This window comes from Streptomyces muensis (assembly GCF_021474425.1).
GTDB classification, from domain to species: Bacteria; Actinomycetota; Actinomycetes; order Streptomycetales; family Streptomycetaceae; genus Streptomyces; species Streptomyces muensis.
In genome coordinates, this window is sequence record NZ_JAKEIP010000075.1 from 1 (window position 1) to 47,457 (window position 47,457).

The 47,457-nt window shown below is 67.4% G+C and carries 45 protein-coding genes, 1 tRNA gene, 1 other RNA gene and 1 pseudogene; 21 read left to right on the forward strand and 27 right to left on the reverse strand.

The window, feature by feature from the left end:
* Nucleotides 1-454 (forward strand): ATP-binding protein (locus tag L0P92_RS19470; RefSeq protein WP_234764063.1); only part of this gene is annotated, 454 nt, incomplete at its 5' end.
* Nucleotides 455-557: 103 nt separating this feature from the next.
* On the opposite strand, the gene L0P92_RS19475 is transcribed toward L0P92_RS19470, so the two are convergent.
* Nucleotides 558-1,181, reverse strand: coding sequence for a DUF2218 domain-containing protein (locus tag L0P92_RS19475; RefSeq protein WP_234764065.1), 624 nt, complete (start codon nucleotides 1,179-1,181; stop codon nucleotides 558-560).
* Between the two features lie 116 nt (nucleotides 1,182-1,297).
* Between L0P92_RS19475 and L0P92_RS19480 the strand changes: the two genes are divergently transcribed.
* Nucleotides 1,298-1,879 carry a TetR/AcrR family transcriptional regulator gene (locus L0P92_RS19480; protein ID WP_234764066.1) on the forward strand — a complete coding sequence of 194 codons (582 nt, stop codon included), beginning with the start codon at nucleotides 1,298-1,300 and terminating at the stop codon, nucleotides 1,877-1,879.
* 11 nt (nucleotides 1,880-1,890) lie between these two features.
* Here L0P92_RS19480 and L0P92_RS19485 read toward each other — a convergent pair whose 3' ends face one another.
* A complete protein-coding gene (locus L0P92_RS19485; RefSeq protein ID WP_234764067.1) occupies nucleotides 1,891-2,415 on the reverse strand; it encodes a DUF4396 domain-containing protein in 525 nt (174 codons plus the stop codon).
* A gap of 393 nt (nucleotides 2,416-2,808) precedes the next feature.
* Between L0P92_RS19485 and L0P92_RS19490 the strand changes: the two genes are divergently transcribed.
* Nucleotides 2,809-4,782 (forward strand): sensor histidine kinase, encoded by a 1,974-nt coding sequence (locus L0P92_RS19490; protein WP_234764069.1) that lies wholly within the window; start codon nucleotides 2,809-2,811, stop codon nucleotides 4,780-4,782.
* A complete protein-coding gene (locus L0P92_RS19495) occupies nucleotides 4,779-5,189 on the forward strand; it encodes a roadblock/LC7 domain-containing protein (protein WP_189781019.1) in 411 nt (136 codons plus the stop codon). The genes L0P92_RS19490 and L0P92_RS19495 overlap by 4 nt, the downstream gene beginning before the upstream one ends.
* Before the next feature lie 254 nt (nucleotides 5,190-5,443).
* Here L0P92_RS19495 and L0P92_RS19500 read toward each other — a convergent pair whose 3' ends face one another.
* The 3 genes from L0P92_RS19500 to L0P92_RS19510 all read right to left on the reverse strand — a co-directional run bounded on the left by L0P92_RS19500 (nucleotide 5,444) and on the right by L0P92_RS19510 (nucleotide 8,303).
* Entirely contained in the window at nucleotides 5,444-6,865 is a 1,422-nt protein-coding gene (locus tag L0P92_RS19500) for an ATP-binding protein (RefSeq protein ID WP_234764110.1), read from the reverse strand.
* Nucleotides 6,866-7,313: 448 nt separating this feature from the next.
* On the reverse strand, nucleotides 7,314-7,577 hold the full coding sequence (locus L0P92_RS19505) for a MerR family transcriptional regulator (RefSeq protein ID WP_234764070.1): 264 nt from the start codon (nucleotides 7,575-7,577) through the stop codon (nucleotides 7,314-7,316).
* Nucleotides 7,578-8,303, reverse strand: a complete 726-nt coding sequence (locus L0P92_RS19510; RefSeq protein WP_234764072.1) for a hypothetical protein — start codon at nucleotides 8,301-8,303, stop codon at nucleotides 7,578-7,580.
* A 1,819-nt stretch (nucleotides 8,304-10,122) separates the two neighbouring features.
* On the opposite strand from L0P92_RS19510, the gene L0P92_RS19515 reads away from it, so the two are divergent.
* Nucleotides 10,123-10,893 (forward strand): hypothetical protein, encoded by a 771-nt coding sequence (locus L0P92_RS19515; protein WP_234764074.1) that lies wholly within the window; start codon nucleotides 10,123-10,125, stop codon nucleotides 10,891-10,893.
* Nucleotides 10,894-11,266: 373 nt separating this feature from the next.
* Nucleotides 11,267-11,968 carry a restriction endonuclease gene (locus L0P92_RS19520; RefSeq protein ID WP_234764076.1) on the forward strand — a complete coding sequence of 234 codons (702 nt, stop codon included), beginning with the start codon at nucleotides 11,267-11,269 and terminating at the stop codon, nucleotides 11,966-11,968.
* A gap of 179 nt (nucleotides 11,969-12,147) precedes the next feature.
* Here L0P92_RS19520 and L0P92_RS19525 read toward each other — a convergent pair whose 3' ends face one another.
* The 3 genes from L0P92_RS19525 to L0P92_RS19535 all read right to left on the reverse strand — a co-directional run bounded on the left by L0P92_RS19525 (nucleotide 12,148) and on the right by L0P92_RS19535 (nucleotide 13,714).
* Complete coding sequence (locus tag L0P92_RS19525) at nucleotides 12,148-12,411, reverse strand: hypothetical protein (RefSeq protein ID WP_234764078.1); 264 nt, start codon at nucleotides 12,409-12,411, stop codon at nucleotides 12,148-12,150.
* Entirely contained in the window at nucleotides 12,408-13,229 is an 822-nt protein-coding gene (locus L0P92_RS19530; RefSeq protein WP_234764080.1) for a hypothetical protein, read from the reverse strand. The genes L0P92_RS19525 and L0P92_RS19530 overlap by 4 nt, the downstream gene beginning before the upstream one ends.
* A gap of 344 nt (nucleotides 13,230-13,573) precedes the next feature.
* Nucleotides 13,574-13,714, reverse strand: a complete 141-nt coding sequence (locus tag L0P92_RS19535; RefSeq protein WP_234764081.1) for a hypothetical protein — start codon at nucleotides 13,712-13,714, stop codon at nucleotides 13,574-13,576.
* 507 nt (nucleotides 13,715-14,221) lie between these two features.
* Here L0P92_RS19535 and L0P92_RS19540 point away from each other — a divergent pair.
* Both L0P92_RS19540 and L0P92_RS19545 read left to right on the forward strand, forming a co-directional pair.
* Nucleotides 14,222-16,309, forward strand: coding sequence for a hypothetical protein (locus L0P92_RS19540; RefSeq protein ID WP_234764082.1), 2,088 nt, complete (start codon nucleotides 14,222-14,224; stop codon nucleotides 16,307-16,309).
* Between the two features lie 133 nt (nucleotides 16,310-16,442).
* On the forward strand, nucleotides 16,443-16,715 hold the full coding sequence (locus tag L0P92_RS19545) for a hypothetical protein (protein WP_234764083.1): 273 nt from the start codon (nucleotides 16,443-16,445) through the stop codon (nucleotides 16,713-16,715).
* 72 nt (nucleotides 16,716-16,787) lie between these two features.
* Here L0P92_RS19545 and L0P92_RS19550 read toward each other — a convergent pair whose 3' ends face one another.
* The 8 genes from L0P92_RS19550 to L0P92_RS19585 all read right to left on the reverse strand — a co-directional run bounded on the left by L0P92_RS19550 (nucleotide 16,788) and on the right by L0P92_RS19585 (nucleotide 24,893).
* Complete coding sequence (locus L0P92_RS19550; protein WP_234764084.1) at nucleotides 16,788-17,738, reverse strand: thiopeptide-type bacteriocin biosynthesis protein; 951 nt, start codon at nucleotides 17,736-17,738, stop codon at nucleotides 16,788-16,790.
* 12 nt (nucleotides 17,739-17,750) lie between these two features.
* Nucleotides 17,751-18,899 (reverse strand): lanthionine synthetase C family protein, encoded by a 1,149-nt coding sequence (locus tag L0P92_RS19555; RefSeq protein WP_234764085.1) that lies wholly within the window; start codon nucleotides 18,897-18,899, stop codon nucleotides 17,751-17,753.
* On the reverse strand, nucleotides 18,896-21,943 hold the full coding sequence (locus L0P92_RS19560) for a lantibiotic dehydratase (protein WP_234764086.1): 3,048 nt from the start codon (nucleotides 21,941-21,943) through the stop codon (nucleotides 18,896-18,898). Before L0P92_RS19560 ends, L0P92_RS19555 begins: the two co-directional genes overlap by 4 nt.
* 73 nt (nucleotides 21,944-22,016) lie before the next feature.
* Nucleotides 22,017-22,211, reverse strand: a complete 195-nt coding sequence (locus tag L0P92_RS19565; protein WP_149825828.1) for an FxLD family lanthipeptide — start codon at nucleotides 22,209-22,211, stop codon at nucleotides 22,017-22,019.
* Nucleotides 22,212-22,281: 70 nt separating this feature from the next.
* On the reverse strand, nucleotides 22,282-23,529 hold the full coding sequence (gene fxlM, locus L0P92_RS19570) for a methyltransferase, FxLD system (RefSeq protein ID WP_234764087.1): 1,248 nt from the start codon (nucleotides 23,527-23,529) through the stop codon (nucleotides 22,282-22,284).
* Nucleotides 23,530-23,549: 20 nt separating this feature from the next.
* Nucleotides 23,550-23,729, reverse strand: a complete 180-nt coding sequence (locus tag L0P92_RS19575) for a hypothetical protein (RefSeq protein ID WP_234764088.1) — start codon at nucleotides 23,727-23,729, stop codon at nucleotides 23,550-23,552.
* 129 nt (nucleotides 23,730-23,858) lie between these two features.
* Complete coding sequence (locus tag L0P92_RS19580) at nucleotides 23,859-24,152, reverse strand: hypothetical protein (RefSeq protein ID WP_234764089.1); 294 nt, start codon at nucleotides 24,150-24,152, stop codon at nucleotides 23,859-23,861.
* A 381-nt stretch (nucleotides 24,153-24,533) separates the two neighbouring features.
* Nucleotides 24,534-24,893, reverse strand: coding sequence for a hypothetical protein (locus L0P92_RS19585; protein ID WP_234764090.1), 360 nt, complete (start codon nucleotides 24,891-24,893; stop codon nucleotides 24,534-24,536).
* A 207-nt stretch (nucleotides 24,894-25,100) separates the two neighbouring features.
* Here L0P92_RS19585 and L0P92_RS19590 point away from each other — a divergent pair, with 207 nt between their 5' ends.
* From L0P92_RS19590 to L0P92_RS19610, 5 genes are all read left to right on the forward strand, one after another.
* Complete coding sequence (locus L0P92_RS19590) at nucleotides 25,101-25,520, forward strand: hypothetical protein (RefSeq protein WP_234764091.1); 420 nt, start codon at nucleotides 25,101-25,103, stop codon at nucleotides 25,518-25,520.
* The gene (locus tag L0P92_RS19595; RefSeq protein ID WP_234764092.1) at nucleotides 25,480-26,004 is read left to right on the forward strand and encodes a DUF6879 family protein; all 525 of its coding nucleotides are present in this window, start codon (nucleotides 25,480-25,482) and stop codon (nucleotides 26,002-26,004) included. The genes L0P92_RS19590 and L0P92_RS19595 overlap by 41 nt, the downstream gene beginning before the upstream one ends.
* 7 nt (nucleotides 26,005-26,011) lie before the next feature.
* On the forward strand, nucleotides 26,012-26,866 hold the full coding sequence (locus L0P92_RS19600) for a helix-turn-helix domain-containing protein (protein WP_234764093.1): 855 nt from the start codon (nucleotides 26,012-26,014) through the stop codon (nucleotides 26,864-26,866).
* Between the two features lie 20 nt (nucleotides 26,867-26,886).
* Nucleotides 26,887-27,066, forward strand: a complete 180-nt coding sequence (locus L0P92_RS19605) for a DUF397 domain-containing protein (RefSeq protein WP_234764111.1) — start codon at nucleotides 26,887-26,889, stop codon at nucleotides 27,064-27,066.
* Between the two features lie 223 nt (nucleotides 27,067-27,289).
* A complete protein-coding gene (locus tag L0P92_RS19610) occupies nucleotides 27,290-28,393 on the forward strand; it encodes a hypothetical protein (RefSeq protein WP_234764094.1) in 1,104 nt (367 codons plus the stop codon).
* 102 nt (nucleotides 28,394-28,495) lie between these two features.
* Here L0P92_RS19610 and L0P92_RS19615 read toward each other — a convergent pair whose 3' ends face one another.
* Nucleotides 28,496-29,230 (reverse strand): hypothetical protein, encoded by a 735-nt coding sequence (locus L0P92_RS19615; RefSeq protein ID WP_234764095.1) that lies wholly within the window; start codon nucleotides 29,228-29,230, stop codon nucleotides 28,496-28,498.
* Nucleotides 29,220-29,405: a hypothetical protein gene (locus L0P92_RS19620; RefSeq protein ID WP_045558086.1), complete on the reverse strand. Its 186-nt coding sequence runs from the start codon at nucleotides 29,403-29,405 to the stop codon at nucleotides 29,220-29,222. The genes L0P92_RS19615 and L0P92_RS19620 overlap by 11 nt, the downstream gene beginning before the upstream one ends.
* 261 nt (nucleotides 29,406-29,666) lie before the next feature.
* Here L0P92_RS19620 and L0P92_RS19625 point away from each other — a divergent pair, with 261 nt between their 5' ends.
* Together L0P92_RS19625 and L0P92_RS19630 are read left to right on the forward strand one after the other, a co-directional pair.
* Nucleotides 29,667-29,945, forward strand: a complete 279-nt coding sequence (locus tag L0P92_RS19625; RefSeq protein ID WP_234764096.1) for a hypothetical protein — start codon at nucleotides 29,667-29,669, stop codon at nucleotides 29,943-29,945.
* Nucleotides 29,938-30,111: a hypothetical protein gene (locus L0P92_RS19630; RefSeq protein WP_234764097.1), complete on the forward strand. Its 174-nt coding sequence runs from the start codon at nucleotides 29,938-29,940 to the stop codon at nucleotides 30,109-30,111. Before L0P92_RS19625 ends, L0P92_RS19630 begins: the two co-directional genes overlap by 8 nt.
* 85 nt (nucleotides 30,112-30,196) lie before the next feature.
* On the opposite strand, the gene L0P92_RS19635 is transcribed toward L0P92_RS19630, so the two are convergent.
* The 5 genes from L0P92_RS19635 to L0P92_RS19655 form a co-directional block, all read right to left on the reverse strand.
* Nucleotides 30,197-30,589 carry a hypothetical protein gene (locus L0P92_RS19635; RefSeq protein WP_234764098.1) on the reverse strand — a complete coding sequence of 131 codons (393 nt, stop codon included), beginning with the start codon at nucleotides 30,587-30,589 and terminating at the stop codon, nucleotides 30,197-30,199.
* A 210-nt stretch (nucleotides 30,590-30,799) separates the two neighbouring features.
* A complete protein-coding gene (locus L0P92_RS19640; RefSeq protein ID WP_234764099.1) occupies nucleotides 30,800-32,527 on the reverse strand; it encodes a relaxase/mobilization nuclease domain-containing protein in 1,728 nt (575 codons plus the stop codon).
* Nucleotides 32,524-33,192 carry a plasmid mobilization relaxosome protein MobC gene (mobC, locus tag L0P92_RS19645; protein ID WP_234764100.1) on the reverse strand — a complete coding sequence of 223 codons (669 nt, stop codon included), beginning with the start codon at nucleotides 33,190-33,192 and terminating at the stop codon, nucleotides 32,524-32,526. The genes L0P92_RS19640 and mobC overlap by 4 nt, the downstream gene beginning before the upstream one ends.
* A 123-nt stretch (nucleotides 33,193-33,315) precedes the next feature.
* Nucleotides 33,316-34,299: a DUF2637 domain-containing protein gene (locus tag L0P92_RS19650; RefSeq protein ID WP_234764101.1), complete on the reverse strand. Its 984-nt coding sequence runs from the start codon at nucleotides 34,297-34,299 to the stop codon at nucleotides 33,316-33,318.
* A 337-nt stretch (nucleotides 34,300-34,636) separates the two neighbouring features.
* Nucleotides 34,637-36,157, reverse strand: coding sequence for a DnaB-like helicase N-terminal domain-containing protein (locus L0P92_RS19655; protein WP_234764102.1), 1,521 nt, complete (start codon nucleotides 36,155-36,157; stop codon nucleotides 34,637-34,639).
* A 281-nt stretch (nucleotides 36,158-36,438) separates the two neighbouring features.
* On the opposite strand from L0P92_RS19655, the gene L0P92_RS19660 reads away from it, so the two are divergent.
* The 3 genes and pseudogenes from L0P92_RS19660 to L0P92_RS19670 all read left to right on the forward strand — a co-directional run.
* The gene (locus tag L0P92_RS19660) at nucleotides 36,439-36,978 is read left to right on the forward strand and encodes a helix-turn-helix domain-containing protein (RefSeq protein WP_234764103.1); all 540 of its coding nucleotides are present in this window, start codon (nucleotides 36,439-36,441) and stop codon (nucleotides 36,976-36,978) included.
* A 165-nt stretch (nucleotides 36,979-37,143) separates the two neighbouring features.
* Nucleotides 37,144-37,440: an excisionase family DNA-binding protein gene (locus tag L0P92_RS19665; RefSeq protein WP_234764104.1), complete on the forward strand. Its 297-nt coding sequence runs from the start codon at nucleotides 37,144-37,146 to the stop codon at nucleotides 37,438-37,440.
* An 11-nt stretch (nucleotides 37,441-37,451) separates the two neighbouring features.
* Nucleotides 37,452-38,678 (forward strand): annotated as a pseudogene (locus tag L0P92_RS19670) (tyrosine-type recombinase/integrase); the annotation flags it as partial.
* Nucleotides 38,679-39,303: 625 nt separating this feature from the next.
* Here L0P92_RS19670 and L0P92_RS19675 read toward each other — a convergent pair.
* The 3 genes from L0P92_RS19675 to L0P92_RS19685 all read right to left on the reverse strand — a co-directional run bounded on the left by L0P92_RS19675 (nucleotide 39,304) and on the right by L0P92_RS19685 (nucleotide 43,934).
* Nucleotides 39,304-41,226 carry a serine/threonine-protein kinase gene (locus tag L0P92_RS19675; protein ID WP_234764106.1) on the reverse strand — a complete coding sequence of 641 codons (1,923 nt, stop codon included), beginning with the start codon at nucleotides 41,224-41,226 and terminating at the stop codon, nucleotides 39,304-39,306.
* Nucleotides 41,227-41,484: 258 nt separating this feature from the next.
* Nucleotides 41,485-42,243: a PaeR7I family type II restriction endonuclease gene (locus tag L0P92_RS19680; protein ID WP_051783757.1), complete on the reverse strand. Its 759-nt coding sequence runs from the start codon at nucleotides 42,241-42,243 to the stop codon at nucleotides 41,485-41,487.
* Between the two features lie 14 nt (nucleotides 42,244-42,257).
* Nucleotides 42,258-43,934, reverse strand: coding sequence for an Eco57I restriction-modification methylase domain-containing protein (locus tag L0P92_RS19685; protein WP_234764107.1), 1,677 nt, complete (start codon nucleotides 43,932-43,934; stop codon nucleotides 42,258-42,260).
* 285 nt (nucleotides 43,935-44,219) lie between these two features.
* On the opposite strand from L0P92_RS19685, the gene L0P92_RS19690 reads away from it, so the two are divergent.
* The gene (locus L0P92_RS19690) at nucleotides 44,220-45,695 is read left to right on the forward strand and encodes an AlbA family DNA-binding domain-containing protein (protein ID WP_234764108.1); all 1,476 of its coding nucleotides are present in this window, start codon (nucleotides 44,220-44,222) and stop codon (nucleotides 45,693-45,695) included.
* A gap of 355 nt (nucleotides 45,696-46,050) precedes the next feature.
* Here L0P92_RS19690 and L0P92_RS19695 read toward each other — a convergent pair.
* Nucleotides 46,051-46,138, reverse strand: a tRNA-Ser gene (locus tag L0P92_RS19695).
* A gap of 72 nt (nucleotides 46,139-46,210) precedes the next feature.
* Between L0P92_RS19695 and ffs the strand changes: the two genes are divergently transcribed.
* An RNA gene (gene ffs / locus L0P92_RS19700) (signal recognition particle sRNA small type) lies at nucleotides 46,211-46,309 on the forward strand.
* A gap of 45 nt (nucleotides 46,310-46,354) precedes the next feature.
* Nucleotides 46,355-47,457: DNA polymerase III subunit gamma and tau (locus L0P92_RS19705; RefSeq protein ID WP_234764109.1), on the forward strand; the 1,103-nt coding region annotated here is incomplete at its 3' end.

Below are 47,457 nucleotides of genomic sequence, written 5' to 3' on the forward strand. Positions count from 1 at the left end.
CCGCCCACCCGACGACGTCGCCCTGCTCGTCGCCCGCACCCGCGCCCTCGACGCGAGCCAGGTCGCCACCTGGTCCGTCCCCTACGACCCCTCCGCCGTCGCCCAGACCCGCAAGGACGCCCTGGCCCAGCTGGAGGCCTGGGGCCTGGAGGACGCCGCCTTCGTCACCGAACTCGTCGTCAGCGAACTCGTCACCAACGCCATCCGCCACGCCGAACCCCCCATCCAGCTACGCCTCATCCACCTCACCCACGACACCTCCCTCATCTGCGAGGTCTCCGACGGCGGCACCACGGCCCCCCACCTCCGCCGCGCCCGCACCTACGACGAGGGTGGCCGCGGCCTCCTCCTGGTGGCCCAACTCACCCAGCGCTGGGGGACCCGGCAGACGTCGAAGGGGAAGACCATCTGGGCGGAACAGCGCTTGGCACCGGCGCCGCCGGGCGCTCTCTGACGCGCACTCACCAGCCCATCAGCCGAGGGTCACTGCGTGGCGGTCTCGGTGGCGTGTTCCTGGTTCTGCCTCAAGGAGCGGGAGGGGCACGCAGGTGGCGTGCCTAGCCGGTCCGTCGTCGGCCGCGACGGTGTGCGTGGCGGCCAAGGGCCGTAAGGGCCGCGATCTTCACGACCACGACGGCCAGAACGGCGCCGACCGCCCAGTCCGTCCAGCGTGGCCCGGACAGCACGGCCTCCGCCAGGCCCAGATGGACGGCGATGATCGCGAGAGCCAGGATCGCGACGCCGGCCGACGCGAGGTGTCCGCGCCTCGGCGAGGACGTGCGGGCGTCGCCGCTGTCCTCGTGCCGTGCGGCGGGCGCCCCCGCCCCCTGCCCGGCCTGCTCGTCCTGCCAGTTCACCTGCAGTCCTTCGCGCCGGCCGAACCTTTCGAGGTGCGTGGCCATGAGTTCCTGGAGCCGGCGCAGCCCCTGCTCGTCGTCTCCCTCGGCGCGCAGCACCAGCGCGTCCCGTTCGGCGTGCAGCGTGCACCGGCCCCAGGGGAGGGTCAGAACGCCCTGGGTGTCGGACCACTCGACGTGGATCTGATCCGGCCGCAGGCCGGGCGGGCGGTGGCCGGGCGGGCGGTGGCCGAGGTGGCGGCCCTTGTTGCTGAGGTGCTTGCACAACTGGACGAGGTACCGGCTGGGCCGGTCGGTCTCGACTCGGGCTTCGGCGATCGGCATGGCCGTCCTCGGGTGTCGGGTGACGCGGATCCGTAAGACGTTCGCCAGATTTATCGATACACTCTGTCTCTGTCAAGTCATGGTGTATCGATGACGTCGCCTCGTACACTGCGGACGTGCCGAAGCTGTGGAACGAGACGATCGAGGAGCACCGTCGGGCGGTACGGAAGGCGGTCCTGGAAGTGACCGCGGCCCTGGTGGCCGAGCAGGGGCTGCGGGCGGTGACGATGTCGAGGATCGCCGAGGGGACCGGGATCGGCCGGGCCACGCTGTACAAGTACTTCCCGGACGTCGAATCGATCCTGGCGGCCTGGCACGAGTGCCAGATCGAAGGCCATCTCGAGGAACTCGCCGCACTCCGCGACCGGCCGGGCAGCCCCGGCGAGCGCCTGACGGCGGTCCTCGACGCCTACGCTCGAATCCAGCGACGTCGCCGCGGACACGACCCGGAGATCGGTGCCGTACTCCACCGAGGGCGGCATGTCGCCCACGCCGAGCAGCATCTGATCCGATTCCTCGCCGGTCTGCTGGCCGAGGGAGTGGAGGCCGGCGAGGTTCGCGCCGACGTCGCCCCGGACGAACTCGCCGCCTACTGCCTGCACGCGCTCTCGGCGGCCGGCGGGTTGCCGTCCGAGGCGGCGGTGCACAGGCTGGTCCGTGTCACGGCGGACGGCCTGCGCCCCTCGCCGTCGGTGTAGAGAACCGGTGCTCAGTGGTGGGCGTGTACGACGGCGTGCCCCTTGCCGCGGCCGATCATCCGCTTGTTGACCGGCATGGTGATCAGGAAGGCGACCGCGAACCCGCCCAGCAGGGCTGACCAGAACAGCCCGTCGGACAGGTGGGCGTCCATCGCTCCCGGGGTGATCGCGATGATGGTGTTGTCGACCAGCTCCATCACGGCGATCGAGACGGTGTCGGCGGCCAGCGCGACCTTGATCGCGGACTTGAGGTCCAGACCGGCCCGGAGAACCGCGAACAGCGTGAACGAGTAGCCGAACAGGAACGCCAGCGTGATCGCCAGGACCATGGTGGGCACGTTTCCCCACATCAACGCGGTGCCGATGACCATCCCGAGGATCTCGCCGATGGCACAGCCGGTCAGGCAGTGCAGCGTCGCCTTCGCCGCCGTCGACCAGGACGCCCCCGCGTGAGCGCCGTGGTGTGCCGCGTGGCCGTGGTCCTCGTGGTCGATGGGGGTGTGCGTGGTGTCGGTGTGATGAGCGCTGTGGTCCATGAACTTCCTCCCCAGTTCCCGTCGGTGTGACCCCGGCGTCGGGCTCACGGTCACGGAACATATACCCCCCAGGGGTATATTCCAAGAGTGCTGTCCCAGTCGTGGGGAAGTTCGTGCGGACCAGCGCCACCTGCGGTCACAATCTCTTGCTCTGCGGTGTGAGAGCGGCGCAACGGAATGTCCCACGCGGTCTAACAGGCAGGAAACCGGCCGCTACGGCGGTCGGACTAACTTCGTGACATGAGGGTGTGGATACCCGTACGGCCGCTGCGCGGCAGGCTTGCCGCGATTGACAACGGCAGGTTGGGCAAGGGCGGTTCAGCGCGCCGCCACGGGGGCCGAACGACTCCCGGGCGACGGCCGATGCCTGGCTGGCGCAGCATCAGGGGCCGGGTGACGGTGGTCATCACGGTCCCGATCTGCTTGCTGCTGGCGGTGGCCGGTCTCGCGGTGCACGGCCGCGCCGAGGCCCTCGGCGACGCCCGGACGACCCGTGCCGAGGTGGGTCTCAGCCTGCGCATCCAGGCCCTGGTGCACCAGCTGCAGCGCGAACGCGGCCTGACCAACGGCCTGTTGGGTGGTGCGAAGGAGTTCCGCCCACCGCTTTCCGCCACGCGTGAGCGCGTCGACACGGCACTGCGCCGAATGCGCGGTGAAAGCGCCGTCGAGGAAGTCGTCCAACGGCACTTGCGGCGTCTCGCCGACATCCGGGCCGCCGCCGACAGAGGCACCGCCGGCCAGGCCGCGACCCTCACCTTCTACACCGGCGCCGTCGACGCCCTGAGCGCCGTCGATCCGGTGGCGGAGACCGCGACCGGCGCCGACCGTCAACTGCGTGACGGGCTGGCCGCGTTGCGCGAGCTGGCCGCCACCAAGGAGTCCGTCGCTCTCGAACGCGGACTCCTCAACGGCGTGTTCGCCCAAGGCGCCTTCCGCGGCCGCGCGTACATCGACTTCACCGAGGTGCGAGCCACACGCGTCGCCGCCCTCGCCCGCTTCCGGCAGGTCGCCACCGCACCTCAGCGCGCGGCACTGGAGAAAGCCTTCGCGAGCGAGGACGCCGAACGCGCCACCGCCTACGAGAAACAGGCGGAAGGCGCCCCCGACGGCTCCCCGCTGCGCGCCGACGCCGGCACCTGGTGGGACGCGATGACCGTACTCGTCGACGATCTGTACGCCGTACAGCAGTCGGTCGGTGACGGCGTACGGGACCGGGCCGATCGGCTCAGCCACGACGCCGAGCTGGCCCTCACCGCCTATCTTGTCGCGGGCACGCTCGTCGCCGCCCTTGTCGCGGGCCTCGCCGCTGTTGCCTCCCGGTCCCTCACGCGCCCGCTCCGTGGGCTCGCCGAGACCGCTGACCACGTGGCGCGCCGCCGACTGCCCGCAGCCGTCGCCCGTATACAGCAGTCGCCGCAGGACCATGCTCAGCTCCTCCCGCCGGAGAACGTACGGGACAACCCCGATGCCCGGCTGCTGGGCGGTGCGGCGGAGATCGCCGAGGTCGCGGCGTCCCTGCAGCAGGTTGAGCACACGGCCCTCCAGCTGGCCGCCCAGCAGGCCGGCCTGCGTCGCAACACCACGGAATCGCTCGCCAATCTCGGCCGCAGGAACCAGAGCCTCGTCCGTCGCCAGCTCAGCCTCATCACCCGCCTGGAACGGCAGGAACTCGACCCGGACGCCCTCGCCGAGCTCTTCGAGCTCGACCACCTTGCCACCCGTATGCGGCGCAACGCCGAAAGCCTGCTGGTCCTGGCCGGGCAGAATCCGCCGCGGGCCACGGCAGCACCCGCCGACGGTCTGGAGGTCGTCCAGTCCGCGGTCGCCGAGGTGGAGCAGTACCGTCGAGTTCTGATCGCGACCGTGGAGCCGGTGCGGGTGCGTGGGCACGCCGTCGCGGATGTCGCCCACCTCCTTGCCGAGCTCATCGAGAACGGACTGAATTTCTCGCCCCCGACCGAACCGGTCGAGGTGCACGGCTGGTACGACACCGAGGACGACACGTACTCCTTCGGTGTCGTCGACCACGGCATCGGCATGTCCGAAGCCGACAAAGCACGTGCGGCCGCCCTCCTCTCCGACTCCGGCGAGGAGACCCTGGTCGCCGCACCCACCCGGTTCCTCGGCCACCTCGTCGTCGGCCGACTCGCCCACCGTCTCGGTGACGGCGCTCAAGTCCACCTCTTCGACACTCCTGGCGGCGGCCTGTCCGCCCTTCTCGTCCTCCCCGGGCGCCTGCTCGCCCCCGTGGTGGACCCCTCCACCTCACCCCCACCCGCCAGGCCCGCTGTCTCCTCCCTGCTCAACGGCTTCCGAGCAGGTGTCGCCCGCGCCGAAGCCAGAAACCCCCAAGGAGCGTCATCGTGACCACCGCCGTCCAGAGTTTCGGCTGGCTCGTCTCGGAGTTCGTGCGCACCGCCGACGGCGTCACCGATGCCGTCGCCGTTTCCTCCGACGGCCTGCTCATGGCCGCCTCGGACAGCCTCGGCCGAGATCGCGCCGACCACTTGGCCGCCGTCGTCTCCGGCATCACCAGCCTCGCCCAGAACGCGGCGACGGCACACGGCTTCCACGGCATGAAGCTCGTCATGATCGAAATGCTGGGGGGCTTCCTCATGGTCGGTCGCATCCGCGACGGCAGCTGCCTCGGCGTCCTCGCCGCCGAAGGGTGCGACGTGGGCCTCGTCGGCTACGAAATGGCCGTCCTCGCCGACCGCGCCGGCGAACTGCTCACCCCACAGTTGGTACGCGAACTGCACTCCGCGCCCAGGTGAGCCCAACTGAGACCAGAGCATGCCGAGAACCCCGGCCGCTGAGCGATCCGGGGTTCTCGTTTCGCCTGTCCAGGCGACTGCGGAGGATACGAGATTCGAACTCGTGAGGGGTTGCCCCCAAGACGCTTTCCAAATGTTCGTCTCAGGGTTCGACTGGGGCCGGGGGCGTCCTGACCTGCGGCGGACCATGAGGGCGGTCTCTGCCCGGACCGCAGCGGACGGAGGCGAATGCAACCATAGATGCCCAGCCCTGCTCACACCTTGCGCCAGGCGGTGAGTAGTTCGTCGGGACCATAGGCCGCCTGGAGACCGGAACATCTGATCCCGCTGCGGGAGACCGCCACGAGCGGTACTGGCTCGTCGGTGACCGCCGCCCGATGCTTCTGCAGTGCTGCCAGGTCGTGGCTGTCGAACGCGGAGTTCTCCAACCACTTGACCGAGCCGAGGAAGAGCAACTGCTTGGCCACCGGCTGTCGGTCGGCCCCCACCAAGTCGATTTCCACGTCGTTGCTGCGGGTCCAGTACCCGCCGATCGCCGGAGCGGCGGGCAGGAGCCCGTCCGGCAGGAGGCGGGCGAGGGATTCCCGGACCAGGGGCTCGATCGCGCGGCCCCGCCAGCTCGTCCACTGCTCCTTGATTCGGCTCAGCGTGAGATCCCCTCGCATTCGCTCGATCTCCGCCATGTGCGGATCCAGAAACGCGAGCCAGAAGCGCAGGTAGGGGTCGGCCACCCGGTAGCGGCGTTCTTTGGACGGCCTGAGCGAGAGCGGCAGCTCGGCGGCCACGACCCTTTTCTCGGTCAGGAGGTCAGTGGCTCGGGTCAGAGTGGTGTGGGCGATGCCGCCCGCTGCGCGAGCGATGTTGGTGAAGGTTCGCTCCCCGGATCCGATGGCCCGCAGGACTTCCCTGCTCATCGCCTGCGGTGGAAACTCCGCGGCCAGTGACCGTTCGGCGGAGACCAGCAGCGCGGAGATCGGGTTGTCCAGCGAGTCGTGGAGGAACTCCCAGACATCCGCTCCGGCCCGCCACTCGGCACAGATCAGAGGTAGACCTCCCGTGATCAGAGCGGCGTCGAACGTGGCCGCCGGAGACAGGTCGAGCATTTCGCCGATGTCGGCCGGGTTCAAAGGGCCCACGATCATTTCCCGACCCCGCTGGTGAAAGGGCCGGTCGTAGCTGTTCAGCGCCTCCATCATCGACAGATCGGACCCGACCAGGAGGAGAAGCACCGGCTTGCGGCTGAGCAGCCGGTCCCATGCCCGCTGGAGCACGCCCTCGAAGGCATCGATGCGGTCCATCAGATACGGAACCTCGTCGATGACGACGACGCTGGGAGTGTCGTCGGGCAGGATCTCCGCAAGCAGCCTGAGTGCCGCATTCCACTGCTCCGGAGTCTCCTCCGAGAACAGTTCCCGCTCCGGCAGGGTGGATCTGGCGACGGCGTCGAGTAGCTCCGTCAGCTCGTCCTCCGCCGTGCCGCCCGCCGCGGTGAAGAAGAGGTACGGCGTCTCGGTCCGCCGGATGAACTCCTCGACGAGGCTGGACTTGCCGACCCGCCTCCGTCCGCGCATGAGGATGCACTGACCGGGTTTCGCCGACCCGGCGGCGTCGTGAACCGCCTGCAAGGCGTTGCCGAGCACGTTCAGTTCGCGTTCCCGCCCGATGAAACGACGCATGTAGGCTCCCGCTGGGGATGGTATCCCTAGCGATACTATCCCCAGCGATACCATCCCGCTTTCGCTCGGGCATGAGGCCCATGACGCTGTGGGCATGGGAGTGGGGAAGGTTGGTCGCGTACCGGCGACGATGAGTGGCATGGCCTTGAGCAGCCGGTCTGCCAGCAGGTGGAGGCCGACGTCGGCGGACTTGTCCGCGGCGCCGGGGTGACGGTGCATCTGGGCCGCGGCACGGCCCCGACCTTCCTTCGCGGGGGCGGGACAACAGCGGCCACCCTGTGCGGCAGGCGCCTTTCCATACGCACGTTTCCTTGGTGAGATCTGCCATGCAGAAGAGCCGAGCCGCAATCACCCGTGTCAGGCACTGCCCTGGCTCGTCCGTCGAGAGCCGGGCGAGGCAGCCGCAGAGCACCGGTCCACCTTGGCAGCGGAAGCATTCGTCGAATTTCTATTCTTCGCCGACATGAGAAGCGCCATTTTCTACATCATCGGGATGCACGATGGAGTCCTGGATGCCCAAGATAGTCATAAGCGACTTGACCGACACAACCCGACTATTACCAATCCAGAGTATTCTGAAGGGGAGGGTGCCCTTCCTGGCCAGTTTTGATGCTTGCGATTCTGAAAGGCCAATAATATTGGCAGCCTCGCTGAAGCTGACATATTGCGGCAGGAGATCAGAAATCCGATAGTAAAGATTCTTTCCGTCCACTCATGACCGCCCTGCCTGTGTTGGAGTAATGGCGGGCGAATCTACCCCGTCACGGCAGCCGCTGCGGAGTTTGTCATGAAGGGTCTTGACGTGGTCCATTACTCCCATTCGTTGCAACAAGGCGCCCGTGCGCTCCCCGCGAATTCTCTCATCGGCATCCGGATCCCGCACCGTGCTGGCGTCAATGATCGACGAGGCGCGCAGTGTGGAATCTTCCTCATGCGCGGCATCAGCGATCAAATACTCCGCACCCGTTGCACATGTTTCCGAGCTTCCGGATTCCACCAGTTCACGAGCGCTGGTGAACGCGCGAGTCATCATGGTGTCCAGCAGTTTTTTGGAAGGCGTGCCACCTGCCCTGGAGAACCATGTTTCCAGGGCGCCTTCCACCATCGCAGACCTGATGTCAGAGACATCGTAGTGCCATTTTCTTGCCAACTCTTTCGACCATCCCCCAAAGTATGGAGTCAGTAGATCTAGTAGGATCATCAACCACTTTTCTCGCTCCAGTCGGTCACTCTCTCTCGCCAAAGTGCCCACGGACTCCCAGAGCCGCAAGCTTGCCACGGATCTCGATCGACCAAGCCGAACTTTGTCGCGCAAAACTTGATATGTGGGATGGCTCTTGATTGCCCACACTTGAACATCGCCCACATGTGCGCAGATGGGTTCTCCGCCGCAGTCGCGCAGAACTCGTTCAGTGATGACAGCGAAGACATCGCGCATGGTTTTCCTCTCGCGCCGTCGGATCGGGCCTACGCAAAAATCATGGGTCGCAGCAACTGTGCTTCTCGGGGATTTCCGCTGGGATTCATCCCTAATCGAGTGAACTATGTTTGGCGGCACAACAATGTGCGGGCATGAGTAGCGGTACTCGATAGGTGGCCCTCGGCCTATGGGAAACGGGCCGGACTGTAGCGGTCACGGTCCTGGATCAGGAGTCCCCGGTCCCGCGCGCCCACTGGGCGTCTCGTGCGAGGCCGGGGCCGACAGGGCCGAACAGGATGAACTGCGATTGGCTCGGCATGGCTGCGGCTCGGCGTGCGAGCAGCTTCCGGGCCGTCGCCGGGAGCTGTCGCGACCACCGCGACGAGCCGCTCCCGGTCGCTGTGGTGTTCCACGAGTGCGGCCAGTCGCTGCAGCTTGGTGCCCGGAGGCTTGACGCCCACTGCCGCCAGCATGCCGCGCAGTTCGTCGGAGGTCGCGCCCGCGAGCAGCTGCTCCAGTGCAGCATCTAGCGCCAGGGGCGTGTTCCATGTCTGGGCGCAGCGACCCGGCCATGCGGAGCTTCCCCGTGCCGTCCGGCCAGGCCAGAGCATGATCGGCCAGCACTTCCAGCACGGCGTCCAGTTCGCGAGTGGTTTCCTCGTCCGCCGCCTCGGTAGCTCCGCCAGGGCGTCGCGCGACGCGGGCGCACCCAGCGCCGCCAGAGCCCCTGGCGTACCCCCATAGTTGGCGGATGCCGCATGAGGGCTGATTCCCCCCAGCGAGCGTTGGCGGCTTGTGGCTCGCCTCGACTGCAACGCGCGGGGCCGACCGGAGCCTGCGCCAACTGCTCAGGGGCGGCTACCATCGTGTCGTCTACACCGTCTAGGACGGCCACATCGTCGTGTGGATCCTGGCCATCGGTAACCGTCGCGGCATCTACCGCCAGGTTCCGTAGGGGTCCGCCACAGCTGGTGCCGACCAGCCGCCGTGATGCGGAAGCGTGCGCTCAGCTGTGCGCCGAGATGTCCCGAATGTTGGCTGTAAGCGCAACCAAAAATGCAACCGGTCCACGCCGGAGAGCCGAGCCGCAATCGCGGCTCGGCTCTCTGTTTCGCCTGTTCAGGCGGCTGCGGAGGATACGAGATTCGAACTCGTGAGGGGTTGCCCCCAACACGCTTTCCAAATGTTCGCCCGGCTGTACGGGGCGGAACGGGGGCGTCCTGACCTGCGGTGGGGCGGGTGATGGGAGGCGGTTCGGACGGCCCCGGACGGGGGTGAACGAGACCAAAACTGAGACCAGAGATGGCCACGTTGCGCCTGATCAATGAGGGTCCTGGCGGTGTGAGGGCATCGGCAACGGGCCCTCGGACGGAGATCAGCCGGCGCTCTCCTCATCGTCCAGGAGCCGCATCGCGTATACGTGCTCCTCCGGGTGCCGTGCCAGCCGCGCCATCACCCAGGCAGTGCGAGCGTCCATGCCTGGCCCGAACTCGGTCGCCAGCCGACGGGCCTGCCAGGTCGTCCGAGGCGCGAGTACCCAGCGCATGAGAGGGAACCGCACCCGGCCGATGCCTGTCACCGACGACCTCGCTGGCCCGGTTGCTTGCTCCGGGGAACGGCCGGGCCCGTCTGGCGCGTGCGGTGTCGTGTCGGTCACGCGGTGAGTGTCACGGCGCATCTATGCCCCACGGAGTCGATCAGCCCGGTGACCACCGGAAAGAGCCGAAGGAGCCGCTGCCGTTGACGTCCGAGACGGCAAGGCCCGAGTTCGGGGCAGGTCCGGTCCGAGCTGAAATCCGTCTGCGTCGTACCAACGGGCCCGGTAACGTCATGCCGCGTGACCGAGACTGGTGTTCAGCCCGATCCTGCCGACGAGCAGACGGCTCCTGAGGAAGCGGGGCGACCTTCCCTGCTGGATTGGCAGAAGCGGCTCAACGCCTCGCCGGGCTGTCGCGCCATCGCGCTCGGAGACCGAGTCAAGCGCATAGGGTACGTGTTTCAGGGCAACGTCGCGCAGTACAAGTCCCTGGTCGCCGAACTGCAGAACCCGGTGGTATCTGGCCCCATCCTCGACGTACGCAATCCCGAGGCACACGACCGGCTTCTTTCCGAGGCTGAGCGGCTTCTGCACAACGTGCTGATGGGGATGAGCACGCGGGTCGATCAGCAGCGCTGTTTCATGGAGGAGCACTTCCAAGATGACTCGGCGCTGATGAATGAATACCGCAGCAAGGTCACCTCCATGTTTAAGGATGACGTGGAGGCTAAATTCTTGAAAGGGCTGCGCAATTACATCACCCATGCCCAACTCCCCGTAGCGCAGAGCAGGCAGACGTTCGGGCAAGAGTCCTTCGAGATCACCTTCACTCTGCCAGCTGAACCCCTGCTCGCGTGGAGCCGTTGGAGCGGTGAGCTGCGCACCTGGATCGCCGGTCAGGGTGACGCGGTTGTCATCGTTGACGTGGTTGACGCGTATGCCCAGAAGGCTGGCGAGCTCGACAAGTGGTTGTTTGACCGAATCACTCTTAAGTATCGGGCCGATATTGATCCATATCTGCGCGAGTGCGCGGAATTCGATCGTGAGGTCGCTCGCGTCTTCGGGGCATAGGTGTCACTGTGGCGCCGCCTGGCTGGGAATCAGGTGAGCCGAAGCCGCTGCTTGCGGTTGCCTGCGAGAAAGCCAGTGACCGAAAACCGCCGCGGATCAAGGTAAGAGGGCCGCGCTCGCGGGTGTAATACAGCTTGTTGGAGTCTTGTCTCGCTGTCCGCTTCTACGGAGTCGATCAGCTCGATGACCACCAGCAAGAGCTGCGGAGGCCGCTGTCCTTGACATTCATGGTGGTCGCGTCGCTCGCCGTCGCTGGGATCACGTCACCTCTCCCGGCAGTCCGATCCGGACATGGCCGACTTGCGCCCTTCTCGCGCTGCCTCGGGCTGCCCAGACTGCCGTACACGGACCTGTGGGGGGAGGGGCTTCGATCGTGGCTGGGCGTAGACGGGGTACGGCTGCACGCAGGCGGCGGGCTGCGCGGCTGAAGGCGGTGGCGGCCGGCGGTGGTCTGGCGCTCGTCCTGCTGGCGGTGTTCTGGTCGGCCGTGTGGCCGTACATCACGGGTGCACTGGTCCTGGGCGGCGTCGGCGCGGCGGGCTGGTGGCTGTGGCGTACGGACAGGCTCGTGCGCGGGCGGGACCGTCTGTGGCGGCAGGAAGAGGCGGTGAAGGCCGGGCACCGGACACTCGCCAAGGTGGACGCGATGACCGGCACCGAGTTCGAGGACCTGGTCGCAAGCCTGTGCCGACGGGACGGCTGCACACAGGTGCGACGGGTGGGCGGTGCGAACGACAACGGCGCTGACGTCGTCGGCCGCCTCCCGGACGGCCGGAGCGTGGTGATCCAGTGCAAGCGCTACGCGCCGACCAGCACGATCGCGAGCCGTGAACTGCGCGATCTGCTGGGCGCCAAGGTGCACTTCGCGGCAGACCTGGCCGTGTTCGTCACGACCACGCGGTTTAGCCGCCCCTCAGAGAAGTTTGCCCTGCAGCACGGAATTCTTGCCGTGCACCGGGATCACCTCGGGCTGTGGAACAACGGGGCCTCTCTGCTGTCCCTGAGTGAGGTGAACGGCCAGGGGCAGGGCGACTCCCGTCACCGAGCGCGCTGGAAGCAGGCGTACGAGAAGTAACCGGCCTCGGGTAGAGCGAGGCCGGATCACGATCCTCGGCCACTTTGGTGCCGTACGCCTCCGGGCCGCGTAGGTAGAGCACGGCTGTACCGCCGTGCTCACCGTCATCCAGAATCCCTCGGCAAGGGGCTACCTGATCGCCACCATGCGCGCCGGACAGGCAGCGGAGACCGTGTGCTTCACGGAGCTCGGGTTTCCGCGCTCGTCATCGTCGTCGGCCCCGATGCCGGGCCTGGCCGCTGCAACGTCTCGCCGGCGTCTCCTAGGCTGAAGAGAAGCGCCAGGACGGTCATGACGCCCACTGCCGCTCCGATCGCGCCCACCAGGTCTCCTCGGGTGGAGGCACCGGTATGGGTCCGCGTGGTGTGCTTGTAGACGGCGAGCCCGACGACGCCGCCGATGACGAGGAGCATCACGGCTTCGGAGGAGATCTGTACGGTCATCGCTGGCCTGCCTCGAAGAACTGCGGCCGACTGATCTTCCCGCTCGCCGCGAGCACGCGAGCGGTTCCGCGGAGCCGGCGCAGCTGTCCCTCGACCGCGCGGGCGCTCATACCGCCCAGCAGAGCACCGATTTCGCGCTGGTTCAGCTCCGGTCGGCGCAGCATCAGCGTGCAGATGGCAGCAGCCTCCGGGGTGGCCTCGCTCAGTATCCGCCGCAGCGTGTCACGCGAGGCGACCGTTTCGGCGGGGTCGTCGAACAGGCTGAGTTGACCGGGGAAAACGGCGTCGGTCTCGGTGAGGTTGAGGAGCCCGTAAGCCATCACCTTCACTTCCCGGCGCCGCTTCCGGGACCAGGTCTTGAAGACGTCGCCGAAGGCCATGACGCATCCGCCCACGAAGAAGGTGAACATGCTGGCGCCCTTGTCCGGGTTCCATTCGCCGCCGCGCAGCGAGCGCTCCAGGAAACGGGGTGCGGCCGCCGTCACGCTGTCCACGGCCAGGGCTTCGCGTACCTCTGAGGTCCGGGCGAGGATGGACAGTTCGACCTCCGAGGCGTCGAAGGCCACGTTGTAGCGGTGGCAGTGATGGGAGATGGCGCCCGTGCGCATCCATGCCGTCAGGGTGCGGATGCCGTAGGTCCACAGCTCCTGGGCAAAGACGTCGTAGCGGGGGCCGCGGAACTCCACCCGCAGCAACTCGTCGTACAGCCTCCGGTCCTGAACGAGGGTCGGGGGAGGCGGATCGTCCCCGTCCTCGAATGGGATCTTCACCTTCAGCTCGGCCTCGTCGCCACTGCTGATCATTTTGAGCAACACCAATCCTCGTACGGTGGTTGTAAGCCTGGCGACTCATATGGATGCGAAGACTCGAGACCCCACACTTTGCTGCGACTTTTTTTCTGGCGCTGCCGATAATTTTCTTGGCGCTGTGCTTCGGCGGTCAGCGATGGCAGGACATGGAGCCTGCTCAGCGGGGTGGATCCGGAGCTGACGCTGGCGCACGAGGGTGCGGGATGTGCTGCAGCCCCTGGTTCTCTTCGACCTCGACAACACACTCATGGACGGCGGGGAACGCTCGCCGACTGGGCCGCCGAGTTCACCACCGAGCACGGTCTGGAGGACGATGAGCAGGCGCACGTCCTAGGCGTGGTGGCCGAGCGGGCTTATCCGTCTTCCTTTGACGTGATCCGGACCCGGTACCGGCTGCCCATGTCGACGGCGGAGTTGTGGCGTGCGTACTGCAACGACATCGCGGTCTTGGTGCGTGCCCGGCCGAGGTCCTCGACGGCTTGGACGAGCTGCATGGGGCCGACTGGCGAGTGGGGGTGGCGACCAACGGCGAGGTGGACACCCAGCGCGCAAGCTGCGGGCCACCGGTATCACCGAGCGTGTGGACGGCGTCGTCGTCTCCGAGGAGGCCGACGCGCGCGAACCGCAGACCCGGCACTTCGTCCTGGCAGCGGCCCGCTGACACCATCGCCGACAGTCTCCTGTTTGCGGACGCACCAGGACCGATCTGAAGCACCAACAGTCTCAGGCCGAAACGAGCTACACTCTCTCGCTACGAACAGAGAAGCGCTCAGTAACGGACGTGCTCACCACAGGTAGTTGTCGTTGGTGGGTGGCAACCCTGCAGCGGCCTGGGACAGCTGATTGGAAAACAGCTCTTCCCTCGATGGCCTGCCTCGTCACCGGCCTGGCGTGGACGGTTTCACGCGGTAGCCATCGTGCCCGCGTCTGCCTGTTCTCCAGGTGGGAGTGTCTTCCGCACAAGTGCTGCGGAACACTACTGAACGACAGGAATCTCGTTCATGAGTTCCTCACGCGTACAGATCACGTCCGAGGACGGCAGCGTCCTGGACATCGAGCACGTCCCCCAGCCGCTCCCCATCCCGGAGCCGAAGGAGCTGGGAACGCTCCGGCGGGCCATGCGGGACAACCCGCGGATCAATCTCTCGCCCGAAGCCATCGAGGCTGCGACGGGCGTCTTCCTGGACGTACCCCGGCTCGTTCTCCTGGCTACCCACAAGAACGGCGTCGACGGCCTGGGCACCTTCTACGCCGGGGCCACCGCCCTGTACTTCCTCGAAGGTGTCGCCGATGCCGCCTCTCTCTCCACGGTGCTCGGCAACCCGAGACTCTCGCACCTCGTCAACGCCCCAACCTCGCCCAAGCCCACAGGGGTGGTCGACGACTCCGGCCAGCAGCTCGCCCAGCTGAGGGTGGATTTCGCCAGCCCGGCAGAAGCGCGGGCGCTCGTGGAGGCCGTGGCCATGGGGACTCTGCGGCAGGAGGGAGCTGACTACAGCGACTCGATCCTCAGCAACGGCGTAATGACGCCGGTCGAGGCGGTCATCTCGGAGGCCCACTACGACGACGGGAGCCCGACGACGTACATCGCGGGCCTGTACGACGGCATTTCCAGGGCAGTGAGTGCCGGCCGCGCCCGGCTGCACGATCCGGCCGCTAACGCGGCCGAGATGGTTCGACGGGTCGCGACTTCCTTCGGCGACACCTTCAACGCGTCCCGCGCGGCGCGCCGACGCTCGTACATCCGCGACGCGGAGCAGTACAACGCAGCCCTGGAGCGGGACGGCCTGAGCATGCCCACCCTGCGTCAGCTGCAAGCGCGCCGCATCCCACTGCGCCTGGTCGTCGGCGCCGTCATCTCCGAAGACGCCGCGCCTGACACTCTGCCGGCCGCGATCGCCACCGCCCAGAGCGCTCGGCACATCAGCGTGAACCCCTGGAGGGACGCGGCTCAGGACGCGATGACCGCGCGGCGCATGGTCGGCCATCTTCTGGCCCGGGGGCTGATCAGCCAGACGTTCGCCACGCTCGCCGCCGAGGACGGACTCACCGCCGACGACGTCAACGTCCTGGTCGCGGACTTCGGCCTGGAGCGGCACTCCGTGTGCGACCCGGACGGACGCCTGACGCCGCTGTGGCGGGCACTACTGATTGTGCACACGTTGACCCGGCCGCACATCTTCGTGGAGGCGAAGAGGTTCATCCGCAGCGACCGTGGGTTCGGGCAGGTGCGTGACGAGCGGTACGCCGGATTTCTCGGGGTCCTTATCGACCTCCCCTGGCGCGCCGTCAAGCCGGATACCACGGACGTCGCCCGGCGTGCCTGGCGCAACGGCGGTGCCCTGACCCCGGAGGTGTTCCAGAACTGGACGCCGGTGGTCGGCTCCCCGGAATCCGTCCGCCTGCTGGCGGACGACGGTGACCACAACGCGGTCACCACCCTGATGGTGCTGGCGGGCACCGCGCTGATGGCGGACGCCGTCCTCACCCGAGACACCGGCAGCAAGGTCGATGACGGCCGTGTCCCGTACCGGGCCACGCCCCCGGCGCTCCTCTCCCCCTGGGCCGCCACCGCCCACGGACGTCGGCAGGCACAGACCGTGCTAGAGACATTTGACCCCACCAAGGCCGGCGGCACCGGCGAGGGCCGCTCGGTCCAGGCGGACTACACGTACCTGCACGTGGACCCTCAGGGCCGGCCCATCCCGGATGGCGCTGCCCTGCAGACCCTGCGCGAGGGACACCTCTTCGAGCAGGCCGACCCCGACCGCAGTGCCAAGGAACGGCGCAAGCTCCGCGCAGCCCAGGCGGCAACGGCCGGGCGGACACAGTCCCGAGAAGACCGCAACGAGCAGCGCCGCATCGACCTGCTCGACAACCTGGGCCAAGCGGTCAGCACCGTGAAGAACCTGATCACCGAGGCCGCCGACTTCCCCAACCCGCTCAAGGAACACCCCATGGGCAGCCGGGCCGACTGGCAGGAGGTCCGGGAAAACGTACGCGCCCTGGAAGACCTGCTGATCGATGTCCGGCCTCCCGCCGAACCGCACCCCGGCCGGACCCCGGACGCGGACCGCACCCAGACCTGACAGGCCACCACCCAGCCCACTGAGAAGAGGTCCCGGGGGCCAGCACTTGCAGCGGCCCCCTGGGTGGTACCTGCCTGCCGAAGCCGAGCGGGCCAGGGCAGGCAGGCTCCGAGCCTGTAGGAGAAGCCCAGCAATGATCACCATCGACGGTCTCCGCGCCGCCATCCTGACGGCCGGACTCGTGCTCTGTTACTTCGTCCACAAACACACGACGGACAAAATCCCCGGTTCCACAGGGAAAGGCGACATCGTCGGCGCCATCGGTGCCGCTGCCGCTGTCGTGATGATGCTCTGGGCGCTGTTCGGCGGAACGGACAACACCGCACGTGACGCAACTACCCCCACGCAGCCCTCAACCGTGACCACGGCGCCGGCCGACCAGCCCACGTCGGCACCCTCCCCGTAAAGCTGGAGGCGTCATGGCAGACGGGCTGCCCGGACCGCGCTCGGTCCGGGCAGCCCGCGCTGGGGATCGAGGTCAATTTCCGAGGGTTGTCTGTCTCGCCGCCCGTGCCCAGATGGCCTGCCGGCGGTTGGTGAAGCCCATGCGGTTCCAGTGGAAGAGCACGTGTCTGGCCAGGATGGCGCGCAGGCCGAGCTGGAGGCTGCCCGCGCGAGCCGCGTCCGCGAGGGCGGTGGCGCCGCGCTCCATGCTGGTGATCCAGGTCCGCTGCGGTGTCAGGGAACCGTCGGCGAGTGCGGCGCGGGCGTCGAGCGTCAGAAGTCGTCGTAGCGCGGCCGTCATGCCGCTGATCTGGGTCAGGGATACGTCTGAGGGAAGCGGCCGTCTGGCCTCGACCTGACCCCAGACGTCTCCCTGTTCGCCCAATTCCAGTCCTGCGGCGCGCAGGAACAGGGTCGTGACGAGGAAGGAGGTCTCTTTCGCCCCGAGGAGGCCGCCGGTGCCGTTGGCAGTGTGCTGGTGGTAGTCGAGGACGCCGACGCTGTCGGCATGGAACAGGGCGTGTGTGAGCGTCATGCCCTTTGGGCCGCCGAACGCGATGGTCTCTGGCTCGTACCGGGAGGGCCACCATCGCTTGGCCGTGCCCCGGGACAGGATTCTGTCCAGGGCTTCAGTGAGGTGCGCGATGGTGTCCTCGGTGTCCGGGGCCGGGCGTACGCGCAGGCGCCAGCAGGGGTACTTCCGTACGAACCACCATGCTCCGACCGCCTCGGTGTGCAGATACGGCAGGAGGTAGGCGCGGAACGCGTGTTCTGCGGTGGGGTAGTCGGCGAACTCGATGTTCACCTGGTGCCATTCCGCAGGCGGAGTGGTGAGTGCGGCTCGGCCGGCGGCGCGGTAGCGCTCGAGCGCATCAGTCAGCCGGGCTGGGGATGTGCGAACCCTGTTAGCGGCCTGCTCGATCGGCGTTCCGGCGAGGACGGACAGGACGGCGTTCTCCATTGCGCTGGTGTCCTCGTGGCCCATGTGGTGGTCTCCTCAGCACAGCAGCAGGCAGGCGTCCCAGTTGGTGGCGGGTCCGGAGCCCGGTTCGGCGGTTTGGAAAGCAAGGACAGCCCCTGCTGCTCCTTCGAGGAAGCCGGGTTCCTCCGGAGGGGCTAGGGCGAGGAAGCGGTCGCGGAGTTCGGGGAGTCGGTCGGTGAACGCGGTGGGGATCTCGGCGCCTTCGGCGACGCGTTGGACGGTGCGTAGAAGTCCGCCGACTCCGTGGCACAGGCCGCGGCTGGTGAGTTGGTCGAGCTGGATGGGGTCGGCCAGGCAGTACAGGAGTGCTCGTTCGGCCATGCGTTTGCGGTCGGGGTCGTTCAGGGCGAGGGCGGCGAGTTGTTGGGCGCGGGCCAGGCCGGGGGTGCCGTAGCACCAGGAGGGGGCGGCCAGGTGTGGGGGCACGGTGGTGGTGTCGGTGATCCAGCGTGGCCAGCGGGTGCCGTGGTGGTCGTTCACTCGTATCTGGTCCAGCCAGCTGCAGATCCGCAGCATGGCCTTCTCGTGGCCGGGGACGGTGATGCCGTGGAGTTTGGCGAGTGCGAGGAGGGCGAGGGGGCCGGTGATGCCGTGGGCGAGGCCGGCGTTGGCGTGGCCGTCGGGGATGGGAGCACTGAGGTTGACGGGGCTGTGGCTCACCCACCAGCCCAGGCGGGGTCGCCCGTCAGCGGTGGGGAGCGGCTCGGTCAGGCGCACCAGGTACTCCAGTACGCCCTTGAGCTCGCCGCCCTCGGGGGCGCGGCGTAGGAGGAGGGCGCCGAGGCCGGTCAGGCCGCGCAGGAGGTCGTACTCGGCGAAGGTGGTCGGCTCGCCGCGGTCGATGCGGGCGTGTGCTGCTGTCAGTCGGCGTCGGATGTGGGTTGCGACGATGCGGTCGAGGGTCTGCAGGGCGCTGGTGTACCGGTTGTTGTCGACGGTGGTCCAGTGCAGTACGTACGTCATCGCGGGCGCGCCGAGGAACAGGCCGGTCTCGTTGCCGTCCAGGAGCGGGCCGATGTCGGCGAGTTGCTGATGGGCGGTCTGCCAGGATCCGGTGCCCTGGCGAGCGCGTTCGACGTGGAGCAGGGCGATGCCGAGGGAGCCTCGGGCGAGGGACTGCCGGAGTGTGGCGTCCGTGTCCGGGGCGGGCGGAGCGGTGGTCACCGCAGGGCTCCTTCTTTTCTTGCGGTCCAGGAAAGGGCGGCGGCGCGGGCCAGGCGGCGGCAGATGGCTTCGCTGTCGGGGTCGATGCCAGCAGCCCGGTTGTGGTGCATGTGCAGGAGGGACGGCAGAACCGCAGCGGGGTCGGCACCGTGCGCTTCGAGAGCCTGGCGGTAGGCCGTCAGGGCGGTGCGGCGCAGGGCCCACGTCGTGACGAGGTGATCACCGTTGGGCAAGGCTCGCAGGGCCGCGTGACCGGGGCCTGGGGCGGAGAGGTGGACGGCTGCGGAGAGTACGCCGCGGGTGGTGGCTTCGCCGTCGTTCCTCAGGAGGTTCGTCGTCAGCCATGCCCGTCCGTCCGCTGGAGAGCCGAGGAAGGCGTCGGCGATGTCGACGAAGCTGCTGGCGGTGACGGCGGGCCGGAGGCTCTCGGGGATGGGGAGGGCCATCTGTGCGAGGGCGGCGGCGGAGTCTGCGGCGAAGACCTGTTCGGCGGCGTCCAGGGTGGGGCCGGTGCCGTAGCGTCCGGTTTCCGGCTCGTCGGTGTCCCACTGCACGCGTTGGAGCAGGCCCTCGGCACGTAGTGCGTTCGCCCAGGCGGCGACGTGCTGTGCCGCTTCGCTGAAGGCGTACGGGCTCGGGAGGCGGAGTCGCAGCCGGATGTGGCTGTCGGGATCGGTGTAGCGGGTGAACCACCACGTCGGTTCGTCGGCGTCCCAGTCGTGGAGGAGGCGCGGGAGGTGCGCGGTCAGCAGTTCGGGTGCCCGGTCTGCGTTGCCGTACAGCTTCAGGTAGGCCCACTCGCCAGCGCCGGGAAGGCGGCTGGAGCCATGGCGGACGACGGTTGCCATGCGGTTGATGGGCGCGGGGGAAGGTGGTTGGTCGGAAGCGAAGGACGCGGTGATTTCGTGGGCGCGGCCAACCCAGCCGAACGCCGCCTCGTCGGGCGCTTCGTGCACGGTCACCGTTCCGTGGCGGTCCAGTTCGGCGCGCAGAAGTTGCCGGTGGGCGCTGACGTCGAGGTCGAGGCGGAGCCGTTGGTCGTTGCCCCCGACGTACACGGTGCGGGGCACGCCGTAGCGGATGCGCCAGTCGGTGAAACGGAACATCCAGTCGCGACTGTCGTCGCAGAGGTCGCGTGTGTTCAGCCGCCAGCAGGCGGCGGACAGGATGGTGCGGCCGACGCGGACTTCGGGCAGGAACGGCAGCCGGGCCGCCGCGCCCCAGGCAAAGGGGGTGAGGATGGCGGTGTGGGAGCGGTGCAATTCAGTGACGAAGCGGACGAGGGGGTGCGTGGCGCTGCTGAGTTCCACGGCGTTCATGACCGAGGGCTCGATGAGCTGTCCGGTGGAAAGGGAGAGCAGGTAGAGGCGTCGGGAGTCGGCGACGACGCCGAGGTCGTCCAGGTCGAGGGTGGAGTCCGGGTTGTGCTCGCCGACCGAGAGGACGTGCGGGACGACGGCTGGGGCGCGGCCGACGTTGCGGGTCGGGATGCGCAGGGGTGGGCTGGAGACCTGCCCGCGTACGGCTCCGGCGGCCAGCGTTGGCAGGGCGGCGTACTCGGCGGTCATCCGGTCGCGGTCCGACTGGTCCAGCATCGTCAGGAAACGGCCCGTCGTGGTGCCGGCCGCGAGGGACAGACCTGCGGTGACCAGATGGAATCGGCCGTGCTCCAGGTCCTCCAGTGAGGGGGACAACACGGTGAAGCACAGTTCGACGTGCGCGGGCACCTGAGTGGGTTCCCCGAGTGACATGGCCTCGATGTCCTCCTCGGTGAGGACGACTTCGCGCCGATCGGTGAGGGCCGCCGACTGGGCGAGGGAGAGGAGGTGATCGTCTCGGCGGGTCGTGGCTAGCACCGGCCGCTTCAGGACGGTGCCGCGGTAGCCGACGGGGAAGCCGAGGCCGGTGTCCGGGTCGGTGAGGTCGCGCAGGGGGACGATCGCGCCCATGCTGTAGCGCTCCAGGAACCGTGCGCGATAGTCCTGCCACGCTGGAGAGCCGTTCGGGTACGGCGAGATGCGGGAGACGACCTCCAGGGCACGCTCCGCCTCGCGTGTGACCGCTGTCGGCAGGACGATGTCGCAGTCGGGGCGCACATTGACGACCAGGGTGTGGGCGGTGGCGTCGATGAGGGTGTTCATCCGCGCAGCCGCCTGGACGCGTAGGGCCTGCTGCTCACCCTGGGCAGCGATGTCGTGCAGGGTGAGCAGCTGGTGGATCTTTCGCAGCTCCTCGGCTGTCTCCGCCCCACCTGATGTGGCGGCGGCACCCGTGGCGTCGAGCTGCGCGATGAGATGTCCGAGCGCTTCGTCGCACGTCATGGGGGCGTGGAGGTTGGTCAGCAGGACGCGATGGGCGACGAGGCTGGACACCATGTCCTCGATCACCGCGGTCGGCGTATCCGGGTAGTCGCCGTGGAGTTTGACCACGAGGTCGCCGACCATGATCGGCGTACTGGCCAAGGTCAGCACCGCTTCCACAGCTCGGGTTCGTCGCAGTGTGGTGTCGGTGGGGCCATTCGTGCCGGACTGGTGCGGTACTGCCACCCGAGTGCCTCGTACCGTGCAGGTCGGATCTGCCATCACCGGCAGGCGCCGCAGCACCTCCCGATTGCCTTCCAGGGCGGTGATGGCGGCGTTCAACCACTCGGCATCGGCCCGGGCGAAAGCACGGTGCTCCTTCCCCCATTTCACCCGAGCGGTGCCGCCGATGCTCACGGGGGCGGGGCCGGCGAACAGCCCGAACGGTGTGGCGCGGTGCTGCATGCGCAGCAGGTAGCGGGCGAGCGAGGCCGTGGTGCGCCGGACGGTGCGCGGCCGTTGCCGCTCTCCGTCGAGCACGTCGCGGATGGCGGAGGCGAGTAGCGGCGCGGCGAACTCGATTGCGGCAGCCCGGGTGTCGTCCGACCAGACCTGGGCGATCCAGTCGCGCCAGCGCTCGACGTCGGCGGGGGTTTCCCCATCCAGGTCGGGCCAAGGAGGAAGCGTCGCGGCCAGCGGGAAGACTGATGTGCGGATCATGCTCGCGTCGATTGCGTGGTACATCGCTGCGCCTCCTTCTTCGTCACGGCGGTGCGCGGGGCCGGGCGTGTCAGATTCCGCCCGGCCCCTGGTTGGGTCAGCCGCCGATGCAGGTGCTGTTGGTGCAGGCGGACTGGCAGGTGGAGGTGCAGTTGTCGCTGGTGTCGTTCAGCAGCGAGCCGATGACCGGGGTGGAGGCGAGGGTCTCGATGTTGAGGTCGAAGTCCGACCCGGTGTTGGTGCTGTAGTCGGTCGCGGCCTTCAGCGTTGTCGTGGGGTTCTGCTGTGCCATCACGTACTCCTCACGGGAAAAGGCGGGTGGGATGTGCTGTGCCGGCCTGGCCGTGGCGCCGCCGACGGCGTCACGGCCAGGTGATCGTGACCCGCGTGTGGGGTCGGTCGACGAGACGGCCCGCGGGAAGCCGGTCGTCCGGCGTACCTGCCGGGTGGACCTCGATGTGGGCACGGTGGGCCCGGTGGTCGCTGTGCCAGACCTGGATCTCCTCCACCAGACGGTCCGCGACCTTCTGTCCCTGCGGCCCGTGGCCGATCGCCCCGAGCTCGTACCGGTCGGGGTCGTCGGTGGGGCGCGCGGTGCGGTAGGCGAAGCTGTCTCCGTCCACCAGCGTGGGGACGCCGATCGGCGACGCGGAGCCGACCAGACCACGCTTCCGTGCGCCGATCTTGGCAGCCATCAAGGGGAGGTTGTCGAGGGCGGTCGTCAGCCACAGGTCCAGGTGCTCGGTGGACTCGTCGCCGGCCACGGTGACGCCCGACCACGCCTCGACACGGGGCATGCCCAGGGCCACACGCAGGGCCTCGGCGTCAGGCTCGGGATGGCCGTCCAGGCGGAGGGCGATCTCCTCCCCTTCCACGTCGTGGAGCAATACCAGGCGCACGCGGTTCTCCCCGACGCCCTGCATCGGCACGAACCCGCACAGCTCGAACCCGTCACTGACGAGCCGCTCCCTGTCGCGGACGAACGCCACCGTGCGGGTCATGCCACGCATCCGCAGCGGCACCACGAGCCGACCACCCTCCTTCAGCTGGTGGACCCAGGCGGGCGGGATGTCGACGGCCTGCACGGTGACGACGATGCGGTCGTACGGCGCGTGGCCGGCTACGCCATGCTCGCCGTCGGCTGTGATCACGGTGACAATCCGGTCGTAGCCGGTCGCCTTGAGGAACTCCTCCGCACGCCGGGTGACGTCGCGGTCGATGTCCATCGTGACGACGCGGCCCCGCTCGCCCACCATCTCGGCGAGGTAGGCCGCGTTCACCCCGCCGGAGCCGATCTCCAGGACACTCATCCCCGGCCGGATGTCCGCCTGCTCGATCTGCATGGCCTGGATGCGCGGGGCGGACACCGAGCTGATGTGCACGCCCGTCGCATCCGTCTTCGTGACCGGGGCGAACTCGGCCTCGTAGGTCTTGGCCATGTCCACTTCGGGGGTGGCCAGGTGCCGGGGGACCGAACGGAACGCGGCCACGACGCGGCCACTGCGCGCGGCCCCCAGTTCGATCAGCCGCTCCACCATGGCATCACGCATCTGCTGTTCGGATGCGGAGGCGTTGTGCTTCTCGGACGTTGGGGCGGGAGTGTCATTCACAAGCATTCTCCTTCTCGGCACTACGTCGTCTTCTTGAACTGGGCCAGCCTGTCTGCGGTGTTGTCGGCCAGGTCAGCGGCGAGTTCGCGCACGTCAAGGGGAAGGCCCTCGTCCTTACTGGCATTGATTCCGGCACCGACCGCGCCGACGGCGCCGATCAGGTCGAACAACGTGTCGTCGTCTGGTTCCTCGGTTGCCAAGGCGGCTCTCTCTTCTTGTGGCGGTGCGACCCGCTCCCGCTGTGACCTGTCTCCTTCTGAGGTCGGGGATACCTCCAGCTCGAACAGCGGGAGCGGGGTTGAAGGCCCGCCCAGGACGCGGCCGTTCTCCTACGCGACGTGGGCGGGCGGTCTGTTGAGTGGCGCTTTGGTGGGCCACTGGCCGAGGGGACTGGGCTGTCCGGGAGCCTGGGCATTCCGCAGGCGGGCGGCGCGCTCGCTCATCGTCCAGTGGAGCTGTTCGAGCCTGAAGACGCATCGCTGGCAGGCGCAGAGGGGAAACGCCGTGCCCGCCATCGCGATCTCGCCGACCTCGGCCACGGGGACGTTCGTCTGCTCGCACCTGAAGCAGTTGCCGGTCGCCCAGTCGAAACGGTTCCACAACTCTCCTGGCCTCACCCCCATGGCGGGCCTCCTCCCGGGAGATGGGGCATCGGGTTACCGCCGACGAGGGGCAGAAAGGCGACGGGGCGCGCATGCCACACGAAGGAGCACGACCCCGCTGCGAGCGGCAGCGTGAAATCCACACCTTGTTGAAGAGCTGAGACGGCGTCCCGCCAGCTCTGGGCACGTCGGTCCACGAGAAGGTCGATGAAGGCCGGCTCAGCGGCCGAGGCGATGACGCGGACTTGAATGCGTGCCCATCGGACAGCCGAAGCGGCGGTCGGCTGTGCAGCACAGCTGATGCGCCGCCCATCCGTATGACCCCACTCGCACCAGAACCCGGACTCAGGCCCGCAGACGGCGCGTGTCGGCGTGGGAGAGACATGAAGGAGCGCGGGGTGATCAGGGCGCATGGCCGCCTGCCTCCGGGCAGACCCACAGCAGTCGGCGGGTGAGACTGGCGACGTCGCGCATGTAGAAGAAGGCGCTGAAGGCCGGCGTCTCCTTCGTAGGACGCTCTGACAGATCCAGCAGCTTGTTCGCCCGTCTGACCAGATGCCTGATGTCGGGGTCCTCGTCCGCGCCCAGGTCCATGCCGAGAAGCCGGTTCAGCTGCTCGATGACGGCCGTGGTCCTGATGTCGATGCTTTCGCGGGTGGAGGTGCCCAGCTTCATCCTCAGGGCGGCGTCGGTGCTGTCCGCGATCAACTCCGTGTCGATGGGCTGGTTGTCGACGGCTGGAGCCTTGCGTCTGTCCGTCACGGTGCTCACCACGCATCTCCCCTCGGTACCGCAACCTGCGGCGACTGCCTCGGTTGCTCGGGTTCGGAGACGAACGTAGAGCGGCCGTCACCCAAGCCCCAAGGAGATTGCGCGAGTTTGCAGCAAGCCGATTGACGGCCCACAACAGCCCATCGACCATCGTCATGTCGCGCAATCCCAAGCAAGGCAGCAGACAGGAGAACCACCATGAAGCTACGGTTCCTTGGTAAGAACTCCACGGTCGGCGACTGCCCGACCCTGTACGCCACGGACCGGGACACGTACCTCGTCCAGGGCTGGAAGATCTTCGCGAATGACCTGCTGATGCAGCTTGAGATCCCGGAGGGGGAGACGGCGGTGGAGGTGCCCACAGAGCTGTTCGAGCACCTCACGAAGGACCACCTGGCGGCCGGGGAGATCAGGCGCGTCGAGGGTCCGATCATGATCCTCACGCCGAACGGTACGTTCGTCGTCCAGGGCCGCGAGGTGACCGACCCCGAAGCGCTGGCTCAGATGGAGATTCCGGACTACGAGACCGTGGTCGAGGTCCCCAAAGCCGCGATCACCGCCCTACTGGAGGAACCGCGTGGAGCTGATCTCCAGCGCCGAGCGCAACCAGCTCTTTGAGAGCTTCGCGCAGGACGCATTTCATCTGGAGCTGAGGGACGACTACTCCGTCCCCGACGAGGACAGCCCGTTCACGAGCTGGCTCCGCGGCGAGACCGTCGACTACTCCTACATGGAACCCTGGACGCGGCTCATCAGGCGTGTCACGGGTGAAGGGAGAACCGTCCGACGCGTCCGAGTGGTCACAGAGCCGCACACCCCCTACATCCAGTGGGAGCACGCCACCACCGCCCTGAACGAGGAGGCCGGCGAGGAGATCCGCTGGCTGCCCCGGCACCGCCTGCCGGAGGGCATCACCTTCCCCGTGGGAGGCAACGACTGGTGGCTGTACGACGACCGCCTGCTCGCCGTGGGCCACTTCGCACCCGACGGCAGGGTGCTCGGGTCGGAACTGATCGAGGACCCGGACACCGTGGCCGAGTGCGTACGCCTACGGGACCTGCTGTGGTCCGCCGCCACCCCGCACCCCGAGTACAAGCCCTGACCGACCCGTGAGCACCCAAGCACAAGAGGCACTGCAAGCGCTCGGTGCCCGGCTGCGCGGCTTCCGCAAGGATGCCGGATTCGCCAGCGGCCGGGCATTCGCGCGCGCCACCACGTGGCAGGAGTCGAAGGTCTCCCGGATCGAGAACGGCAAGCAGCGCCCCAGCGAGGACGACATCCGCGTCTGGTGCGAGACGACCGGCCAGGGCGACCAACTCGGCGACCTGGTCGCGATCGTCCGCCACGTCGACGAACTGTGGCTCGAATGGCGCCGACAACTCCAGACCGGCGTCGAGAAACGACAGCGCCAAGCCATCCCGGTGTACGCCAAGACCAAGGTCTTCCGCATCTGGCACCCCACGCTCATCTGGGGAACACTCCAGACCGCGGACTACGCCGCCGAGGTCTTCCAACAGGGCGTCAGCTATTACGAGATACCCAACGACACCGAAGCGGCCGTGGCGAAGAGACTCGAACGCCAGCAGTACCTATACCAGGGCGAGCGCATCTTCAACGTCCTCCTCGGCGAACAGGCCCTCTACACCAACTTCGGCGGCCCAGAAGTGATGAAGGGACAGCTCGACCGCCTCCTGGCGGTGATGCGCCTTCCCCGCCTCAGCCTGGGCATCGTCCCCAAGTCCGCCCCGACCCTCATCTGGCCGGGCAATGCGTTCTCGATGTTCGACAGCCGACTCGTCCTCGTCGAGACCTACTCGGCGGAGTTCTCCGTCTCCCAGCCCCGAGAAATCGAGCTGTACACCAAAGCGTTCGCCCTCCTGAAGCAGTCAGCGGTCTACGGAACCGCCGTCCGAGACCTCATCTCCACGGCGATCCAGCACTACGACCAGATCCCGAACGACTAGGAGAGCGCACCGTGCAGCCGATGACCCCGAACTGGCGAACCAGCTCCTACACAGAAACGCAGAACTGCGTCGAAGTAGCGGACAATGACCCGACCACGGTGATGATCCGGGACACCAAGGCACGCGGCCGGGGAATGATCGAAGTCCAACCAACCACGTGGACGGCTTTCGTGGAGCACACCAAGCAGAGTCAGCACTGATGGCGTTCGCGTGGGGCCCTCTGAACGGTGCCGATCACCCTCAGTTGTCCGCTGCCATCCAATCGAGCCGTTTGTCAGCGAACCCAGGCGTTTCCGGATCGCAGCGCGCCGCCGACTGCACAGCGCGGTGTCATGTCGCCGGGAATCCAGGAGCGATGTGGTGCCGCTCGGCGGTACGCTGCTCTCTTCGCCCCACGGCGGAGTCACCCCCCCGGCGGAATCTATGGCGCAGACACCCACCGGCCTCTTCCCGGTTACTGACCCCGACCGGCAGGCCAAGGGCCGACAGAAGATGCACGGCTTGGCCTTGTACATCACCCACGTCTGGGAAGCCGCCGCCTCCACCGACACCACGCTCTGCCGCGATCATGGTCTGGACGTCGACTCCGAGCGCGTCGCGCTTGAAATCGCCCCCGCTCTCGCGGCTATCCGCACCCTTGACCTCGAAGTGCTTCGGGCCAGCCTCAACAGGGCCGTTGCCCAGCGCTACCTGGACCTGCAGAAGACCGACCCCCAGGGGCAGGTCGTCCTCGGTGTGGTGCTCCCGCGGAACGCCGACATCCACCTCCCGGCAACCCTCGATCTCCACGTCGACCGTGTCGTCGGCGAAGGCGACGGCTACAGGGTGATGCCCTCCTGGCAGCCGTACGACAAGCTGCCTGCCGTCGTACGCGCCAACAGGAGGAACCAGAGCAACAGAAACGGCACAAGCGAGCCCTCCCACACCGCCTATCGGAACGCGGTCGGCGGCCACCTCGTCATCGAGACCCTCCTCGACGCGTTCGCCTTCTTCCTGCGCTGCGACCCCACCCTGGCCCGACGCGTCGCAGGTACGGACGACCTGGCGTACTTCCCGTTGCGTGCCTACACCATCCACGACTACGAGCGCCGCCACCCCGACCAGCCCAACCGGGCCGCCTTCGGTGCGGAAGTCCGCCGACTCACGGAGGACGCCCCGCCCTCAGGGGCCGGCCGGGAGATCTTGTATCGCCTCACCAGCGACGGCACGGCCGTGTACTGCGGGCACACCGTCGAGCCGTTCGGCCTGCGCTCGGTGTTCACCGAGTCCGCGCCGCAGATCGTGCGCGATATCCGGGCCGGGTACCCGTATGTCGCCGCGGCCACCGACGGCACGCACCACGCCGTCGTTGCCGACGCTGACGGCCGCCTGGCGGCGGACGGCGTCGCGCTCGATGACTATGCCTTCGCCCAGCCGTGCCGACATCCGCTCCCCCAGACATGGCTGGCGTGGTGGCAGCTAACGCTCGAGGACCCGTTCTGGTACCGGAAGCAACGGCACTGCGCGGGGAGCCCACGCGACCTATGAGGTATGTGAACCGTCCGCCACCTCCGGCGTACGAGCCGTCAGGGTGGCGTGGCGGCGGTGGCTTCCATCTGTACGGTCGAAACGCGATCTCGCCACTGGCCCCTAAGGCCGATACAACCTGGAGTTCTCCCGCTGTGATTCCACCTGGTCAGTCGATGTGACGACGTAGCCAATCTCGCGCAGTGTCTCAGCTGCCGCTTCGTGAGCATCGCGCACCGCGGCCTTCAGTTGCAGGATGCGCCACTCCCGTAGATGTACATCAAGTACTTCTCTCCAGCCCTTCACGACATCAATGGCGAACTCCCGTTCCAGCAGGAGCAAAACGTCCTCCAGAGCTGGCCGCATCCGATGGCCGCCAACTGAGAAGTGCATTTCAGCAAGGCGTGGGAGCTTACGTGCCCTCATGCCGTTCCTCGGGCGGCCTTTCTTGTCGGCGAGCCGTAGCAGGTAAGCCATCTCGTCGCGATGGGCGTGAACGTGCAGGTGGGCGCCAGGCGGGTCATCCCAGTACCGCTCGTACTCATACCGGAGGAGCGGATCCGAGCTGCCTTCGTAGAAGACCTTCACCTCGGTCCTGTCGACTGCCAGATACTTGGCTGCACCGTCCCAACAGCAAAGATGCTGCACGAAGAGGTTCAGGCACCGCTCTTCGTTGATCCGAACAGGGATGCGCACGATCCGGCGATCGGATGCGAGCGGGGCCACCCGGATGCGATTGCCTACATTCTGTGCGGAGAACTGTGGGGAGTCCTCGCCGAGGACTCCCCGTGTCAGAGCGGTCAGTTTGTCGGCGAACTGTGTCGCCTTGTCGTCGAGGGTGGCCTCGTCAGCTGTCACCTTCGAGAAGGTAGTCGATGCCTTCGATGGTGTGCCAAACGTCCAGCTCATCCGAGCTGAGGCTGTATGCGGCGGCTCTGTCACGCAACGTCTCGTAGGTCATGCCGATCTCATCGAGTAGCCGCTTGCGCTGGGCTTGCAGCTCCTCGCGCGTCGTGTGGATCATCGTGGCCATCGCGCGCTCCTCAATCGGTTGGTGCGGACAGTCAAACAGGCTGCACTGACATTGACGCTAGAGCGCCACGAGGTGGTTCGCCAAACCGATGCCCACCGACCATGTACCCAGCGGGAGAGATCGAGTACCGTGCGTAGTCGTCTGGGTCTACGCGATCATGGCTCCGCCGGCTGCGCCGCACTGGCCAAGGGACTGTTGGACGAGAGTGATTTGGGCGAGGGTTACACCCACATGGCGCAGCGCCCCGCGTAGCACGACGACGTGACCGTGATCGGCTGCCCGGCGCTGGAGAAGCTCGGCAGTGAGGCTGCGGTCGGCGGCAGTTTCGAATTCCCACACAAGGCGAAGGCATCCTTCACTGATGCGGGCGGTAGCGACTCACTGGCCGAGGAGCTGTACAGCGACACCGGGGAGAGGCTCTCGGAGGGCGTGAGCCGGATCTTCGCGGCGCTGACCTCCTGCCCCACGTACCAGGTGCTCGTCGGTGCCACTCCCCGTAACGGTCACGGCCCAGAAGGTGCCTGTCCCGCGGTTGGGTGACGAGCGGTGGAGCCAGCTGCTCTCGTTCACCGCGGGCGGACGCAGCCAGGTCGCCAAGCAGACGGCTGTTCGTACGGGGACGGTGGTCGTGGTGCTCTCCGGCTCGTCCGCGCTGGTCGATGCCCACGTGGAGAAGGCACTCGACAGAGTCTGTGCCGAGCGGTGAGCCGGAGTCCGCTGACGTACAAGAGCCGTTCTTCTCATACGCCGACGGCGGCCCACAGGGTGGGCCGCCGTCGGCGCGTGGTCGGTCAGTTCTCGCCGTGCTCGGCGAGGTACTCCAGTGTGTCCTGCGCTGTGACGATCTTGACCAGGCGCTCGTACTCCGTGCGGTCCTCGTCGGTCATGATGGCGACAGCGTTGCTGACCACGGAGCCCTTGGGAAGCCTGGCGAAGTACTTCATGAGCAACTCGACGAAGGCGTCCTTCATCGCGTCGAGTTCACGCTCCCATTCGTCCTCAAGCCGCATCTGTGCCTTCGCGGCGGCTATCTCTGCCGGTGTCATGGTGGAGAGCAGCTGGTGCTCGGCGGTGGTGAATGGATGTCCGTCGAGGTGGTAGCAGCGCGACGGGTCCTCGTGACGGGCGAGGTCCAAGTCGTCCTCTTCATCACCGACTTCGGGGCGAACAGAGGAGGAGGGCATGGGCGGTTCCTTGTGTGGTGTCGCGAGTTCGGCTTGTGCTGGTGAGTGCTTCGAGGGCGGATCGGCAGGCGGTGCTCGGGGCATGGCGTGCATTGCCTTGGTCGAAGGAGCCGGTTGAGGAGGGCGGAAAGGCTTCGTGCCAGGGCTGTTGGGTGGAGGCCGGCGGTGGGAGTGCGACGCGCTCGGCCGCTGCTTGATGGGTGCTCGGGGTCACCGTGGCCGGTGCGGGCGGGATGACGGCGGCGCGGATGTCGGGGGTGTCGCGGCGGTGGCTCGCGCCGTGGACGGGACGTGGGCGATGCGGGGGCTGCGGGCTTGTGCGGCCCGTGCTTGGCGGCCGGGCACGTGCCGGTTGCCGAGGCGTTGGATGCGCCAGGTGAGGGTCCTGGCCGGGGACGTGGCGTCGTCCAGCGAGCGCCGCCCTGCTGCGTGGTGGAGGAGTTCGGCCGGGTCGTGCCCGGCTGCCTCGGCGGCGGCGAGGGTGGCGGCCAGGGACTCCCAGGCGGGTTCGGCGAGGATCTGCTTGGCGTAGGCCGGAACCGCGTCGCGGACGTGCTGGACGTACCGGCGGACGGCGCCGGCCGGAGGCTTGTGGGCGGCTATGGTCGCCAGGGGCGCGGGGGCTGTCTGGTCGTAGGCGGCCCGGAGGTGGAGCAGGGCTTGGCGGGCGGCGGCGACCTGCCGGTCGTGGTGCCGCTGCGCGTTGTGGCGCTGGACGGCGGTGACGACGAGTATGGCGGCGTCCAGGAGCATCGCCAGGCCGCTGCCGTCGGCGGGGTGGTGGCGCATCGCCTTGATTGCGCCGCGCAGTGCGCGGGCGTGCTGGTGGTCGACGCGGGCTCGGGTGTGGGCGGCGTGCTCGAAGGCGACGGCGGCCCGGTGGAGTTCGGCCTTCAGGTGGGCGGGGGCGTAGAGGGGCAGGGCGTAGAGGGTTTCGCCGAGGGCGACCAGGTGGGCCTGCGCGACGTCGGCGGGGCTGTGGTCGATGTGGTGGCAGATGTGTTCGGTGGCCATGGCGGCCTGGTGCCACGGGTTGGGGCGGCGCCCGGCCGGTGAGGGTTCGATGGGGGGAGCTTCGGCGGCGGCGAGGCGCTGCTGTATCTGGGGGAGGGAGAGGTCGGTGGCGAGGCTGGAGCCGGAGTAGAAGACGGGCTCGCCGTTGTCGTTGGTCTCGCCGGGCAGGGCGACCTTGTAGCCCTGCAGGTCGCCGGAGGGCAGAGTGCGGGTTTCGACCTGGAGGCCGGCGTCGGCGAGCAGGTTGAAGAACTCCTGAAGGTCCTCGGCGCGGGCGAGCGCCGTGCGGACGACGTGGCGAAGTTCCGCCCGTGTGTCCTTGCTGCGGCCGGTGCGCTTGGCCTTCTCCTGCTCGGCGCGGGTGGGGCGCTTGGCGGCGGGGGTGCCGGCGGTGGCCTGGCGTCCGCGGGGGACGCGGGTGAGGCCGAAGTCTTCCTCGATCCTGGTGAGTTCGGTCATGGCGCGGTGGTAGTCGTTCCAGTTGCGGGGCGGTCGCAGGTCCCCGCGCATCTTGGTGGCGACGATGTGGATGTGGTCGTCCGCGTGGCGCACCGCGATCCAGCGGCAGCCGTCCGGGTCGCCGGTGGGGGCGATGCCGGTCGCGTGCACGATGCGGCGCGCGATGTGTTCCCATTCGGCGTCGGTGAGGATGCGGTCCTCGGGCGCCGCGCGCAGCGAGCAGTGCCACACGTGCCCTGCCGGGGCCTGGTCGCCGGCCTGCTTGACGCGCAGGTCGAGGGCCTTGACGAGCTGGTCCATCCGCTCGTCGTGGTCGGGGCTGCCTTCGGGGCCGGGGTCGGGTACGAAGCCGTCCCAGGAGGCGACGATGTGCTGGTCGCTGTGCACGGTGGCTTTGCCCCGCCCCAAGAGGTACCTCAGTACGCCTCGGGTGTTGCTGCCCGGTTTGACGATGTTCGCGATCACGCCCGGCCCGCCTTCTGCCCGGCGGCCCGGTGAGCGGCCTCGTCCACGGCCTTCACCGCGTCGCGGGCAGTGGCCAGGAGGCGTTCGGCTCGGCCCAGGACGGCGGCGTCCACAGGGTGTGGATCACCGCCGGAGTTGAGACGGCGCGCTATCTGGTTGGCGTTGGTGCCGATCCGGGCGATCTCGGTGCGCAGGGCAGCGAATTCGTCGATGGCGTCGTCGTAGACGGTGCGCTGGTCGGGCAGGTGCGTCTCGCCGTTGACGAAGGCCATGACGACCGCGCCGACCAGGTGGGCGCCGGCGATGCCCATCGCCTTGGCCCTGGCCACGATCGCGGCCTTCTCGGCGTCGCTGTAACGGGCATCGACACGGGCCTCGCGACGGCCGTCGTCACAGCGTTCACGGCGGCGCAGGACACGATAGAGCGCGGCTTCGTCGGCAGCGCGTACGACAGGTGTCTGCTGCTCGGCAGCGACGCTTTCGCCCGCCCCCGACTCCTGCTCCGGCGCGCCCTCGCGCCGGAGCTGCTCCTCCGCGACCCCCGGCGCGGAGGAGTCCGCGTTGGACCGGCCGATGGACGGTCCAACGCCCTTGCTTGCTGCGCTGTTCAGGCCGGTGGTCATCTCCTGCTGAGACGTGGCGAGTTCGCGGTGTGGATCGTGCATGGGACGGTTCTCCGTGGGGTGCTGTTGTCGGGTGCTTCGCTTTGCGCGGCCTCGTGCCCCCGCGCTTGTCTGCGCGGGGCACGGGTGAGCCGGAAGGGCGGGGCGAAGGTGCGTTTGCGGGGGTCAGGCGGTGCCGGCGGGGGCGGTGTCGAGTTCCCTCTGCCGCTGGTAGGCGGCTTCGTCGAGCCCGTCGAGAGGTTCGGCCTCGAAGTCGTCGTACGCGGTGGGCTCGGCCTGGCTGGTGCGCTCGGCCTGCAGCTGGTCGCGCAGAGCACGGGCGCGTTTCTGGCCGATCCGTAGTTCGCCGCGCAGACGCTCGGCGGTCAGCCGGTCGTCGCTCCACTCGGCGGTCAGGAGTCGAGCTTCGTCGAGGATTTCGGCGTCGGTGCGGGTGCGGTCGGCGTTCGACTTGGCGGTGGCGCGGACCCGACCGGTCGCCCGACGCGGGGCGGCTCCGGTCGACTCCACGGCGGCGGCCGACCGGGGCGGTCGGGTGGCGGGGGCCGACTCGTCGGCCTGGGTCGGCCTCGTCACGGGCGCCTTGGCGACCTTCACGGGGGCCGACTCGGTCAGCTGCTCGGAGGCCGATTCGGCCTGGTCAGACGTCGACCGTGTGGCCTGCTCGTCGGCTTGCCGACTCTCCGACTGGGCAAAGGCTGCTTCGGCCGAGTCAGCCGACTCGGGGGTGTGGTGCAGCACCTTCGCCACGAGGTCCGACCCGAAGTAGATCGACCCGACCGGGAGCGAGGTCGCCAGCAGCACAAGGGCCCAGTTCGCAGGGTCCCAGTCGGCCAGTCGGCCCCACTGGACCGACTCGGTGTGCAGGGCCGGGATGAGGCCGTGTACGTAGTTCAGCAGGAGGCTGGCGATCGTGTAGGTCGCCAGGACCCGCAGCGCGAACTTACGGTCGTTACCGGTCAGCACGAGCGTGGCGACCAGCGCGAGGGCCATCAGCCCGTCGATGACGATCGGGTAGAGCAGGGCGGCGGTGGGGTCGGCGCCGATGGCGCGGGCCACGTCGGACAGCGCGTTCCACGAGACCCGGAAGGCCATGAGGACGACGGCCACCAGGCCGATGACGAGGGTGATGCGTCCATTGCGGTTCACGCGGCGACCTCCAGCGGGTGCGAGTGCTCGGCGGCCGGGGCGAGCGGGAGCAGAGTGATGCCGGCGCGGATGCCGAGGCTGCCGCGTATGGCTGCCGGGGCGCGGGGCAGGGGAGGGAGTGAGCGGCGTTCACGGAGGGGGCGTTCACGCGGGCCCCCTTCTAAAGGGGGCCCCGCGCGTGATCGCCTGGGCACGTGTACGACGTGGACGCTCGCGTGATCGCTCTACCTGCGGTTTCGCGGCGAGCGTGAGCGCTGTGAACGGTTCACGGCGGGGTGCTCGCGTGAGGGCCGCGTGTACGGTCGCGTGATCGCTCCGCGTTGGCCGGTGGCGGGGCTCAGCCGACGGCGGTGAGGTGGCGGGAGGAGGCGTAATAGCGGGTCTGCTGCCCGCCTCCGGCTCCTCCGGCGACGCCGTCGGCCCTGGTGGCCAGGCCGCTGTCGACCAGGCGAGCCAGGTGGCGCCGTGCCTTTTCGACGTCGGCCCGTTCGGGGTCACCTCCACCGATGAGGACGGTCGCCAGGTCGCGGGCGGTCATGCCGCCTGGAGCGTTGCGCAGCAGCACTGCGGGATCCTTGGTCGGGTCGACCGTGGTGGTGCCGCGCACATGGTCGTGGGTGACGTCCAGCGGGCCGACCTCACCGGTGGGGGTCTTGAGGTGGTGCAGGGTGACTGCAGGGTCGCCTGCTCGGCCGGTGACGAAGAGGACGCTGCCCGCGCCGGCGGTGATCCAGGTGGAGCCGTAGACCTGGTCCAGGCTGGGGCGCTGGCCGCGCGGGGCGTCGGCGGTGGCCTTGCGCTGGTGGTGCAGCTCCATGATCTCCACGCCGCCTCGCAGAGCGCGCATGCGGGCGTTGTGGAAGGCGACCGCGAGGCTGTCGTCGACCATAGTGCTCACCGCGTCCTTGAGGCTGTCGATCACGATGGTGTCGGCCTGGTGGGCGGCGGCGAGGTCGGCGAGGAGGTCGGGCTCCTTGTCGAGCGTGGCGGGCAGTGGCCCTTCCCAGACGACGAGCCGCTCACGCAGGATCGCCTCGTCGGTGTCGAAGACGCGGCGGGCCATGGCCTTGGCGATCTGCTTGGGCCGGTCCATGGCCAGATAGAGCACCCGCCTGCTGGCGGCGACCGGCATCTCCAGGACGGTCTCCTGCAGGCCGAGGCGGGCGAAGATCACCTGGTGGGCCAGGGTGGTCTTGCCGACACCGGGTGCACCCACAATCATCAGGCTCTCACCCGGCGCCCAGACGGTCTTGTCCCGGGTGCCCCACAGGGGCTCGGCGTCCGCGCCGGTCTCCTTGACGAAGGACCACCCGTCGGTGGCGAAGCGGTTCAGACGTCCCTGGCCCGAGGCGAGGGCCTGCTCGCGCTCGGCCCGCATCTCCGCCTCGACCTCACTGCGTATCGCCTCGGGGTCGGCACCCGGCTCCTGGGCACGCTGGACGGTGCGTACCGCGGAGGCGAGCAGGCGGCGGAGGTTGGCCTTCTCACGGATGATCTCCGCGTGGTGCTCCGCGCTACCGGTGCCGTAGTGCACGTCGGCGAGCTGGTGCAGGTAGGGACGGCCACCGACACGCTCCAAGTCGCCTTGCTGCTGGAGCAGCTCGGTGAGGACGATCGGGTCGGTCGGCCTGTCCTCGCGGTGCTGGGCGAGGAGCGCGCGCCAGATCGTCTCGTGCGCGGGCCGGTAGAAGGCGTCCTCGCCCAGGATGGGCCGGACCACGTCGATGATGTCGGCTTTGTGCATGCAGGCGCCGAGGACCGCGCGCTCGGCGTCCACATTGAAGGGAGGCTCCATCGGCGCGGGGGCCTCGTCGAAGCGGGATGGCATCTGGGACGGCAGGGTCGTACCCTGAGGCATAGAGCTCCTCACCCGGCAGGCCACTATGGGGCGGCAACCCCGGCCGGTGCCGGTTTCGATCGTTCAGGGATGGATGGTTGTGCGGTGGAGCCTCTACCTCGGCCCCGGTGTTCGTCGCACCGGGGCCGCTTGCGTGTGCGGGTCCGTCCACCGCTGTACGGCGGACTATGATCATAGCCCAGGTTTTCGGAAGCGCAACGCCTTGCATTTCACTCCGCAATGATGTTTAGTTGTGGACGCTCGCCCCAGTGGGCCCGGTCGTCGCGTGAAGGGAGGTGCGAATGAGTGGTGAGGAAGGTGCGGAGCGCGCCGGCCCGGGTCGTCCGATGCCGGAGGATCACGCCGCCGCACGCATCAAGCTGGAGCGCGAGGTCCGCGGTTGGAGCACCGTGAAGCTCGCCGAGGAGATGGCCGCTGCCGGCCATCCGATCAACCAGTCGGCGATCTGGCGCATCGAGAGCGGCAAACCCCGTCGCAGGGTCAACCTCGACGAGGCGCTCGGCTTCTGCAAGGTCTTCGACATCACCATGCAGGACCTGACCGGACCGCCAGGAGAGCTGGCCACGCCCCGCATCCGCCAGCTCGCCCACAAGTACGTCCAGATGACGCTGGAATACCGCCAACTGCGAGCGGCGATCGACCGGAACCAGATGCACCTGCACGAGATCCAGATGGAACTCGACGCCTACGGGGACAAGGGGCCCGAGCAGAGAGGACAGGTCGACGAACTCCTCCGGCTCGAAGAACGAGCCGCGATGAGAAGCCTGCACCCTTCCCAGGCACACCGGCGAAACCAGGGGCAGCCACCCGCCGACGAGTAGCCGGCCGTTGCCCCACCCACGGCGCTACGAACGCCAAGAAACCCCTAAGCGCGGCGACCCCCGTCGCCGACGATCACCCAACCATCCATCCCTGAACGACACCACCGGCCAGGCCGACGGGAGTTGCCGCTCCCGCGACGCCGCAATGCCGGGGGAGGAGACACCTTGTCGCAGCCCGCCCTGCCCATATCCCAGATAGCCCGGCTCCTGGACGTCCCCGAAGACGCCCTGCGCACCCTGATGGCCGAGCGGCGAACCGCCGGCGACACAACCCTGGTCGCCCTCACCGTCGCCGAGGCCGCCCGCCGGATCGGCATCGGCCGCACCAAGCTGTACGAGTACATCTCCTCCGGGGAGATACGTTCCGTCAAGATCGGCAGCCTGCGCCGCATACCCGCCGAGGCGGTCGGTGAGTTCCTAGCCCGTCGCTTTCGGGCCTCGGACTTCGACGCCGCGGCCTGAGGCGGGCGCGCATGGCAAAGCCCAAGAAGCCCAGCACGTCCCGCCAGCCCAACGGCGCCTCGTCCATCTACCTCGGCAAGGACGGACGCTGGCACGGTCGCGTCACCGTCGGCGTCAAGGACGACGGCACCCCTGACCGCCGCCACGTCAGCCGCAAGACGCGTGCCGAGGTCACCAAGGTTGTGCGCGAGCTGGAGAAGCAGCGCGACTCCACCGGTGTTGCCAAGGCTGGCCAGACCTGGACGGTCCAAACTTGGCTGACCCACTGGGTCGAGAACATCGCCGCGCCCAGCGTCGGCGAGAACACCATCGACGGCTACCGCGTGGCGGTCTACCACCACCTCATCCCCGGCCTGGGCGCACACCGCCTGGAGAAGCTGGAGCCGGAGCACCTGGAGCGCTTCTACCGCAAGATGCAGGCAAGCGGCAGCGCCGCCGGCACCGCCCACCAGGCGCACCGCACGATCCGCACCGCGCTCAACGAGGCCGTACGCCGCCGCCACCTCACCACCAACCCGGCCTCCATCGCCAAGGCCCCCAAGCTCGAAGAGGAGGAGGTCGAGCCGTACACGGTCGAGGAGGTCCAGCGCCTCCTCCTCGAAGCGGGCAAGCAGCGCAACACCGCCCGCTGGGTCATCGCACTCGCGCTCGGCCTGCGTCAAGGCGAGGTTCTTGGCCTGAAGTGGGAGGACGTCGACTTCGCGAACGGTGTGATCCTCGTACGCCGAGGACGCCTGCGGCCCCGATACAAGCACGGCTGCGGCGACAAGTGCGGACGGAGCAAGCCCGGCTACTGCCCGCAGAAGATCAACATCCGGCGCGAGACCAAAGACACCAAGACCCGCGCCGGCAAGCGCCCTATCGGCATGCCCGAGGAGCTGCTCAAGTTGCTGCGGCGGCACAAGGAGGAACAGGAGCGAGAACGAGCGCTCGCCCGTGACCTGTGGGAGGAGAAGGGGTACGTGTTCACCTCGCCGATCGGCGAGCCGCTCAACCCCAACACCGACTTCCACAAGTGGAAGGACCTGTTGAAGGCGGCGAACGTCCGTGACGGACGCCTCCACGACGCCCGTCACACCGCGGCGACCGTGCTACTCCTCCTTGGTGTCCCAGACACGGTTGTTGACCGGATCATGGGCTGGGAGCCCGGCAAGTCCGCCCGGATGCGCAGCCGGTACCAGCACCTCACCAGTTCCGTTCTCCAGCAGACCGCCGCGAAGGTCGGCGCCCTGATCTGGGGCTCAACACCTCACCAATTCCCGTCGACACCTGGAGGTTCCGTACCTGGCTTGAGCCAGAGCCCCGAACCAGCGGAGCCGGTGGTGTACGTGGCCTGTCTCGGCGAACGGTATGTTCCGTTCCTCCACCACGAGCACGCCCAGGCCGTGGTCTCCCAGTGGGGCGCCGATCACCCCGGTAAGCCTGCGCACGTGGAGGAGTGGGACCGGCCACAGTGGGAGCACGAGGGCCCTGGTGGCGTGCGGGCTATCCGTGACCGGATTCCTGACCGCCGGCTCGTTCATCATGCCCACGCCGTGTTTCTGCCCGGTGGCGAACGTCTCAACATCGGCCGCGATGAGCAATGGTCCGTGCTGTCCTGGGAGTTCGAGACCGAGCTGTACACGGACCTGCCGGTCCGGTGGCACACCACACGGCGCCCAGGCCAGGAAGTAGAGGCTCAGGTTCGTGGTACGGACAAGGGTGCCGTTTATACGGCCTATGCCGAGGCGTGCGCACAGGCTGTGGATCGGTCGAGGAACCCTGCCAGATACGGCGATGCGGTAGGTCGCTAACTTTCGTCGCCGATCCGGCCGTGAGTTTGCACGGTCGGATCGGCGACGCCTCTTTCTTGTCGGACTGCAACTAATTGTGCCGTTCAGCGGCTACACGGATGGCTTGGCGTATTCCTAGATCCACAGCGCGATCGTCCGCCAGCTCGGCGAAATGACGCGCGGATTCCGGATGGTCGCGAAGTGCAGGGGCCACGATCCTCGCGACGTCTCCTCTCAACGTGCGCAGCCAAGACCTGATGGCGTCTTGTGGGCGCCACTGATCCCAGTTTCCGTCCCATTCGCACATGGCACGGATGGATTCATCGAGGAGGTCCCATTCATTGCTGCTGGCCGCACTGATGGCTACTCCGTGAAGCCACGTGACGGCGCGCGCCGCTTCACCAAATTGCACCGGATTAGTTCCGTTGCCATCCACGTGCTTGGCCAATGCTCTCAATAGGGTGACGGCTTGCCTGGAGTTGCGAGACATCGATGGTACTGCGAGCTCTGGCTGCAGCCGAGGCAGAACATCTAGGTGCAGACCGTAGTCGTCCGGGTGGCTAGCGATGAGTTCAAGGAACGCGTCGGTGGTATGGGACTCTCCGGAATTGGCGGCATCAAGCAGTGTCTCGGCACGTGCTACGGCTGGCTCATGAGGCTCGCTGAATTCGCGATCGATGAGATCTAGCAGCTCGTCGATGCTTTGTGGCCTACGCTCGGCTTCCTGCTGCGTCGCAGCTCTGACGATGTTCCTCCAGGGCCCGGGCGGAGGAAGCAGTTCAACATTCGTTTGGGGTATCTCGCCGGTGACAGCCCATGCGATCACTCGCCCGAGGCTGTAGATGTCGCTGGCAGCCGTGGCGTCTTCGTGAGGCTTTATGAAGAGCTCGGGGGCTGCGAATCCTTCGGTGCCGATAAAGTGGCCCGTCCGGCCGACTTTGGTCGTTTGCCCCCGTGGCCGCCGCACCACTCCCCAGTCTGCGAGGGTCCACCGGCCGTCGAGGAGAAGCATATTCGAGGGCTTGATGTCGCGGTGCATCCAGCCTTGTTGGTGCGCCATATCTAGAATGGAACCCATGGAGCCGATCAGTTCACGCAGATTATCAGATTCTCGCAGTTGTTCGTGCTTCTCCTCGGCCGTCGCTTCAGCCAGTGGCATAATGAACCATCTGTGATCCTGCTCAAAATCAAGGATCGGCATATAGTTCGGGTGGTCATTCAGTAGCTCGGCTATATCGATTTCTCTGCGCATTCGAGCGCTGGGGTTTTCCCGTTGGGACAGTCGCCGCTTGAATGCCACTTCGATGCCCGAATTCTTATGTGAGGCGCGGAATACCGCCGCTTGGCCGCCTTCCTCGATGGGGACGCGGTCAAGGCTGTAGTCCTTCTTTATGCCCCGCCCTTCTCGAATCACCTCTCGGTAACGGTCAAGGTGTGGTGGAACTTGTGTCAGATCGCCCCACAACTTCAGGAGAGGGCTGAAGGAGTGCGATAGTATTCTCTTTGCGAAACCCTCAATGAATCCCTCGATGGACATATCGGCGCGAGGTTCGTAGAGCGATGGAATCTCGCCGTTGGTGGAGGAGACGTAGGCGATTTTGTCGTAGAGTCCGTCGCTGTAAAACTGCTCAAAGGTCTCGGCTAGCCGCTGCTTGTGTGACGGTCCGCCGCGTGCTGCGCCGCTTTCTCCCGGCCTTCGCGTTGGGGCGTTTACGCGGTCGCTTTCTTCAAGGATGAAGAAGAGTCCGAGGTAAGGTCGAAAATCATCATCGTCGTGCTGCCTGACGGAAAAGGCGATCGAGGTCAGATCTTGGATTCGATTATTGACATTATTCGTAGATCCTGGCTGCCCGCCGAGTTGCGTAAAAGTAGCGGCTGCGAGTGGAATGCCGTCCCTGCGAACCACCAGGTCCCATGCCGAACCACCCAGGCCGTACGCTCCCGGCAGCGTGGCGTCGCGGCCGACCTGGATCCAAGAACGATCGACGCCACGCTCGACGAGGGCTTCGATCACATACTCAGTAAGACGGGCCCAGGGGTGCCGCACTGTCGCGGCACTGGCTGGGGAGCCATCCGGGCCGGTAGCGCTGTGGCGTACTTCACGATGCCTACTCGCATCTGCCCAGAAGGTTCGAGCTGCTTCCCTTAGCGCCTCGGCCACCTGGCTACCCCCGCTGAGTGTTGATCACGGCCATCGCCCTAGAGGCTACAGACGAGGGCTGACACTGGCCCGGGACAGGTCGCGCTCCGGGCCAGCCATGTATGGGGCAGGTCAGAACAGTCCGTCAGTGTGCTGCTGGCTGGCGTTGGCCGCGGGGATCCCCAGCGCTTTCATTTCTGCGAGCCGACCCGTGATCGCTGCGGAGAAGTGGCGCCAGTCCAACGCTTCCTCGGGCTCTCCAGGGCTGGGGTTGTCCCTGGAGGAGGTGATGTAGCAGGCCGTGTTGTAGAGCCCTTCTTCCAGCAGCCTCTTGCAGAAGATCGCGAAGCGGTCTTGGTAAGACGTGCCCTGCCAGATGTCCTCCGGGGGGTACGCAGGGTTCGAGGCCAGGCGGACCGCGTTCCTTGACTTGGGGTGGTCCTCCATGATGAAGAAGTAGCCGAGCCAAGGCCGTGATCCGGGGTACCACTCCGTGAGTGCTGCACGTTGCAGGTCGACTGCGCTCCCCAGCGCTTCCTCGACCCGGTTGTTGTAGTTGTTCGAGAAGGAGGGGCCACCGAGAGCTTTGAGTTCGAAGGCGGCGATGAGGGTTCCTTCGTGGGCGATGACTATGTCCCACTTCTTCAACGGGCGGTAGTGGCCTGGAAGTTCGAGATCCTTGTCTACACGGATCGATTCCTTCGGATACCCCGCCTCCAGGAAGAACTTGGCGATCAGACCGGCCACGCTGTCGAAGTGCTTGCCGCCGCGGACAGATCCCGCGGTGCCGGCACCAACAGCATTTTTGATGGCTGAAAGATCGTTCTGTGACGCTTTGGCCCCCCAGTACTGAGCGATAGCGTCCTCGAAGTCTTGGCGGGTGACCGTCAAGATCCGTTCCCTCCCTAGTCGGGCAGCTCGACGAGTCCGTAGACACGCAGGGCGGCCTCCGTGGCAGCCTTCACGTCGCGCTTGTCGAACGCTTCCGCTAGGGCGGTCTTGTCGCTCTCGCTGATTGCTTCCGGATGGGGCACGCGGATCTTGCGGAGGTACTGCGCCTGGAAGCGGAGCGTTCCCCCTCGCATCTTGACCGCGTACGCCTCCACGAACGCTTCCGCGACTTTGGACAGCAGTAGGCCACCGAGTACCCGCATGTCCCAGAGGTCCGAGACGATGAAGTACAGGTTGTGGTGAGGGTACAACTCGCCTTGATCCAGGACCGGATGGATCGTCAGCTTCATGTCCGGAAACAGCAGCTTGGGCCGTCGCGTCAGACGGTGGTCGACCTTATCGATCGTCTTGAACCAGCGCTTAGGCTGCTTGACCGCGATGTAGCGCTTCCGCAAGGCAGCCCCGTGCTCCTCGAAGTACGCGGCGAGCCGCGGGTAGGCGGAGAGCTCGACCAAGTCGCCTTCGGCCGTCCACGGGTTGACCAGGTACGTACCGTTCCAGTTGAGCGTGCCGCTCGTGGTGTCGCGGACCATGGCCATGGGCAGCAGCCGGTCGCTCTCGACCAAGTCCTCGTCCTTCGTGAGGAAGACCTTGTCGGCGCCAGTGGCGATGCCGATACCGACACGCGTCCCGGTCTTGTCGTCCTCCAGCAGCCGGAAACGCTCGGTGAGTTCCTCCAGAACCGCCAGTCTGGCCGGCGAGGCCGCCGGCCACGAGTCCTCGTCCGGGAACCAGTGCGGCATGCGGGCGGCTTGGAACGTCGTAGTGGTGACCGACTCCGATGCGGGCTTTGCGTGCCAGTCGGCGAACTCGCGGGCTTGGATTCTGCCGAACGCCCGAGTCGTGTCCGCTGCCACTGCTTCGCCCTGGGGCCGGTTCGAGATGATCGTGATCGCCGGGTAGGCCGAAACCTGATCTTCGAAAGCGTCCACGTCGTGCATGACCAGGGCTAGGTCCATGCTGAAGTGGCTGGTCACCAGCTGGCGGAGCCGACGGCCGTACTGGTTCCGCATCCAGCGGTCGGCGCAGATGAAGCCCAGTCGCCCTCCGGGGTTGAGGCTTCGCAGAGCGACCTCATAGAAGCCGACATAGATGTCCGCTCTGCCACCCATGGTGGAGCAGGCTCTGCGGTAGGCCGCCATCCGATCGTCGGGGACGTCTTCAAGACGGATGTACGGAGGATTGCCGACCACGTAGTCGGCTCGGTGGTCTGCATCGGGTTGGAGAAGGTAGTCACCTTGTTTGACCCAGGCGGCTGCCACCTGGCGGGCCTCCTCGGTTTGCCACCCCTCTTCCACCAGCTGCTCCTCGACGACTACACGGCTCTGCGCCACGTTGCGATCCAGTAGGTCCAGAGCTCGGACCGCTGCGAGCGCATCTTCGAGCGGGCGATTGTGCGTGCGGCACGAGGCACTGATTCGCGAGGTGACGGCGGCAAGGAACGCACCTGTGCCGCAGGCCGGCTCGACGAGCTTCGCGTCACAGAGGTCCTTGTCGGCCGTGTAGCCGAGGAGGTCGAGGATCAGGTCGACCACCCAGCGTCGCGTGAAGACCTCGCCGTGCTCCACAGCCTCCGCGGGAAGGGCGGGAAGCGTGTGCAGGTCGGTGTCAGAGAGCAGAGGAGTGGTCACGCTCCCGACCCTACTAGGGAGGAATCCGGCCACGGACTCCGTCCACGAACGAGTGGCGTTGGCGTCGAGCCACTTTCAGATAGCTCTTTCGATGGCCTTGTACTGCTCTGCGAGCTGTCCCGCACATGACCTTGATCACCTATTCATTAAGGGCTGACCGACTCGACGAGAGCTCGCCGAAGAACGCTCTGAGCCCGTCCGTTCTCCTAGGATGAGTCCCCTTACATGCGGCGGTTGGACTGTGCGGATGGGGGCTGGCGCGTGGCTGTGGTTGTAGAGCCTGTGGTGACTGAGGAGAAGCTGCGGGAGCTGTTGGCGGAGGCGTCGGAGCAGAGAGCTCTCGACTACAAGGAAGCGCTCGACTTGTCCGAGCGGCGTGACCTGGTGGATATCGCCAAGGACGTTGCGGCTATGCAGGCCGAGCCCAGTGGCGGATACCTCGTCATCGGCGCTGACGATCACGGCAACCCCACCGGTCGGCTTTCCGAGGACCAGACTCGTGGCTTCGACGAGGCGACGCTGCGGCCCAAGCTGCAGAAGTACATCCCGACGCTTACGATGCACACGGCTGCCCACTGTCTCGACGGCAAGTGGCTCGTTCTGCTCTACGTCGCTCCCAGTGCGGATGGATGTTGTGTCTTCCAGGTTGAAGGCACCTACCAGGACGGCAAGAAGCAGGTCACCGTCTTTCGTGCTGGTGACGTCTTTGTGCGACACGGCACTTCCAGTGAGCGGTGGAAGCAGAGTGACGTGGTCGGCGTGTGGCAGCGGGCCATTGCGTCTCGTAAGGAGACCTGGCGGCGGGAGCTGCGCCAGGAACTCGAAGCCCAGGGAGCTATCGGAGCGGCTGCCCAGCACGTACGTCAACAATCGGTTTCGGCTCTCACCTGGCAGCTGGACCAGGAAGTGTTCGAGGCCGCGGTGCTGGAGTACCTGCGCGCCGAGGACGACATCCCGCTTCGACAGTTCTTGCTGTCCGCCCCGGCACAGGCCCGAGAGCTTCTCACCACCACGCCTGAAGACCTGCCCACCCTGCTGAATCGCGTGGCCAGCTTCACTGCCTTGAGCCTCGTCCATGAGCGAACGCAGTGGGCCACCAAGGGCACGGACTCCTTGCTCTCCATCTACAACCTCGGCAACGACCTTCCCGAGTCCGCCCAAGATTCCCTCACTGGGCCGCGCCTGTGGTTGTCCGTGCTGGAGCGGGTCTACGGGCTTGGCGGTCTTGCCGTTCGGCTACAAGACTGGCCAGCGGTCCGAATACTCGCCGACCGACGGGGAACCAACCAGGGCTTCGACTGGTTCGGCAGTTGGCTTCGCCACGGGCTGACGACGGCTTCCCGCGCCGGTCTACTTGCCTCCGGTGCTTCGCACAGCTCGGGACTGATCGCGGCAGCCCACAACACGGTCCGGGAAGTGCCGGCCCTTCATCCTGACGCCTCACCTGACGACGACGCCGTGCTCAACAGCCTGTGCCAGTTCGATGCGCTCGGCGCGCTGGTCGTTATGGGGGCAACGGGTAAGGCGGCAACTCGCAACTTCTATACGAATTTCGCTCGGTACATGACACAGCGCACCGAGCCTGCACTGGTCGCTATCACCCGCGACGCTGGGATGCGCCAGACGCTCTTCGATGGCAGCCCTGAGCTGCTGGAGGAGAGCCTGAAGCTCCTGGTGCAGATGGCTGACAAGGAAGGCTTTGGCTACAACGGGTGGACCGGTGTCAGCGACCCGCATCTGCAAGAACTTGTGTACGACTGAGCAGACCAGCGGAGCCGATTGGGCCGTACTTTCGGCAGATTGACTAGGGCCAGAGTGGTCATCGCAGGTCGAGGATGTCGATTGGGTCCTGGTGGCACGGGCTCTCCTGGCCCGGATCGAGCCCGGTCGGATCCGCCAGCGCTTACGCCGGGAGCGTCGGGTTGCCCTGCCGTGGTGGGCTGCTGAAAGAGGCCCGGGCTCGACACTGTGACCTGTTCGACGGGGCGGGCGCTACAGCCCATCCGCCCAGGTCCGCAGCCGTCCGCGCTGGGAACTGAGACCAAAACTGAGACCACGCAACGACGAAGGTCCCGACCACTCAGCGGTCGGGACCTTCGTTTCGGCTGGTCAGCCATGGCGGAGGATACGAGATTCGAACTCGTGAGGGGTTGCCCCCAACACGCTTTCCAAGCGTGCGCCCTAGGCCTCTAGGCGAATCCTCCGCCGGAAACATTACATGACCGAGAGGAGTGCTCGCGAACTCGTTCCCACCCGCTGACGTCGGGTACTCTTTGCGGAGCCCCTCACGCGGCGCTATCTGACTGAACTCCCCCAGGGCCGGAAGGCAGCAAGGGTAGGTCGGCTCTGGCGGGTGCGTGGGGGGCGCTTGCGTTCCCGGGCGGGGTGGGTTGTCAGTGGGCGCCTATAACCTCGTATGCGTGTCGTCTCTCGCGCTGTACCGCCGCTATCGCCCGGAGTCGTTCGCCGAGGTCATCGGGCAGGAGCATGTCACCGACCCGTTGCAGCAGGCGCTGCGGAACAACCGGGTCAATCACGCGTACCTGTTCAGCGGGCCGCGCGGCTGTGGCAAGACGACCAGCGCGCGGATCCTCGCGCGGTGTCTGAACTGTGAGCAGGGTCCTACGCCGACCCCGTGCGGAGAGTGCCAGTCGTGCCGCGACCTCGCTCGCAACGGCCCCGGGTCCATCGACGTCATCGAGATCGACGCCGCGTCCCACGGTGGTGTGGACGACGCGCGTGAGCTGCGGGAGAAGGCCTTCTTCGGGCCGGCCTCCAGCCGCTACAAGATCTACATCATCGACGAGGCCCACATGGTCACGTCGGCCGGCTTCAACGCGCTGCTGAAGGTCGTCGAGGAGCCGCCGGAGCATCTGAAGTTCATCTTCGCCACCACCGAGCCCGAGAAGGTCATCGGGACGATTCGGTCGCGGACCCATCACTACCCGTTCCGCCTGGTCCCGCCGGGGACCCTGAGGGACTACCTCGGCGAGGTCTGCGGCCGGGAGAACATCCCCGTCGAGGAAGGCGTCCTCCCGCTCGTCGTGCGCGCGGGCGCGGGGTCCGTGCGTGACTCCATGTCCGTCATGGACCAGCTGCTCGCCGGGGCGCGGGAGGAGGGTGTGACGTATGCCATGGCCACGTCCCTGCTCGGGTACACCGACGGCTCGCTCCTCGACTCCGTCGTGGAGGCCTTCGCGACCGGTGACGGGGCCGCCGCCTTCGAGGTCGTGGACCGTGTCATCGAGGGGGGCAACGACCCCCGTCGGTTCGTCGCCGACCTGCTGGAGCGGCTGCGTGACCTCGTCATCCTCGCCGCCGTGCCGGACGCCGCCGAGAAGGGACTCATCGACGCCCCCGCCGACGTCCTGGAGCGCATGCAGGCCCAGGCCGGCACCTTCGGAGCAGCGGAGCTCAGCCGCGCCGCCGACCTGGTCAACGAGGGACTGACCGAGATGCGGGGCGCCAACTCGCCCCGGCTCCAGCTGGAGCTGATCTGCGCGCGCGTGATGCTGCCCGCGGC

What these genes read in the sequence shown, in the direction of transcription:
- L0P92_RS19510 (WP_234764072.1), bottom strand. Translation starts at nt 8,303, where the DNA reads ATGCGCGATGTCTTCGCTGTCATCACTGAACGAGTTCTGCGCGACTGC.
- L0P92_RS19660 (WP_234764103.1), top strand. Translation starts at nt 36,439, where the DNA reads ATGAGTGGTGAGGAAGGTGCGGAGCGCGCCGGCCCGGGTCGTCCGATG.
- L0P92_RS19620 (WP_045558086.1), bottom strand. Translation starts at nt 29,405, where the DNA reads ATGGCCACGATGATCCACACGACGCGCGAGGAGCTGCAAGCCCAGCGC.
- L0P92_RS19540 (WP_234764082.1), top strand. Translation starts at nt 14,222, where the DNA reads ATGAGTTCCTCACGCGTACAGATCACGTCCGAGGACGGCAGCGTCCTG.
- L0P92_RS19475 (WP_234764065.1), bottom strand. Translation starts at nt 1,181, where the DNA reads ATGCCGATCGCCGAAGCCCGAGTCGAGACCGACCGGCCCAGCCGGTAC.
- L0P92_RS19535 (WP_234764081.1), bottom strand. Translation starts at nt 13,714, where the DNA reads ATGCAGCTCGTCCAAGCCGTCGAGGACCTCGGCCGGGCACGCACCAAG.
- L0P92_RS19565 (WP_149825828.1), bottom strand. Translation starts at nt 22,211, where the DNA reads ATGGCACAGCAGAACCCCACGACAACGCTGAAGGCCGCGACCGACTAC.
- mobC (WP_234764100.1), bottom strand. Translation starts at nt 33,192, where the DNA reads ATGCACGATCCACACCGCGAACTCGCCACGTCTCAGCAGGAGATGACC.
- L0P92_RS19500 (WP_234764110.1), bottom strand. Translation starts at nt 6,865, where the DNA reads ATGCGTCGTTTCATCGGGCGGGAACGCGAACTGAACGTGCTCGGCAAC.
- L0P92_RS19545 (WP_234764083.1), top strand. Translation starts at nt 16,443, where the DNA reads ATGATCACCATCGACGGTCTCCGCGCCGCCATCCTGACGGCCGGACTC.
- L0P92_RS19525 (WP_234764078.1), bottom strand. Translation starts at nt 12,411, where the DNA reads ATGACCGTACAGATCTCCTCCGAAGCCGTGATGCTCCTCGTCATCGGC.
- L0P92_RS19560 (WP_234764086.1), bottom strand. Translation starts at nt 21,943, where the DNA reads ATGTACCACGCAATCGACGCGAGCATGATCCGCACATCAGTCTTCCCG.
- L0P92_RS19590 (WP_234764091.1), top strand. Translation starts at nt 25,101, where the DNA reads ATGAAGCTACGGTTCCTTGGTAAGAACTCCACGGTCGGCGACTGCCCG.
- L0P92_RS19580 (WP_234764089.1), bottom strand. Translation starts at nt 24,152, where the DNA reads ATGGGGGTGAGGCCAGGAGAGTTGTGGAACCGTTTCGACTGGGCGACC.
- L0P92_RS19550 (WP_234764084.1), bottom strand. Translation starts at nt 17,738, where the DNA reads ATGGGCCACGAGGACACCAGCGCAATGGAGAACGCCGTCCTGTCCGTC.
- L0P92_RS19485 (WP_234764067.1), bottom strand. Translation starts at nt 2,415, where the DNA reads ATGGACCACAGCGCTCATCACACCGACACCACGCACACCCCCATCGAC.
- L0P92_RS19605 (WP_234764111.1), top strand. Translation starts at nt 26,887, where the DNA reads ATGACCCCGAACTGGCGAACCAGCTCCTACACAGAAACGCAGAACTGC.
- L0P92_RS19610 (WP_234764094.1), top strand. Translation starts at nt 27,290, where the DNA reads ATGGCGCAGACACCCACCGGCCTCTTCCCGGTTACTGACCCCGACCGG.
- L0P92_RS19655 (WP_234764102.1), bottom strand. Translation starts at nt 36,157, where the DNA reads ATGCCTCAGGGTACGACCCTGCCGTCCCAGATGCCATCCCGCTTCGAC.
- L0P92_RS19635 (WP_234764098.1), bottom strand. Translation starts at nt 30,589, where the DNA reads ATGCCCTCCTCCTCTGTTCGCCCCGAAGTCGGTGATGAAGAGGACGAC.